At 29.9% G+C, this 57671-nt stretch carries 49 protein-coding genes; 19 read left to right on the plus strand and 30 right to left on the minus strand.

Translation table 11 applies throughout. The features are described 5' to 3' along the window. Positions 1 to 821, minus strand: an 821-nt coding sequence (locus Q0776_RS16995; protein ID WP_298370978.1) for a PKD domain-containing protein, incomplete at its 3' end; no start/stop codon positions are given. Positions 822 to 1073: 252 nt separating this feature from the next. On the opposite strand from Q0776_RS16995, the gene Q0776_RS17000 reads away from it, so the two are divergent. Further along, positions 1074 to 1550, plus strand: a complete 477-nt coding sequence (locus Q0776_RS17000) for a Dps family protein (protein ID WP_298370981.1) — start codon at positions 1074 to 1076, stop codon at positions 1548 to 1550. Between the two features lie 84 nt (positions 1551 to 1634). Here the strand turns inward: Q0776_RS17000 and Q0776_RS17005 are convergent, their stop codons facing one another. The 5 genes from Q0776_RS17005 to Q0776_RS17025 form a co-directional block, all read right to left on the minus strand. After that, positions 1635 to 1823, minus strand: a complete 189-nt coding sequence (locus Q0776_RS17005) for a hypothetical protein (protein WP_298370984.1) — start codon at positions 1821 to 1823, stop codon at positions 1635 to 1637. 1 nt (position 1824) lies between these two features. Beyond that, positions 1825 to 2271 carry a MoaF C-terminal domain-containing protein gene (locus Q0776_RS17010; protein WP_298370987.1) on the minus strand — a complete coding sequence of 149 codons (447 nt, stop codon included), beginning with the start codon at positions 2269 to 2271 and terminating at the stop codon, positions 1825 to 1827. Between the two features lie 23 nt (positions 2272 to 2294). Further along, complete coding sequence (locus Q0776_RS17015; protein WP_298370990.1) at positions 2295 to 3170, minus strand: nuclear transport factor 2 family protein; 876 nt, start codon at positions 3168 to 3170, stop codon at positions 2295 to 2297. A 91-nt stretch (positions 3171 to 3261) separates the two neighbouring features. Next, on the minus strand, positions 3262 to 4143 hold the full coding sequence (locus tag Q0776_RS17020) for a helix-turn-helix transcriptional regulator (RefSeq protein ID WP_298370993.1): 882 nt from the start codon (positions 4141 to 4143) through the stop codon (positions 3262 to 3264). Between the two features lie 99 nt (positions 4144 to 4242). Then, positions 4243 to 5724: a pyridoxal-dependent decarboxylase gene (locus Q0776_RS17025; protein ID WP_298370996.1), complete on the minus strand. Its 1482-nt coding sequence runs from the start codon at positions 5722 to 5724 to the stop codon at positions 4243 to 4245. A gap of 359 nt (positions 5725 to 6083) precedes the next feature. On the opposite strand from Q0776_RS17025, the gene Q0776_RS17030 reads away from it, so the two are divergent. Then, positions 6084 to 7568: a serine hydrolase domain-containing protein gene (locus Q0776_RS17030; protein ID WP_298370999.1), complete on the plus strand. Its 1485-nt coding sequence runs from the start codon at positions 6084 to 6086 to the stop codon at positions 7566 to 7568. A gap of 35 nt (positions 7569 to 7603) precedes the next feature. Here the strand turns inward: Q0776_RS17030 and Q0776_RS17035 are convergent, their stop codons facing one another. From Q0776_RS17035 to gyrB, 14 genes are all read right to left on the minus strand, one after another. Further along, positions 7604 to 8782: a serine hydrolase gene (locus Q0776_RS17035; RefSeq protein ID WP_298371002.1), complete on the minus strand. Its 1179-nt coding sequence runs from the start codon at positions 8780 to 8782 to the stop codon at positions 7604 to 7606. 239 nt (positions 8783 to 9021) lie between these two features. Then, positions 9022 to 9393, minus strand: coding sequence for a DUF2200 domain-containing protein (locus Q0776_RS17040; protein WP_298371005.1), 372 nt, complete (start codon positions 9391 to 9393; stop codon positions 9022 to 9024). Between the two features lie 58 nt (positions 9394 to 9451). Beyond that, positions 9452 to 10180 (minus strand): aspartyl/asparaginyl beta-hydroxylase domain-containing protein, encoded by a 729-nt coding sequence (locus Q0776_RS17045; RefSeq protein ID WP_298371008.1) that lies wholly within the window; start codon positions 10178 to 10180, stop codon positions 9452 to 9454. Positions 10181 to 10374: 194 nt separating this feature from the next. After that, positions 10375 to 10632 carry a hypothetical protein gene (locus Q0776_RS17050; RefSeq protein ID WP_298371012.1) on the minus strand — a complete coding sequence of 86 codons (258 nt, stop codon included), beginning with the start codon at positions 10630 to 10632 and terminating at the stop codon, positions 10375 to 10377. A gap of 239 nt (positions 10633 to 10871) precedes the next feature. Beyond that, the gene (locus Q0776_RS17055; RefSeq protein ID WP_298371015.1) at positions 10872 to 11420 is read right to left on the minus strand and encodes a hypothetical protein; all 549 of its coding nucleotides are present in this window, start codon (positions 11418 to 11420) and stop codon (positions 10872 to 10874) included. Between the two features lie 106 nt (positions 11421 to 11526). Beyond that, positions 11527 to 12651: a DUF6544 family protein gene (locus Q0776_RS17060; protein ID WP_298371017.1), complete on the minus strand. Its 1125-nt coding sequence runs from the start codon at positions 12649 to 12651 to the stop codon at positions 11527 to 11529. A 481-nt stretch (positions 12652 to 13132) separates the two neighbouring features. Beyond that, entirely contained in the window at positions 13133 to 14104 is a 972-nt protein-coding gene (locus Q0776_RS17065; protein WP_298371018.1) for a phosphotransferase, read from the minus strand. A gap of 106 nt (positions 14105 to 14210) precedes the next feature. Continuing rightward, entirely contained in the window at positions 14211 to 14792 is a 582-nt protein-coding gene (locus tag Q0776_RS17070; protein ID WP_366139414.1) for a hypothetical protein, read from the minus strand. A gap of 20 nt (positions 14793 to 14812) precedes the next feature. Continuing rightward, a complete protein-coding gene (locus Q0776_RS17075) occupies positions 14813 to 15343 on the minus strand; it encodes a hypothetical protein (RefSeq protein ID WP_298371020.1) in 531 nt (176 codons plus the stop codon). A 157-nt stretch (positions 15344 to 15500) separates the two neighbouring features. Then, positions 15501 to 16454 carry a hypothetical protein gene (locus Q0776_RS17080; protein WP_298371022.1) on the minus strand — a complete coding sequence of 318 codons (954 nt, stop codon included), beginning with the start codon at positions 16452 to 16454 and terminating at the stop codon, positions 15501 to 15503. A gap of 156 nt (positions 16455 to 16610) precedes the next feature. Continuing rightward, the gene (locus Q0776_RS17085) at positions 16611 to 17117 is read right to left on the minus strand and encodes a hypothetical protein (RefSeq protein ID WP_298371024.1); all 507 of its coding nucleotides are present in this window, start codon (positions 17115 to 17117) and stop codon (positions 16611 to 16613) included. Positions 17118 to 17291: 174 nt separating this feature from the next. Next, entirely contained in the window at positions 17292 to 18215 is a 924-nt protein-coding gene (locus Q0776_RS17090) for a malate dehydrogenase (RefSeq protein ID WP_298371025.1), read from the minus strand. Between the two features lie 160 nt (positions 18216 to 18375). Beyond that, positions 18376 to 19410: a DUF6588 family protein gene (locus tag Q0776_RS17095; protein WP_298371028.1), complete on the minus strand. Its 1035-nt coding sequence runs from the start codon at positions 19408 to 19410 to the stop codon at positions 18376 to 18378. A gap of 95 nt (positions 19411 to 19505) precedes the next feature. Continuing rightward, positions 19506 to 21449: a DNA topoisomerase (ATP-hydrolyzing) subunit B gene (gene gyrB, locus Q0776_RS17100; protein WP_298371030.1), complete on the minus strand. Its 1944-nt coding sequence runs from the start codon at positions 21447 to 21449 to the stop codon at positions 19506 to 19508. A 375-nt stretch (positions 21450 to 21824) separates the two neighbouring features. On the opposite strand from gyrB, the gene guaA reads away from it, so the two are divergent. Further along, the gene (gene guaA, locus Q0776_RS17105; RefSeq protein WP_298371032.1) at positions 21825 to 23357 is read left to right on the plus strand and encodes a glutamine-hydrolyzing GMP synthase; all 1533 of its coding nucleotides are present in this window, start codon (positions 21825 to 21827) and stop codon (positions 23355 to 23357) included. 24 nt (positions 23358 to 23381) lie between these two features. Continuing rightward, positions 23382 to 25097, plus strand: coding sequence for a LysM peptidoglycan-binding domain-containing protein (locus Q0776_RS17110; protein WP_298371034.1), 1716 nt, complete (start codon positions 23382 to 23384; stop codon positions 25095 to 25097). A 73-nt stretch (positions 25098 to 25170) separates the two neighbouring features. Here Q0776_RS17110 and Q0776_RS17115 read toward each other — a convergent pair whose 3' ends face one another. Then, a complete protein-coding gene (locus Q0776_RS17115) occupies positions 25171 to 25686 on the minus strand; it encodes a DUF2892 domain-containing protein (protein WP_298371036.1) in 516 nt (171 codons plus the stop codon). Positions 25687 to 25735: 49 nt separating this feature from the next. Continuing rightward, positions 25736 to 28855 (minus strand): cytochrome c biogenesis protein CcsA, encoded by a 3120-nt coding sequence (gene ccsA / locus Q0776_RS17120; RefSeq protein WP_298371039.1) that lies wholly within the window; start codon positions 28853 to 28855, stop codon positions 25736 to 25738. Positions 28856 to 29211: 356 nt separating this feature from the next. On the opposite strand from ccsA, the gene Q0776_RS17125 reads away from it, so the two are divergent. From Q0776_RS17125 to Q0776_RS17175, 11 genes are all read left to right on the plus strand, one after another. Then, positions 29212 to 30588, plus strand: a complete 1377-nt coding sequence (locus Q0776_RS17125; RefSeq protein WP_298371042.1) for a tryptophanase — start codon at positions 29212 to 29214, stop codon at positions 30586 to 30588. A 57-nt stretch (positions 30589 to 30645) separates the two neighbouring features. Next, complete coding sequence (locus Q0776_RS17130; RefSeq protein WP_298371045.1) at positions 30646 to 31110, plus strand: Rrf2 family transcriptional regulator; 465 nt, start codon at positions 30646 to 30648, stop codon at positions 31108 to 31110. 118 nt (positions 31111 to 31228) lie between these two features. Beyond that, positions 31229 to 31708: a cytochrome c gene (locus Q0776_RS17135; RefSeq protein WP_298371048.1), complete on the plus strand. Its 480-nt coding sequence runs from the start codon at positions 31229 to 31231 to the stop codon at positions 31706 to 31708. A 12-nt stretch (positions 31709 to 31720) separates the two neighbouring features. Continuing rightward, positions 31721 to 33058 carry a cbb3-type cytochrome c oxidase subunit I gene (locus Q0776_RS17140; RefSeq protein WP_298371050.1) on the plus strand — a complete coding sequence of 446 codons (1338 nt, stop codon included), beginning with the start codon at positions 31721 to 31723 and terminating at the stop codon, positions 33056 to 33058. Positions 33059 to 33152: 94 nt separating this feature from the next. Further along, positions 33153 to 33932, plus strand: coding sequence for a CbbQ/NirQ/NorQ/GpvN family protein (locus Q0776_RS17145; protein ID WP_298371052.1), 780 nt, complete (start codon positions 33153 to 33155; stop codon positions 33930 to 33932). Positions 33933 to 34182: 250 nt separating this feature from the next. Then, positions 34183 to 35952, plus strand: a complete 1770-nt coding sequence (locus Q0776_RS17150) for a VWA domain-containing protein (RefSeq protein ID WP_298371054.1) — start codon at positions 34183 to 34185, stop codon at positions 35950 to 35952. Positions 35953 to 36090: 138 nt separating this feature from the next. Next, a complete protein-coding gene (locus Q0776_RS17155; protein ID WP_298371055.1) occupies positions 36091 to 36801 on the plus strand; it encodes a DUF542 domain-containing protein in 711 nt (236 codons plus the stop codon). Next, the gene (locus Q0776_RS17160) at positions 36801 to 37778 is read left to right on the plus strand and encodes a PAS domain-containing protein (RefSeq protein WP_298371058.1); all 978 of its coding nucleotides are present in this window, start codon (positions 36801 to 36803) and stop codon (positions 37776 to 37778) included. Before Q0776_RS17155 ends, Q0776_RS17160 begins: the two co-directional genes overlap by 1 nt. A 3-nt stretch (positions 37779 to 37781) precedes the next feature. Further along, positions 37782 to 38363 carry a cytochrome c oxidase subunit 3 gene (locus tag Q0776_RS17165; protein ID WP_298371061.1) on the plus strand — a complete coding sequence of 194 codons (582 nt, stop codon included), beginning with the start codon at positions 37782 to 37784 and terminating at the stop codon, positions 38361 to 38363. A 1-nt stretch (position 38364) separates the two neighbouring features. Next, entirely contained in the window at positions 38365 to 38607 is a 243-nt protein-coding gene (locus Q0776_RS17170; protein ID WP_298371064.1) for a cytochrome C oxidase subunit IV family protein, read from the plus strand. Between the two features lie 116 nt (positions 38608 to 38723). After that, entirely contained in the window at positions 38724 to 39968 is a 1245-nt protein-coding gene (locus Q0776_RS17175) for an alginate export family protein (protein ID WP_298371067.1), read from the plus strand. 61 nt (positions 39969 to 40029) lie between these two features. On the opposite strand, the gene Q0776_RS17180 is transcribed toward Q0776_RS17175, so the two are convergent. The 6 genes from Q0776_RS17180 to Q0776_RS17205 all read right to left on the minus strand — a co-directional run bounded on the left by Q0776_RS17180 (position 40030) and on the right by Q0776_RS17205 (position 48998). After that, entirely contained in the window at positions 40030 to 42321 is a 2292-nt protein-coding gene (locus Q0776_RS17180; RefSeq protein ID WP_298371071.1) for a TonB-dependent receptor, read from the minus strand. Between the two features lie 15 nt (positions 42322 to 42336). After that, positions 42337 to 43470, minus strand: coding sequence for a PQQ-dependent sugar dehydrogenase (locus Q0776_RS17185; protein ID WP_298371074.1), 1134 nt, complete (start codon positions 43468 to 43470; stop codon positions 42337 to 42339). A 57-nt stretch (positions 43471 to 43527) separates the two neighbouring features. Continuing rightward, complete coding sequence (locus Q0776_RS17190) at positions 43528 to 43911, minus strand: DUF423 domain-containing protein (RefSeq protein ID WP_298371077.1); 384 nt, start codon at positions 43909 to 43911, stop codon at positions 43528 to 43530. Between the two features lie 89 nt (positions 43912 to 44000). Beyond that, positions 44001 to 47330, minus strand: coding sequence for a bifunctional amidotransferase subunit GatB/aspartate--tRNA ligase AspS (gatB/aspS, locus tag Q0776_RS17195; RefSeq protein WP_298371080.1), 3330 nt, complete (start codon positions 47328 to 47330; stop codon positions 44001 to 44003). After that, entirely contained in the window at positions 47330 to 48727 is a 1398-nt protein-coding gene (locus Q0776_RS17200) for an amidase (protein WP_298371083.1), read from the minus strand. The genes gatB/aspS and Q0776_RS17200 overlap by 1 nt, the downstream gene beginning before the upstream one ends. A 1-nt stretch (position 48728) precedes the next feature. Continuing rightward, a complete protein-coding gene (locus Q0776_RS17205; RefSeq protein ID WP_298371085.1) occupies positions 48729 to 48998 on the minus strand; it encodes a hypothetical protein in 270 nt (89 codons plus the stop codon). A 253-nt stretch (positions 48999 to 49251) separates the two neighbouring features. On the opposite strand from Q0776_RS17205, the gene recQ reads away from it, so the two are divergent. The 3 genes from recQ to Q0776_RS17220 all read left to right on the plus strand — a co-directional run bounded on the left by recQ (position 49252) and on the right by Q0776_RS17220 (position 52841). Continuing rightward, positions 49252 to 51375, plus strand: coding sequence for a DNA helicase RecQ (gene recQ, locus Q0776_RS17210; protein WP_298371088.1), 2124 nt, complete (start codon positions 49252 to 49254; stop codon positions 51373 to 51375). Positions 51376 to 51520: 145 nt separating this feature from the next. Further along, positions 51521 to 52141 carry a short-chain dehydrogenase gene (locus Q0776_RS17215; RefSeq protein WP_298371091.1) on the plus strand — a complete coding sequence of 207 codons (621 nt, stop codon included), beginning with the start codon at positions 51521 to 51523 and terminating at the stop codon, positions 52139 to 52141. A gap of 301 nt (positions 52142 to 52442) precedes the next feature. Further along, positions 52443 to 52841 (plus strand): hypothetical protein, encoded by a 399-nt coding sequence (locus tag Q0776_RS17220; protein ID WP_298371093.1) that lies wholly within the window; start codon positions 52443 to 52445, stop codon positions 52839 to 52841. A 41-nt stretch (positions 52842 to 52882) separates the two neighbouring features. Here Q0776_RS17220 and Q0776_RS17225 read toward each other — a convergent pair whose 3' ends face one another. Beyond that, positions 52883 to 56317 (minus strand): methylmalonyl-CoA mutase family protein, encoded by a 3435-nt coding sequence (locus Q0776_RS17225; protein ID WP_298371095.1) that lies wholly within the window; start codon positions 56315 to 56317, stop codon positions 52883 to 52885. Positions 56318 to 56458: 141 nt separating this feature from the next. On the opposite strand from Q0776_RS17225, the gene purU reads away from it, so the two are divergent. Continuing rightward, on the plus strand, positions 56459 to 57313 hold the full coding sequence (gene purU, locus Q0776_RS17230) for a formyltetrahydrofolate deformylase (protein ID WP_298371097.1): 855 nt from the start codon (positions 56459 to 56461) through the stop codon (positions 57311 to 57313). Here the strand turns inward: purU and Q0776_RS17235 are convergent. Next, positions 57306 to 57650: a hypothetical protein gene (locus Q0776_RS17235; protein WP_366139416.1), complete on the minus strand. Its 345-nt coding sequence runs from the start codon at positions 57648 to 57650 to the stop codon at positions 57306 to 57308. The two genes, purU and Q0776_RS17235, sit on opposite strands and share 8 nt — an antisense overlap. Positions 57651 to 57671 lie beyond the last annotated feature (21 nt).

A 57671-nucleotide genomic window follows, 5' to 3' on the forward strand; every position in this document is an offset into this window, starting at 1 on the left:
TCGTCGGTTCCTGCCGAATTGGTAACAACTAGTTTTACTTCAAAATCGCCTGCGGTATCAAAAGTAAATTTCGGATTTTCTTCGGTAGAACTAAAACTTGTCCCTGCTGCCGACCATTGGTACGAATCGGCGTGTGTACTTTCGTTTGTAAAAGTAATTTCTAATCCTGTTTCTGGATTTGTTGGTGAAAAACTAAATGCTGCAACTGGTGAAACTTGCGCGGCTGTTACCGTTATTGTTTTTGTTATTTCGTCGGTTCCTGCCGAATTGGTAACAACTAGTTTTACTTCAAAATCGCCTGCGGTATCAAAAGTAAATTTCGGATTTTCTTCGGTAGAACTAAAACTTGTCCCTGCTGCCGACCATTGGTACGAATCTGCGTGTGTACTTTCGTTTGTAAAAGTAACTTCTTGTGCTGTTTCTGGATTTGTTGGTGAAAAACTAAACGCTGCAGTTGGTGAAACTTGCGCGGCTGTTACGGTTATTGTTTTCGTTATTTCGTCGGTTCCTGCCGAATTGGTAACAACTAGTTTTACTTCAAAATCGCCTGCGGTATCAAAAGTAAATTTCGGATTTTCTTCGGTAGAACTAAAACTTGTACCTGTTGCAGACCATTGGTACGAATCGGCGTGTGTACTTTCGTTTGTAAAAGTAACTTCTTGTCGTGTTTCTGGATTTGTTGGTGATATGCTAAATCCTGCAACTGGCGCAGTAGGTTTTTCTTCTTCGTCGTCTTTTTTGGAACAACCTAAAACGAACATAAATAAGATAAAAGAAAAAAAGGTTCCTTTTAGTATGGTTAAAAAATGATTTGATTTCATAATAAAAATGTTTTTAGTTAGATAATTAGATAGCTTAAGTGATTTATGAGATAAAAGTAATTTGTAAGAATGGTTAAAACCATACGGCATTTGTCCTATTTTTTTAATTAACAGATTGCCATTGTAGTAACTATTGTTTTTAAATAGTAAGTAATTTTAGTATCATAAAAACGCATACTAGTGTCATAAAAGTTGCTATTCGGTAAGTAGGTAATAAGTAATTTTGCTTAACAAATTAAAAACAAAATAAATATGGAAACTTTAGAAATAAAGATAGGATTGAATGAAGATTATAAAATGGATGTTACAAATAAATTAAATGTGCTCTTAGCAGATTTTCAAATTCATTATATGAATTTAAGAGGATTGCATTGGAATGTAAAAGGAAGAAATTTTTTCTTATTACACGAAAAATTTGAAGAACTTTATAACAGTACTAATGATGTTGTTGATGAAATTGCAGAACGCATTTTAACTTTAGGATTACAACCATTGCATACGTTTGAAGATTATTTGGGAAACAAAACAATTGCAATTGTTAAAAACACATCTAATGGAGACGATGCAGTTAATTCTATATTAAATAATTTAAACCTATTATTAGTTCAAGAACGTGAAATTATGGAAATGGCATCTGATAATAACGACGAAGGTACTGCTTCTTTAATGAGTGATTTAATTTCTGAACAAGAAAAATTAACATGGATGTTAACTGCTTATTTAAGTTAAGCATAAAAGTAACTATAATAAAAAAGCAAAAACGGTTTAGTTTTAAACCGTTTTTGCTTTTTTTTATTAATGAAGTAGTCGCTTTTAATTACGCTCTTTAAGTTGCTTTTCTAATTGCGCTGCTTTTTCCTTGTATTTTTGCATTGCTTTTTTTAGCTGTCCTACTTTTTTTATCAATTCATCATCTTGAATGGCTTGATACGTTTTATTTCCATTTACCTCTTTTATTTTTGATTTACTGCTGCAAGTTGGGCAAATTGCTACTGAACTCATATTAATTCTTTTTTAAATGATCTATAACCCCAGTTGAAAATACGGTTCTCAGTTTTCTTTCAGGCTTGTTTTCATAACCAACAATAATAGAACTATGAATCATCATTTTTTCAAAATCAAAAACAATGGTTAAATAATCTTTAATCCCTGTTTCGTGCCAATTAACTATATAAAGGTTATCTCCAATTTTACGAGATCGGTAAGGAATGTCTGTATTTCCTTTTCCTTTTCTAGGTCCATTAATCCATTCATATGTTGCTTTACCATTGTAAAACTCCATATGTATTGCTTTACCATCTTGATATTGATAGTTTAATGAGTAACCATCTATAAAATGTTCAGGTTCTCCAAATTGAAATTTATTTTCTTCTGTTGTATTGCTTTGCGCAAAACTTTGTCCAATACTAAATATTACAAGACAAATAAATGTAATTAATTTTGTTTTCATTTTTTTGTATTTTAAAGTTATGTTTAGAAATTAAATTTTCCGTTAGTGTTTTTTCTTTCTGCCTCTGGTAAAATGGTTTCAATAGTATCCCAGTGTTCTGCAATCTTTCCGTTTTCTATTCTAAACAAATCATAAAATGATGTTGGTTTTCCTGCGAATGTTCCTTCACTTACCGATAAAACAATATTACCTTCTCCTAAAATAATATGGTTTTTTTCAAATACCATTGTAATTCCTTGTTTTGCCATTTCTTCTAAGGCTTTTCCTAAACCAGAAACACCATCTGCAATCATAGCGTTATGTTGAATATAGTTGTCGCCATCAAAATAATTGTGCATTTTGTCGAACTCGCCTTTTATTAAAACGGTATTTATAAAATCTTTTACTAGTGCTTTGTTTTGTTCTGTTTTATCAATGTCAGTAGTTTTTGTAACACCATCTGTTTGTGTTCTTCCACTTGGGTTTGTAGCTGCTAATTCAGAAAAATTATCCCAATGTTCTATAATTTGACCATTTTCAAATTTAAAGATATCAAAGCCAATTTTTGGACCAAAAAAGTCATATTCAGTATGCGTAACAGTGTAATTTCCATCTTGAAATGAACGAACTACATTCGCTTTAAAACCTCCTTCGGGTGCGTGGTGCAATACTTCACCAAAACCTTCCAATCCATCGGCTACTGCAAGATTATGTTGCTTGTAATTTGTAGGGTTAATATATGCAATTGTTGATTTATCGCCAGTTTCTAAACTAGTAATTAAGGCTACTGCTTTTTCTTTGTTTGTTAATGTTGTTTTTGTTTCCATTTTTCCTAATTTTTTAGTGTTAATATTTTTGTCTTGTGCGTTGCTTACTGTTATTAAAAGAGTAATTGCAACAGTTGTAATTATTTGTTTCATTTTTTTGTTTTTTAATTAGAGTACAAAGATGAAGCAATTGCAACTTGTTGGAAAGATGAAAAATGGTGTTAAAATGGTTAAAGTTGAACCATTAGTCTTTTGAGAATGAATTTATGAAAGATTTAGGGGTTAAACCTGTTTTTTTCTTAAAGTATTTGGTGAAGTTTGTTGGATCTTCAAATCCTAAACTATATGCCAATTCAGCGCTACTTATTGTTGAATTTATTAAATTTCTTTTTGCTTGAAGAATTACAAAATCATCAATCACGTTTTTGGCAGTTTTATTCATCAATTCCTTACAAATGGTATTTAGATGTTTATAGCTAATCGCCAATTCTTTGGCATAAAAATTTGCACTTCTACTTTTGGATAGGTTCTTCTCAATAAGTGAAATAAAATTTTGGTAAAGAACAATTTTAGAAGAATCGGAAATATAGAAGGTTATATTCTGCTTCAAGTTTTCGGCTTTTGATATTAAAATGGTTAGAAGAGAATTGATAATTATTTTGTGGTTAAACGATTGAGTATTTCCAAATTCTTTAAGTAATAAATTAAAAAAGGTTAAAAAATCGGAATTTTGAGGAATTTGAAGAATTGGTGAAAACAACTCGGGGTTAAAAAGTCTAAATACGAAGTCATCACTTAAATTAGAGAAGCTATTCACAAAATATTCTTCGGTAAATAAGATACAATAACCTTTTAGATCTTCTGAGAATTCGAATGCATTTATTTGATCTTTGGTTAAATAAACCAAACTATTTTGTTGAACAGGATACCATTTAAAATCTATAAAATGCCTTCCAGAACCTTCAGTAAAAAAAATAAGATTGTAAAATTTTAGCTGATGCGGTAACTCAGGATTGTGTTTGTGTTCATGTTTTCTTTTAGCGATTTGTTCAATAGGAACAATCTCAAAACCAATATTATTAGTTGCTGCAGAATTGAATAGTATATGAGGTATTTCTTTTGTCATATGGCTTGTCCAAAATTATAACTATAGGTTAAGTTTCGAATTTAACAAAAACAAACTGAATAGAAAATTTATGAATATTTTTGTAAAACGCAGTGTTCTCTATTCCTCTTTTGAAAGTTTTGAATGAACTTTTTTTCCTACGCTAGCAATTATTTCAATAATGTCTTCAATGTCTTTTTCTGAAGTTCTAAAATTCACAATGCAAGCTCTTAAACAATAAAAATCGTTTACAATGGCATTTGATAAAAAAACTTCACCACCAGTTTGTAATTCATTCAATATACTTTGGTTTAATGTATTAAGGTAGTTGTTATTTTTACCGTGCTCTTGTGGTACATATCTAAAAGTAGTAATGCTCAAATTTTGAGAAATAGCTTCTAATTCTGGGTGCTTTGCAGCTAAATCAAATAACATTTTAGAAAGTTCAATATCTTCAGTAATTAGTTTTTCATAGCCACTTCTACCAATTTGCTGTAATGTTAGCCATACTTTTAATGCTCTAAAACCACGTGAGTTTTGTAGTCCATATTCGTAAAAGTTTTGTGCTATATCGTCTTCATTTTTACTGAAATTATAATATTCAGGATGTGAACTGTACGTATCTATTAAATGTTGTGGATTTTTAACCAAGGTGCATCCAGCTTCAAGCGGACTGTATAACCATTTATGAGGATCTATAGCAATAGAATCGGCTTCTTTAATTCCTTCAAATAAATAATTAAATTTAGGGACAACCGCTGCGGGTACACCATAAGCACCGTCTATATGAAACCACAAGTCGTATTTTTTACAAATAATAGAAATTTCACTTAAATTATCAACAACTCCTGTACTTACGTCGCCTGCTGTGCCTACAACCATCAATGGAATGCAATTATTTTCTAAATCTTTTTTTATGGTGGTTTCTAATACTTTGGTATCCATTTTATTAGAAGAGTCAGTTTCTATCCAACGTACAGCATTTGTGCCTAGACCAAATAGAATAACTGCTTTATCAATCCAAGTATGCGTTGTTTTGGAGCAATAAACAGTTAATTTATTTGATGTATTTTGAACCCCATTTTCTTTAATACTTTTTGGGGATTTTGCTGTTCTTGCGGCTAAGAATGCCGTAAAATTCGCCATATTTCCACCACTTACCAATATACCTCCATAGTTAGATGAAACACCAATAAATTGGCACAACCATTTTACTGTTTGTTTTTCAATTTCTGTAGCTATAGGACTCAGAATATGTGCTCCAACATTAGGATTTACTGAAGCTGCCAATAAATCTGCCAAGGCACCAATTGGAGCAGCAGAAGAAGTAATATAACCTAAAAATTTTGGGTGACCGTTAAGTAAAGAATGATTGAGCAATAAATCTGTTGCTTTTGAAATTAACTCGGTAGCAGGTTTTCCGTTTTCAGGCAATGATAAATTTCCTAATAAATGTTGCAATTTACTTGGACTCTCATTTGGGGTTACTTGTTTTTGGTCTATGGAATGAATAAAATTTGAAATATCATCAATTAATTTATATCCAATTTTTCGAAATTCTTCCTTTTCTATTTCGATTGATGATTTTCTAATTTTTGTCATAATAATACTTTTTGGAATTTCTCTTTCTTAATTAAAGCTATAGGTTAAAAAATGAATTACAATGCCAATTTATTTCCCATATTCAAATTTTTAAAGTCTAAAGATAAGAATAACAATTTAGTCATTTTTTAAGATAAGTATGGTTTGTTGTTTTGGTCTTTTCTTTTATCAGCTTTACCTTTGTTGCAAGCAAAAGGTTTAGAAAAAATAGCTGAGGATTTGTCTTAATGTATTTTCTAATGGCTATTATTTATGTATTCGAATTTGCTATTATTACAACATAGTTGTAAATCAATTACCTTCATTTTTTGAGTTTTCTGTTAAAATAGTATCTTTAAATAATCTAAAACCTATAAAAAATGAAAAATTATATCAAATGCTCCTTGGTATGTTTATTTGTTACTTGCTTGTTTTCTTGTAAAAATACTAGTCATATAAATACGAATACTTTTGAGGAATTTGTTTATAATATGAATGAAAAAGGATTTACTACGGGGAACATTTTAGTGTATAAAAATGGCGAAATTATTTATCAAAACTCAGACGGTTTAAGAACTATTGATCCTAAAGAACCACTTACATTAAATTCTCAATTTAGATTGGCTTCAGTAAGTAAACAATTTACTGCAATGTCTATTATGAAATTAAAAGAGGCCGGTAAATTAGATTATAATCAAACTGTTAAATCTATTCTTCCGGAGTTTCCTTATGCTAATATTACGGTTCGTCACTTATTACATCATATTTCGGGATTGACTGATTATGAACGATTGATAGCGGAAAATTGGAAGCCAAAAGATTTAACTAAGACTTATATTTTAGGAAATGATGAAATTATTAAGGAGTTTTATAGAGTAAATCCCAAGCTTGATTTTCAACCTGGTGAACGCTGGGAATATAGTAATACCGGTTATTTGTTTTTAGCATCCATAGTAGAGAAGGTTTCGGGAAAACATTTTAGAGAATATTTAAAGGAAACTATATTTGAGCCTTTGGATATGAATAATACTGTATTATATAAATATCAGATAGATTCAGATCCTGCAATGCCAAATCGTGTATTTGGTTATGAAACAGCTTTAAATGAAGTAGATTTAGTACTAAATGATTATAATATTGTAAATGATGTTAGGGGAGATGGAGGCATTTACTCCACATTAAACGATTTATATAAATGGAATCAGGCACTTGTTAATAATACAATTATTCCAAAAAGTTTTTTAGATGAAGCTTGGACTCCGGGTGTTCTAAATAATGGAAAGTCTACAACATATGGATTTGGATGGTTTATTAATTCTAAACAGGGAGAACCAAAAGTTGTTAATCATTCCGGTGGTTGGGTTGGCTTTGGAACTTTTTTACATAACGAAGTTGATGCTAATAATGGCTTTATTTTATTAACTAACAATTCTGGAGAAAATTTTAGCGCTATTTTAAATAGTATCCAAAATATTTTGGATGGAAAACCGTATATAATTCCAAAGTATCAAATTGAAAAACAGATGGCTAAAGAAATAGCAGCTGGAAATAGTGAAAAAGGTATACATATTTACCATAAGTTTAAATCCGATACCCTTCACTATATTTCCTCTGAAAGAAGTATGAATGTTCTAGGTTATAGATTATTAGGTGCAGACAAAATAGATGCAGCTATAGAAGTTTTTAAATTAAATATAGAAGAATATCCAAAATCTGCTAATACTTATGACAGCTATGGAGACGCTTTATTATTAAAGGGTGATTCCATTAATGCACTTAAAAATTTTAAAAGATGCTTTGAAATTGATAGTACGTTAACTTATTCGAATGATAAAGCTTTAAAATTAGAAGCTGTTTTGTATTAAAATGAATAATAAATTAAACGGGGTTTTATACTCCGTTATTTATTCTTTAGAATTGGCATAATTCTGTCTTGCATAACTTTCCAAGTTTCCTTTTTTGGTTTTTCATTAATAGCCCAACCGTTAAATACGATTGATAAATTGTATTCTGGCGCAAATAGTAAACATTGTCCACCATAGCCAATACCGGCAAATATTTCGCTTTTTCCATTTGTGTGTTGGATAATCCACCATTGGTATCCGTAACCTACGTTACTTTTTTTGTTTGGATCAATTTCATCAACTATTGGGCTCGTAGATGAGGTAACCCAACTTTCAGATACAATTTGTTTGTTGTTCCATTTACCTTTATTCAAAAATAAAGTGCCAATTTTGGCTAAATCTACTGCCTTAAGATATAATCCACCTTCCGTATCTATTTCACCATTAGGAGTTTTTTTCCAATAATAATCAGTGATTCCAAGTGGCTCAAATAATTTTTCTTCGGCCCATTTGTCAATTCGTTTTCCTGTAATAACACGGGTAATTTTACCTAATAACACGCTAGCGCCACTATTATACTCGAAACTTGTACCTGGAATGGTATCTGTTGGTTTATTTAAAACATACTGTATCCATTCATCACTAGCTTCTAAAAGCACACAATCATTTTTTGGGTCGGTATAATCATCTTCGTTCCATTTTAAACCACTTCTCATTGTTAATAAATCCTCAATAGTTATAGTATTCTTTCTTATGTCTTGAAAGTTGATATTGTAGTCTTTGAAAAAGAGCATTGCCTTTGTTTTAATAGTATAATCATTATTTAAATCCAAAGCTATACCTAAGAGAATGGAAGTAACACTTTTGGTAATGGATTGTAAAGTATGTAATTCCGATTGCTGGTAAAATGGGTACCAACTTGGGTGATTGTAATTATATTGATGATTAGTAGTGTCATATTTTTTAGCAATGGTTTCATAATCTTGCTCATATTTATAATTAGCCAATATTTCGTCATTTTGTATCACCATAAAACGGTCTATTAATCCATAATCTCCATTATTTATTTCTAAATTAATTGAGTCGAGCACCGCAGAAAGATCATTGTTAGAAGCTGTCTTTTGTTGTTCTTTAATTGCCGTTTTATTCTTGTTTTTTGTATTGCATCCAATAACCGTAAGTATAATTAAAATTGAAAATGTTAGCGTTTTAAATTTATTTAAAGTTGTTTTCATAGTTTTTTAATTAGGAATAATGGTTTTGGAAATTATTTACGGTTTATTTCAGTTTCTAATGTAGTAAATAAAAATTGAACAGAAATTATAAGAAAAAGGCATAACGAGCAGTGTAGTATTTTTAGTAGAAAGACTGCCACCAATACTTAAATCTACAGATTACGGTTGAGTGGCATCTAATTATTGTCTTGTTATGATGATTTTTAGATATGTTACCGTTTGTTTATCAGTAGTTTAATTTATTTTATTTCTTCTCGTAAAATTTTATCTAATTTTCTACCTTTTGCCAATTCATCTACTATTTTATCTAAAAATCTTACTTGTTGTGTTAATGGATTATCTATTTCTTCGATACGATAACCACATATAACACCAGTAATTAAATGGGCATTTGGGTTTAAATTGGCTTTTTTAAAAAAGGTTTCGAATGTTGCTTTTTCATCAATAAATTGCTGAACTTTAGTCTCATTATAACCGATTAGCCATTCTATTACTTGGTGTAACTCTTTTTTTGTTCTTCCTTTTTTTTCTACTTTATGTACATAATGAGGATAAACCGAAGCAAAAGTCATTTTAGCTATACGTTCATTGTGTTTTGGTGTCACTTTCATTTTTACTAAATTTTTATGTTTAATATATCTTTTTCTTCAAAGTAGTTGAATGTTCCTTTTATTCTTTTGAGCTTTCGTTTAAGGCAGTTAATTTTTGTTGTAAATCATTTATTAATTGCTTGACGATTGGTTCATTACTATGTTTCAACTCTTCAATAGTTCGTTTAATTGTTTCTGGAGATTCATTTTCTTGAGGAAATGGTTGAAAACTTTCGCTAGACGCTAATGAGAAAAACAAACTATCAGACCATTCGTTTCTTTTACCATCAATTACCAAATGAACACGATCAGACTCGCCTAAATTTTTAACAGAATGCACGTAGTTTACATTTGTATACCAGCATTCACCTGGTAACATTGTTAACTCATTACCATCTAAAATAAATTGGACATGTGCATTAGTTACAATTGGAATGTGTAAACGAAAACTTCCATCTTCATAGCCTAATTCGTAATCTCTATGTGGTTTAATTCCGGCTCCAACTCCTAATCGCAAAATACGAGCTGAAAGTATGGGGCATTTAAAAGAGTTGATAACTTCTTTGAAATATTGACATTTTTTAAGTGCTGGTGTTTCCGATATTATTGATGTAGGTGATGACAGTGAGAATATATTAGATTGCTCTCCGTTTGGAGCGTATAATGAAATTACTTTCCAATCTCCATTATAATCGGCAGTGTTAAAATGTGGAATCCAATTTATATCAAGAATTAATGAGAGGTCATGAATCAATTTTTCTTCATTAAATTGAAAAGGAAGCTTTAAATAAGTTGTAATTTCTTGCATTTTTTGTCTTAAAATCTCTCCCCAAAAAAGTAACTTAGGTTAAAATTGATTTTTGTTGTTAGTTTATAGGGTGTGTTAAGGTACTAAATTTAACAAATAAATCCAGATCAAGAAATTCGGTGGCGCTTTTTAGAAGTAGATGCGCACAAGTAATATATTTTATTATTTGTTGTATAAATGTTATTTAGCCCGTTCTATTTTATTTTTTCAACAGATAGTTCTTTATCGTCTACAAAAACAATGCAATTAATTTTGAAAGATCCACCTAAATTTACTTTTATATTTTTTCTTTCGCCATTCTTATTAATTAAATGTCCGGTTAAATTTGAACCGGCAAATCCATATCTTTTATCTTGTAATTCACCATTTACAAATAACATTTCTCCGTTAAACCAAGTATTGTTAATTCTAATTTCAGAATTTTCAAATGTTCCAATCCATTCACTTTTCATAATATTGTTTTTTAGTTTCCTAATAAGTATGAATTTCTTATTTTTTGTTACATTTTTAATGAGGTTAATTTATAAATTATTCAATTAAATTGTAACCATTTTGTATGTTGAAATTTGTGGTTTTTATGTTTTTATAATGAATTTCAACGAGTTTAGAGCTTGGTTTCTTAAAAACCTAACAAATTGTTTGTGGAATGTATAGGTTTACCTAAATTGTATAAAAGATAACAAGTATTTAACTAATAGGTATTCTCAATTTTATTAGAATTATTTCCAATTCTATGATTGATTCTTTCTCCAGTAACAGGGTAGGAATGAATGGATTCTGTTTTGATTTCACCGTTAAGTTTGTATTGAAGAATAATAGGGGTTTCAGATTTTATTTCAACCCATTCGGTTTGTTTATCTCCAGTTTTAAGCTCATTTATTAATTTAGTTTCTCCTCCAATTATTTTTAAATCTGTTAAATTGGATCCAGTTTCATTAATTAATGAAATTCTCATGGTGTTTAATAAAAACATTACAATATAAAAATACAAAATGGCGATAGGAATGTTTAAAATTATAATTCCTGAAGTTAGCATATGTTTTTTTCTATGTTCTTTTTCCTTTATTAAATTAATTAAAACTTTTATTAAAACACTTAAATTTACAATACCAGCAATGGCTATAAAAAATATTCCAAATATTGTTATTGAAATAGAATTTGAGAAATAAAAAGCAACTAGCAATAGTGTTCCAATTATAAATGAAATCAATGCAGTAGAAAGTCCATATTTATTTGTCATTTTTTTGTAAGCTGGTTATGGTAGGTTAATTTTCAGAGAATGCAATTTTCCAATATTTAAAATTAATGTTTTTTTGTTTTATAAACTTGTTATTTTTTAAATGAAACTATTTATGATATACATTTTTGGCTATGGGCATTTCTGTTACGTTGTATTTAATGTCTGTTATTTTTAATTTTAACCAAGTCCATTTTTCATTTTTTAATCCCCAACTTGCTTCACATTCAACGGGTATTTTTATTCCATTCATTTCTTTGGTTTTGGTGGCAGTTACAATCCATTTTGTAGGTTCTGTATCCTTTGAATCTTGATAACGCATTGCTACGAATTTCTCAAAATATCCATCTTTATTAAAATGAAATTCTCCCGAACCTTTAGTTCCTTTAAATTCCATAGTTGCTCTTGCGCAATAGTTATTTATAGGCTCCCACTTAATGTATTGGCTTAAGGATGCCGATGGAAACCAAATAATTTCAGCCAAATATCGTTGTAAAGTTGCTTGATTTATCTTTTTGTCATTTTTTACATTTACAACTGGAATGAGAGAAAGAAGTTTAATAGTCATTTCACCCTTACCATTTTCAAATTTGTCTCTACCTACTGCGCTCAATATTGAATTCAGGTTGGTATTAATATTCCAATTGAAGGCTGGCGGTTGAATGGTAAAATATTGTTCAGCCTTACCATTATTCCAACTTGTTTGTTCTGGTTTCATTTTAAGCTGAAGTTCTTGAGTTAAATACGTGTTAGAAATAAACGGCTTACCTAATAATCCGCTGTTTGTTAGCCACTTTTGAACAATAGGAGGTAAGTGAAGTATTTTTTTTTCGGTAACTACTTCTTGGTTTTTGAATTGTGAATTTTCAAATAGAGCTATTCTTTCTTTATTGATTTTACTATTAAAATGAACAGTTGAATATCCAATAATTGTTGAAAATAGAATAATCACATTTGCTATTGTACCAAATTTTGTATCGGTCCAAAAGTTAAAAATTAATATTTGTGAAACAATCACAGCCAAAAAACCACTTAACAACCAATAATTGGATTGAACAAGCATTAATACCACTGTAGTGATAAAAAGTAGCAATGTTAATAACCAAAAAATACCGTTTACTCTTGAAATGTGTTGTGAGATCTCATTAAATTCAGATAAGCCAAAAGCTTTTAAAAACCCAAATAAATGGATAATTCCGTGTATTCCAATCAATATGATTAAAGCTATTCGCATTGTTTCTTCAGCTTGTTATTGACGATGGTTTAAATTATGAATAATTCTTTATTAAAACTTGTTTTTCAGATATTTAAATTTACGTTTTTTATATTTTAGAAACATTCTATTTTATTAAAGGCGAAAATTTTGGTTATACAGCTTAAGTTAGCAATTCATTAATTTTAATATCTGATCTATATCCTTGTTCTCCTTTTTGATTAGGATATATTTTTAGAATTGTCACATTAGCGACAAAATCAGACTGAATATATTTTTCAGAAATCGAAGGTTCATCACAATCACAAGCAAATATTCCTATTAAAAATAGAAAAATCACTATTTATAGAATCTTTTTCATAATTGCTTGCAACATATTTTTATAAGATTTGTACCACTGGAAAATAGGATATTTTTCGGGCGAAGCAAATCGTAAGTTGAATGTTGGTTGTTAATATTTAGTTTAATTTTAAGCATAAATTTTATGAGATGTTAACCACTGTTATTTTTTTAATTCATAATAATCAATCCAAGATTTAATTCTTCCAACAAACATTTTTAAATAATTTTCAGATAAAAATATGTTAGACCAATCAAATCTTTGCGCTTGAACTCCTAGATAAAATATAAAAATAGCAGCTCCTGCTTTTGGAATTAATTTGAGTTCTTTTTCAGATATTTCTTTGATTTTTTGATAACCATTAAGAAAACTTTGGACTTTAGATTCGTATTGATTTTTATCGGATTCTATAAAAAATAATTGTTTACAGAAATATCCAATGTCCAAAATAAGTGATCCATTTCCACAAAAATCAAAGTCAAAAATTGTAATTTCTTTTTCGCCCTCAATAGCCATATTATCATACCAAATGTCCATATGTACAATTCCGTTTTGAGTGTGTTCAAAATCTGAGTTTTGAAAAGTTTTTTCAAATTCTTTAATAAATTTCATTTCGTGTAATTTCTCAGAAAAGAATTGTTTTAAATATTCGTAGGGTAATTCTATAAGTGTTTTTTTGTTATAAGAAGTTCGATTTATAGTTTTATTTAAAGTAAGACTATGAATTTTCGCCATTAAAAAGCCAATTTCAAAACACATTTCTTCATTTAAAAATCTAGTTTTTTTACCTTTTGCAAATGAAAAAAGCACTATATATCTTAAACCTTCAGGAGCATTTATTTCTTGAATAAAATTTCCCTTTTTATCTTTAATAGGAAAAGAAACATTCAAGTTATTTTTACTTAGCAGCCTTAAAAGCTCAATTTCGTCTATGATTTCTGATTTTGACCTCCAATTATAACTATAAACTCTCAAAACATATTTTTCTTCATTGTATGAAAGAAAGTAAGTATGATTCATTCCTGTCCTAAATAATTTACATTCAAAATTATTATTCAGTTCATATTTTTCTTTTACAAATTCACCTAATTCATTTTCGGAAAGAGTAGAAGTTGTTACAGGAAAAGTTGTCATAAGGAGTGCGTGTTTTAATAGTGGCTAATGTGATTTTATATGATTTGTGCGATTGGAAAATCGAAGATTTTTCGGTTGTAGAAAATCGTTAGTTAAATGTTTGTAGTTATTTTTTTATTTCATTTTTTAAGTCCAACAATTTCAATTCATTGTGGTAGTTCACAATTCTTGATTGTGCATTTCCGTCAATTAATAAAATGATAATTAGCATTGAAATGGTTGTAACACTAATTGCTCTCCAAGTTGGTGTATTAATAAATAGAATTAATAATGCAGCTACGATAATTAATATTGGAACTAATTTAAATACAAATGTAAATTGCTTTAAAGTGGTTTCAGAGCGTTCAATTTGGGACTTATAAAAGGCAGTTTCATCGGTATTAAAATCCTTTTCAAATTGTTTAATTCTTTGAATATTGGTGTAGTTAGTGCCGCTGCCAATTATTAATAGTAATATACCTGCTACTAACGTTGGAATGATATAAGCCTTTGCTAAATCTGTTTTTCCTAATTGCCAAAATCCAACACTTGCCATTAAAAATCCAATCGCGAAGAAAATAAAGAAACGTGTTGAGAATACTTCGGCTTTTGCCCATTCGATTGCTAGTTTTAATACGTCCATAGTTTCATTTATTAATTGCACATAACGAGTTTTTATATTATTTGTTGCGTGTAGTATTTTTGTCAAAAGATCAAATAATTTGCTCCTTAATCCATAACTTGCTCTATTTTAATATCTTTTAAATAAAAAATACCTTTTCTAGAGAAGATTACAATCATAAATGAATCTTCGTCTTTTTGGGCCTGGAAACTTTCTTCAAATGTTATCCAATCTGAATGTGTTTTTTGAGTTTCAGATGTTGGAGGATTTTCATTTTTACCTGCTAACGTAAAACTTCGTTTTGATGTTTTAAGCCCTTTCCAAAATGAATACAATACAACCGGATTTGCATTGTTATTCTTTAAAGTAACGGATAGTTTATATTTCTGGTTTGTTTTAATTTTTGCTTTACCTCTTAAATAAAATTCATCTGCTACAATAATTTTAAGATAATTGTTATTCTCTTCATTTTTCGAGATTCTTTGAATTTCATAATCATTTTGAGTATCAATTTTCAACTCTATGTCAAGATCATTTTCAGTAATTACATCAGCAATTTCATCGGTTTTAACCATTTTTTCACAACTGAAAATTATTAAAACAGTAATTAGAAGGCCCAAATTTTTAATTAGTTTCATTTATTACTTTCCTTTTTTTCGTATTACACACAACGGTCTTGTTCAAGATTTAGTTGTGTGTTTTAGCTATAAATTTAGTAAATAATTACCAACCAAGAAAGTCCATGAGGGCTATCGTAAGTAGGGAAGAACCAAACAATAAATATACCAGTTGTTACTACATGTTGTATTCATAAATATCTAAATATCTCAATTTCTCATCAATAAATGTATTTATTGCAATCAATAATCCTTTCTCGTTGTAATGATATTCATATCTCCAAGTATCTGTACTTTTATTTATTGCTGTACGAATGCTAGAATCTTGATTATATATATAATATTCTTTTGTAATAGAAGCATTTCTTACATAGTTTTTATACTTTTTAAAATATTGTGTTCTTACAGATTTTATCTTTCTATTTTTTATATCAAACTCATTTATTACTCTATAAGCAAGTGTATCTTTTTCAAAGTTATCTTTATGAGTTTCTAAACTATCTTTATTGAAGTAAGTGATTGTTTTTTTCTCAATTTCATTAAGCTTATTAATTTCAAGTTCTATTTCTAAACTATCTTTTCTTTCAAAAATTTTTCTTTTTATCAAATTTCCTTCAACATCCTTAAAAAATGTAAAAACTCTATCGGAGAAGTATTTTTTATGCTCTATTCTACAATTACTTAAGCTATCGCAAGATTTTACTTCTTTCAATCTTCCTAGGTCATCATATTTATAGTAAAAGTTAATAGGATTAAAATCACTTCTAGTTAATATTCGCATTTGAGGTCTAGAATAAGTGTATTTATTATTATTTTTTGAGAAAGATTTTCTTTTAAGTATATTCTTTTTGTCGTAATAGTATTTTTTTATGAAATCCCCGTAATATGAAGTGAATTTTTTTTCAGAGATATTCCCTGTAGAATCAATTTTATAAATATAATCATGCAAGTGGTTTCCTGATGTTTCAGGGTTTTCATAATGCTTGACAATTACTGATTTTGCTTTTTTTTCTTTTAGAATTTTACTTTGAGGATTCTCAATTAAATCATTATATCTCCCATAATATATACTTTGGGAATTAGTCGAATAAGTTGAAATAAAAACTATTATTATTGTTATAATCTTTTTCACAATTTAAGTGTTAATATGTGGTAACGGGCTTTTATAAGATTTGTGCGTTTGGAAAATCGGAGATTTTTCGTACGTAGCAAATCGTTAGTTGAATGTTTGCAGTTTGTACTAGTTCAAATTTAAGCATAAATTATATGAGTTGTTGGCTACTGTATTTTAATCTTTTTTTACAAATCTCATATATTCAAATTTCCCATCATTAACTGGAATTAAATTAGATAAAATCAATCCTTTATCAGATTTCAACACTTTATATGCTATAAATGATTTATAATATGAGTTTTTTTCTCTTTTTTCAATTGTTAGATTTAGAGTGTTATCTGAATTCTGTTTGTTATAAATCAAATTCCACTCTCCATTCATTTCCAATACAAGAGAATCTGATTTTTCAAAATAATATTTTCCATTAACTAACTTAACTGGAGCATTCTTAATTGAAAATGTCAAGTCAGTTTTAATTGAAAGAATAAATTCATCAATTTTTTCAATCTTATCAAACTTATCAATCGAACTTGAGTGAATTATATAATCACCAATTACTTTTTCTTGCGTTATTTTATCAGGAATTTTGTTAAACTCTTTATCTTCAATTTTTTCATTGATTACACATGCGAAATTTATCGTAAAAATCAGACTGAATAGTAAATACTTTAAATTTTTCATAATCTATCTTTTTATATTGTTGCCAACTTTTCATATACAAACAAATATAACTGTTTTACCTTTAAAAATTTACGGATAAACGTATGTTTAACTTAGTTGTGTATTATTTTTATGGATAAAAAAAACTCCTCAAACAAAGTTTGAGGAGTTTTAAATAAATTGTGTTGTTTACAATTAGTCTAATAAAGCATTTGTAGCTTTTACACCAACTGCACTTTCTTGAATTTTAGCTTTTTCAGCATCAGTTAATTCAATTTCAACAATTTGTTCAATACCGTTTTTGCCAATAATACAAGGAACTCCAATTGAAATATCAGATAAACCATATTCACCATCTAACAAAGCAGAACATGGGAACATTTTTTTAGAATCTAAAGCAATAGCTTGTACCATTGCAGATACAGCTGCACCTGGAGCATACCAAGCACTAGTTCCTAATAATTTTGTTAATGTAGCTCCACCAACTTTAGTAGCTTCAACAACTTCTTGCATTCTTTCTTCTGATAAAAATTCAGAAACTTTTACACTGTTACGAGCAGCTTTACCAATTAATGGAACCATACCAGTATCACTGTGTCCACCAATTACCATTCCATCAACATCAGATGCAGGACATCCTAACGCTTCAGCTAAACGGAATTTAAAACGAGCGCTATCTAAAGCACCACCCATACCAATAATTCTGTTTTTAGGTAATCCAGTTGATTTATGAGCTAAATAAGCCATAGTATCCATTGGGTTACTTACTACAATAATAATTACGTTTGGAGAATATTTAATTAAGTTTTCTGAAACAGATTTTACAATACCTGCGTTAATTCCAATTAATTCTTCACGAGTCATTCCTGGTTTTCTAGGAATACCACTTGTAATTACAGCTACATCACTATCTGCAGTTGCAGCATAGTCATTTGTTACACCTGTAATTTGAGTGTCAAACCCATTTAAAGATGCACATTGCATTAAATCCATTGCTTTACCTTCAGCAAACCCTTCTTTAATGTCGATTAATGTTACTTCGTCTGCGAAATTTTTAATGGCTATGTACTCAGCACAACTTGCACCTACCGCACCAGCACCTACTACTGTTACTTTCATATTTTAAATCTTATTTTATTTGTTCAATTAAAGTACCAAAAATACTAATTTTTATGGTAACTAAAAATGACATATATCTTAATTTACGAAATCGTTTTTGCCATGAGAATTCACTCAAAACAGCTATTTTTCAACGAGTTATATGACATATGTCATTTTTTTATCGAATACTAATTGCTATACCAGCAGTAATAGTATTGTATTCTTGTAAAGTGTAATCTCCGTATATTTTTATAGGGCCTAAACTTAGTCTAGCACCTAAAGTTGTTCTCATACCATTTGCATCAAATTTTAATGATAATGGATCGGTTATTACTTCTGTTTTAGTGTCATTTGGAGCAGGATTTCCTGTATCGTATTCTAGTTCGTAAGTTCCTTTCATTTTTAATTCTGAAGAACCACCGTTATATCCAATTCCTCCATAAATATTTAATACCGGAAAATTTAAAGATGCAATTGCCTGAATTGTATAAGAATTCAATTTAAATGTAGCTTCTTGGTTTGAACCTGCAATTGAACTGTCGTTTTGAATATCATAATTTACATTCATATTGGTAAATGCTCCTAGAATAGAAACATGTAACGGCAGTTTTTCAATAGCGCCAAATATACTTGTAATATCTTTTTTTAATCCTAAGCCTAATAGCTTACCTTTTACATCATCCGAGCCTACTTCTGGCACAAAACGCACCATAACATCCATTTTATTCGACACTCCTAATGTTAATTGCACATTAGGTGATGGAATAGCGTTAATTGGTAGATCATCTTTTACACCACCCGGCATATTAAAATTGGCGGTTACTTCTTCGCCATCAATAACTGTACTTACTTTTACCGGTGCTGTTAACGAGTTTTCTCCAGCAACAGTAGCTCCTGTTAATGAGGTTGATGTAGTTGATGAAGACAATCCTAAATCGGCAAAATGAAATATTTCATCTTCTGTTGGTATAAGTGCAGCATTTAAGCCAATTGAAATATCAAAGCCTAATTTTTTATGTGTTTTTGCGGTATGATACCAACCATTATTCATTCCAAAAATGAGTCCTTTCATTGCTGGGTTAATATAGGCATTTGTTAGTTTAGATGCGTCTTCAACACCTGTTAATAGGATGGCTTCCATACCATCATCTTCTTGAGATTTTACAGATAAAGTAAATAGTAAAGCAAGAAAAAATAGTGATAAATTTTTCATAGTTAGGGGTTTTTAGTTAGTTTTCAAATATAACAAAAAAAAAATACCACTAAAATAAGTGGTATTTTTAAATTATTAATTAATTCTAAAGCTTGTTAAGCATCAATATTCGCATATTTTGCGTTCTTTTCAATAAAGTCTCTACGTGGTGGAACTTCGTCTCCCATTAACATAGAAAATACTCTATCGGCTTCAGTTTGATTGTCAATAACTACTTGGCGTAATGTTCTAAACTCAGGATTCATTGTTGTATCCCATAATTGTTCAGCATTCATTTCCCCAAGACCTTTGTAACGTTGAATACTAACGCTTCCACCCATATTTAAGGCAATCATATCACGTTGGTCATCATTCCATGCATATTCTCTTTTTTGTCCTTTTTTCACTAAGTATAATGGAGGAGTAGCAATAAATATGTGTCCGTTTTCAACCAATTCTTTCATATATCTAAAGAAGAATGTTAAAATTAAAGTGGCAATGTGGCTACCATCTACATCGGCATCACACATAATAACAATTTTATTATAACGTAACTTAGATAAATTTAATGCTCTTGGATCTTCTTCGGTTCCAATAGAAACACCTAAAGCAGTAAACATATTTTTAATTTCTTCGTTTTCAAAAACTTTGTGTTGCATTGCTTTTTCAACATTCAAAATTTTTCCACGTAATGGTAAAATAGCCTGAAAAGCTCTGTCTCGTCCTTGTTTGGCCGTACCACCTGCTGAATCTCCCTCAACTAAGAAAATTTCACATTTATCAGGATCGGTTTCAGAACAGTCACTTAATTTACCAGGTAAACCGCCAATACTCATTACCGTTTTACGTTGTACCATTTCACGTGCTTTACGTGCGGCGTGACGAGCTGTTGCAGCTAATATTACCTTTTGAACTATTGTTTTGGCGTCATTTGGATTTTCTTCTAGGTAATCCTGTAACATTTCAGAAACTGCTTGGCTTACCGCTGAGGTAACTTCACGGTTTCCTAATTTTGTTTTAGTTTGTCCTTCAAATTGTGGTTCTGCAACTTTTACAGATACAATTGCTGTTAATCCTTCACGAAAATCATCTCCAGCAATTTCAAACTTTAGATTTTTAAGCATTCCAGATTCATCTGCATACTTTTTTAGAGTAGCTGTTAAACCACGTCTAAATCCAGATAAATGCGTACCTCCTTCGTGTGTATTAATGTTATTTACATATGAATGTAAGTTTTCGTTATACGAAGTATTGTAAACCATTGCTACTTCAACAGGAACACCATTTTTTTCACCTTCTATTGAAATTACATTACCAATCAATTGCTCTCGAGTAGCATCTAAATACTTAATAAATTCAGGTAAACCTTCATCACTATAAAAAGTTTCAGTAGGGTTATTTCCTTCTTCGTCTGTAACTCTTTTATCTTGTAATGTTATAGTTAATCCTTTATTTAAAAATGATAACTCGCGCATTCTTGTTGCTAAAGTTTCATAATTATATTCCGTAGATTGTGCAAAGATGGTTTTGTCTGGTGTAAAAGTAACCATGGTACCTTTTTCGGTAGTATCACCAATTGGTTTTGCAGGGTACATTGCTTTTCCTCGCTCGTATTCTTGTTCCCAAATTTTACCATCTCCGGAATAAACAGTTGCTCTTAAATGATCGGAAAGTGCATTCACTACCGAAACACCAACTCCGTGTAAACCACCAGATACTTTATAGGAATCTTTATCAAATTTACCTCCAGCACCAATTTTGGTCATTACCACCTCTAACGCCGAAACTCCTTCTTTTTTATGCATTCCTACCGGAATACCACGACCATTATCTTTTACCGAAATGGAATTGTTTTCATTTATAATAACATTAATAGTATCACAATGACCTGCCATTGCTTCATCAATAGAGTTATCTACAACCTCATATACTAAATGGTGTAATCCTCTAATTCCAACATCACCAATATACATAGATGGACGCATACGTACGTGCTCCATTCCTTCTAGAGCCTGAATACTATCAGCCGAATAATTGTGTTTTTTTGCTTCTTCGCTCATACTTAATAAATAGGTATTATATTAATTTTGTAACACACAAATATAAGTAATTGAGACAGTATATTTTTTATATAAGAATTGGGCAAAGTATGAAGTTATTAACAATTGCTAATAAATTTAAAGTCGCTTAAATCGTTTAAAATCGCTTTTATTAAGGTTTTTTAAGATTTTAGGTTTAAATGGCGAGTGTAATTTTTTAAAATGGCCTTAAAACGCATTATTTTAATTAATTTCAAAGTGTTTTTTTATCCTTTTTTATGTAAATAATGAAGTGAAAAGCCTAATTAAGAATTAAATTAGATGTAATTGTAGAATATTGTTGAGAAAAAAATAAATAAAATATTCATACTGTTTAGAATAATATTATTTTTGTGGATGCAACATCAGGTACTTATATTAGATTTCGGTTCGCAATACACGCAGTTGATTGCTCGAAGAGTTAGGGAGTTAAACATTTTTTGTGAAATTTTCCCGTATAATAGCAAAAGTTTTAAAGTGGAAGATTACAAGGCTGTAATTCTTTCTGGAAGTCCATTTTCAGTGAGAGCAGAAGATGCTCCACATCCAAATTTATCCGAAATTAAAGGAAAACTTCCTTTATTAGGAGTTTGTTATGGGGCACAATATATGGCTCATAATTTTGGTGGAGAAGTTGGAGCCTCAAATACACGTGAATATGGAAGAGCAAATCTTTCCTTTATTAAAGAAAACGAACCATTTTTTGAAGGTGTTTCTGAAGGAAGTCAGGTTTGGATGAGTCACAGTGATACCATTTTAGATTTACCAGACAGTTTTGAATTAATTGCCAGCACACACGATGTGGCTAAAGCGGCATTTAAAATAAAGGATGAGCAAACTTATGGTATTCAATTTCACCCAGAAGTATATCATTCAAAAGACGGATTAACAATATTAAAAAACTTTTTAGTAAATATTGCAGGTTTAGAGCAAACTTGGACACCCGAGTGTTTTGTTGAAACAACAGTTGCCGAATTAAAAGAAAAATTAGGGAACGACAAAGTTGTTTTAGGTTTATCTGGTGGAGTTGATTCAACAGTTGCTGCAACATTAATTTCAAAAGCAATTGGGAAAAACTTATATTGTATTTTTGTAAATAATGGATTGCTACGTAAAAATGAGTTCGAAAATGTATTGGATCAATACAAACACATGGGCTTAAACGTGAAAGGAGTTGATGCTTCGGCACGTTTTTTGAAAGAACTGGAAGGAGAATCGGATCCTGAAGGAAAACGTAAAATAATTGGACGTGTGTTTATTGAAGTTTTTGATGATGAAGCACACGAAATACAAGATGTAAAATGGTTAGCACAAGGAACTATTTACCCAGATGTTATTGAATCGGTTTCGGCAACTGGAGGACCTTCAGCAACTATTAAATCGCATCATAATGTTGGTGGATTACCAGATTTTATGAAGCTAAAAATAGTAGAACCTTTAAATACCTTATTTAAAGATGAAGTTCGTAGAGTTGGAGCTTCTATGGGAATTGATGCTGAGTTATTAGGTCGTCATCCGTTTCCTGGTCCAGGTTTTGGAATTCGTATTTTAGGAGATATAACAGCAGAAAAGGTGAGAATGTTACAAGAAGTTGATCATATTTTTATACAAGGATTAAAAGATGAAGGATTGTATAATAAAGTGTGGCAAGCAGGAGCAATGTTATTACCTGTAAATTCTGTAGGTGTTATGGGAGATGAACGAACTTATGAAAAAGCGGTAGTTTTAAGAGCTGTAGAATCTACTGATGGTATGACCGCAGATTGGGTTAATTTACCGTATGAATTTTTACAAAAAACCTCAAATAAAATAATAAATGGTGTAAAAGGCGTTAATAGAGTAGTATATGACATTAGTTCCAAACCACCAGCAACTATTGAGTGGGAATAAAAACCACTTAAATTAATGATATCTATGAAAAGCATAAAGTTTCTGTTTACATTATTGTTGTTTTGTACTATTAGTTTAGTAGCGCAACAAAAAAAGTACGTTTCCTACACAGTTCAAAAAGGGGAAACAATGAAGAGTATTGCAAAGGTTTATAAAATTTCAACAAGAGATTTATTGCGGTTAAATCCCGATATTGGAAGAAAACCTAAAGCAAACACCGTAATTATTGTTCCTAATTTAAATTATGGTAAACATGTAGTTGAAGTTGTTGAAGATGAAGGTGAATATCATACAATACTACCTAAAGAAACTTTATATGGTATTTCTAAAAAGTATAATACCACAATAGAGCAGCTAAAAAAACTAAATCCTCATATAGCAGAAGGTTTAAAAATTGGAATGAAAATAAAAATTCCTTTGAATGTTAATAAAGAGGAAGAAGTTTCTGAAGCAACTTATATATTACATACTGTTGTTAAAGATGAAACTGTATATAATTTAACAAGACGGTATGAAATTTCGGAGGAAGAATTATTACAACTAAATCCAATTTTAAATGATGGACTAAAATTAGGAATGGTTTTAAAAATTAGAATAAAAGAAAATACTGTTATTGATGAGGAAGATGAAGTTTTAGAAGGAGTAAGTTTATTTGTTGAATCTTTAAATGTAGAAAAGAATATTAATGTAGCTATTATGCTACCATATCAAATCAATAAATACACCGATTCTACAAGGGCAAGAAGTTTTTCAAAAAGTAATTCTTTATTAACAATAGCAACTGATTTTCATATGGGAGCTGCAATAGCAATTGATTCTTTAAAAAGAAAAGGATTATCCATAAATGTAAATTATTTTGATACTGAAAATTCGAATTACAAATTAAAAACAATTGTTGATAGAAATGATTTTAGCAATACAGATATAGTAATTGGCCCATTATTTTATGAAAAAGCACATTGGCTTTCTAAGCAAATAGATGTACCTGTTTTTGCTCCAATGTATTCTAAAAAACAGGACGGACTTTCAAATAATAATTTAATAAAATCGGATTCTGATGATTTGGAGGAAAGATTATTGGACTATATGAAAGCAAGTTATAAAGGGCAAAATATTATTGTTGTAAATGATGGATTGGAAGCTTCCAAAAGTAAATTGTGGAAAGCAGTAAATGCTTTAAAAGCATTTGATTCTATCCAAAACGTTGAGGTTATAAAATCGAATAAAGGCTATATAGATAATACTAAATTTAAAGAAAAGCTTAGTTTAGATACTAACAATTGGGTATTATTAATTAGTGATGAAATTGTTACTACAGCTGCAACTATAAACAATCTTAAAGGGTTTGCAGAAGAGTATAATATTACCTTATTATCAATAGATAAAGGAAAGAATTTTGATAATGTAGATAATAGTTTTTTAGGTCAGCTAAACTTTGTATTTGCCTCTAAAGACTTTGTTAATATGCAAAATCCAATGGTAAAACAATTTTTTAACAAATTTAAAAATACGTATAATTCGTTTCCTTCAAAATATGCCATAAGAGGGTTTGATGTAACTTATGATGCCCTAATTAGGCTTGCAAGTAAAGATTCTTTAGAAGATGGATTAAAGGCTGGAACATCATCAAGAATTTCAGCTATGTTTGATTATAATAAAAAACTATTTGGTAGTTTTGAAAACAAAGGTATTTTTATAATTCAATACAATCCGGAGCTTAATCCAATAATTATTGAATAAAAACAAATTGGTATAAAATAAAAAAAGAGCACAATACATTGTGCTCTTTTTTTATATGATTTTTTGAAATAAATTATATTTTTTTCAATTGATCTTTCATCATTTTAATTTGATCGGTTAAAACACCTTGAGAATCTAATTTTTTAGCTTCATTAATTAACATAGTAGCTTCTCTTTTTCTTCTTTTAGACATTGCAATACCACCCAATTGTAATTTTGCCATAGCTTCATCGTGTTTCATATTTAAACCCAAACTTAATGCTTTTTTAAAGAATTTTTCGGCCTGAGTTAGGTTTGTTTGAGAAACCATAATACCTTGTAAAAAGTTATAATATCCTTCTTGCTTTTTAATTAAAGCACTACTAGGGTTTTTAATATAAGATAACCATTTACTGGCTCCTGCAAAATTTTGTTTTCTTAATTGTAAAAAAGCTAACAAAATAAATTCGTTTTTAAAATAAAACAACACAAAAATACCAGCTAATAATACTATAGAAATTCCATTCATAATATTACCATCAGCAAATTGAAATATTGCCCAAACTAAAATACCTGCAGCTATAACTAATTTTATATACTTATTAAACATTGAAAATTATTTTTTAAGGTGCAAAGTTACATTTTTGCTCCGATTTTAGTTATTTTTTATAATGTTTTTTATACTGAATAAATGCGAAAATTGAAATAACAGTAACAACTGAAACGGCATAATATACAAACGTAGGTGTAATTGCTTTATCACCACTAGCATAAGAATGTAATCCAGATAAGTAAAAGTTAACTCCAAAATAAGTCATTAATATAGAGGCAAAAGCCGCCACAGAACACACATTAAAAATAAATCGACCCCTTAAACCAGGCACTAATCTTAAGTGTAAAACAAATGCATAAATCATAATACTAATTAAAGCCCAAGTTTCTTTAGGGTCCCAACCCCAATAACGACCCCAACTTTCATTGGCCCATTGTCCGCCTAAAAAGTTACCAATTACAAGCATTATTAACCCAACAGTAAGTGACATTTCATTAATAATGGTAATTTCTTTAATAATTGCACCAACTTTTAATTTGTTTTTAGAATTGGTTAAAATCATAAGGATTAATGCAATTAAACCAAGTATCATACCTAAAGCAAAAGGACCATAACTAGCAACAATAATTGCCACATGAATCATTAACCAATACGAATTTAATACAGGCTGAAGGTTAGCAATTTCTGGATCCATCCAATTCCAATGTGCTACCATTAATATAAATGCAGTTAAAAATGCTGTTGCAGCAATAGTCATAGAAGATCTTCTACCGAAAATTAAACCAAATAACATTGTTGCCCATCCTACATAAATCATAGATTCGTAAGCATTACTCCAAGGAGCGTGTCCACTTACAATCCAACGTGCAATTAACCCGCCAGTATGCATTAAAAATAGTCCAATAATAATAGCAATACTTCCTTTAATTAAAAAGTTGATGATTTTGTTATTGTTAAAAATTTGAAATATTACAAAAAGAAACATTAATGTTCCAATATACATATAGTAACTAAACAGTTTTTTAAAAACATCGTACTTATTATATGCAATTTCTAAATCTATTTTTTTATCAGAAGGATAAACGGCACTTCCGTATTTCTTTTGAAAATCGGATAATCCTTTTAATAATTGATTTGCGGTTGTATAATCATTAGTTTTTGTAGTTTCAGATAGGGTTTGAACATAGATTGGTAAAAGCTGTCGCACAAATAATGAATCTTGTCCAGTAAAATGTGCGTTGTTTAAATTATTATGCGATACCCAAGTATTATTTGCATCATTAGGGATAGGAAATATTCTTAAAATATCACCGGTAATTGCAGAATAAAATAAATTAACTCTCCGGTCTACATTAACAACATCTTTTTCAAACTTACTTTTAATGTTACTTTTTTGGGCTTTTTGCTGGTCTTCAGCAATTTTATACATCCCTTTGCTGTCAAAAAAGTTTGCAAGTGTTGCATATTTTTGATCGTGTGGAATACCAATAATATCTCTTAATTTCGTATTTCCTTTTTCAACATAAATAATAGGAATTTGAAACCATAAGCGTGGATTTTGTTGAATTGATAAAAATACCTGAGAAGCATTCATTTCCTTATATGTGTCCTGTTTGCTAACTTTTCTTAACAATTGAGAGGCATATGTATGAATAGGTTTCATTCTACCTCCAGCATCCTGAATTATAATTTTACTGAAAGCTTCTGCGTGGTTTTTGTCAATTTTATTGGCAATTAATGCAGAATCAATTTGTTTTTCGGATAAATCGTGTTTGTGTTGTTGAGAAAAACTTGCTCCCGAAACAAATAGTAAAACGAGTAATGAAAGTGAAGCTTTGTTTTTCCTCATTTTTTGAAGACTTTTTCTTAAAGCATCAAATCTGGTATGTTTCATAAATAAAATTAAAATCAACCCGGCGTACAACAAAAAGTATCCAATATAAGTGATTGTAGAACCCCAAAAATCGTGATTAACAGATAAATGAGTTTCTTCATATTCTGGAGTTATATTATAACTACTTTGAAAAAATTTATAACCTTTATAATTTAGAATATTATTCATGAAAATTCTAAAATCAAAGGTTTCACTAGGATCTATTACGGTTACTTCACTGGCGTAAGACATTGCACTTTCAGAACCGGGATATTTGTCTAACTGAAAATCGTTTAGTTTTATGCTAAAAGGTAATTGTTTTTGAAGGGCACCATAACTCATTCTAAAATTTAAATTTCCAATCGAAAACTGGGTTGGGGGTTGAATTGCTAATTTTCCTCCATTTAATTTAATGTGTTTGGTTTCTCCATTGCTGGTAACATCAAATTCTAATTGAGCTAACGAATTTTGATCCTTGTCACCAGGTACAGTTTTATAGGCTCCTTTAATTGGGTTTTTAGGGATTACAAATTGCAATCCGGCTAAATTGTGAACAGCTAGAATAGAAAAATCTTGAAGAGAATCTTTTTTAATGTTTCCCTCAAAACTATCGGCCATTCTAAAAAATTGACCATCAACAGCAGAAGTAATTTTTAATTTATTGTCTATAAAATTAAAGTCTATCGTGTTTTTGTTTGGAGCATCAAACCCAATCAAAACACCGTGAACTAACTCCGAAGTTCCTTTTTTGATGTAATGATTGTGACGACCGCCACCTCCTGATTCGACAAAAAGAATATAATCATCACCAGTTTCACTTTCTTCAAACACATTCGAAGCATTAGGAATATAGTCGGTAAGTTTAACAGAAACATCTGTTCCTTTAAAATCTGTTTTATAATGATAGGAATTACTTCCTAGTGAGGATAATAAAATTGGATGATGAACCGGAGTTTTTTGTTCCTTTCCATCGTTTATTACAATACTTATATAATTTTTTTCAGAAAGAAATTTATTGGTAACATTACCTTCTTTAATTGGCATAATTCCTTCAAAACTAACATATCGTGTAATTCCTGCACCAATAATTATCAATAAAAAGGATAAGTGAAATGCTAATACTACCAGTTTTTCCTTTCTTAACAATTTATATTTAAAGATATTTCCAAAGAAATTAATTGCAAAGAAAACCATAATTGCTTCAAACCACCAAGCATTATAAACTAAGGCTTTGGCTGTTTCGGTTCCATAGTCGTTTTCAATAAATGTTGCCACCCCCATTGCCATTGCGAAAACGAGGAACAAAACGGCCATTAAACGGGTTGAATATATAAGTGATAAGAATTTATTCATAGGGATGCTTTTATTAGAATTCTATATGTTTGGCAAAAATAATGATAATTGTCATATAAATGGTATGTTATTAAGTTTTAAAAAGTTAAAATTCTTAAAAAGATACAAGGTCAAAGTTAACCGTAACTTTTGTTACAATAACTGACGTTTATCAGTTAATTAATTATTCAATTTATTGTAACTAAAATTGTCCATTTTAATAAATGTTTATAAATTTGCTATACTTTTTTAAACAATGAGAACATTTACTAGTAATAATTTATATTTAAATATTAAGCGTCCTGAGTGCTTTATTAAATAGTGCCTTCTAATTACCAGTCTCAAACTTTTAAACTTTTAAACTAAAAATATTACTTATGGAATTGCCATATGCAGAACCTTATAAAATAAAAATGGTTGAATCAATAAAGCGTTCAACAAAAGAGCAACGATTAAAATGGATTAAAAAAGCTAAATACAACTTATTTAATTTAGATTCGGAACATGTATTTATTGATTTGTTAACCGATTCTGGTACCGGGGCAATGAGTGATAAGCAATGGGCAGAAATGATGATTGGTGATGAAAGTTATGCAGGATCGTCTTCATATAAAAAATTAAAAAAAGTAGTAAAAAATATAACTGGATTTAAATACTTTTTACCAACGCATCAAGGAAGAGCTGCCGAAAATGTGTTGTTTTCAGCAATGATAAAAGAAGGAGATATTGTTCCTGGTAATTCGCATTTCGATACTACCAAAGGTCATATTGAATTTAGGAAAGCAACAGCTGTAGATTGCACCATAGATGAAGCTTTTGATACATCAATACTGCACCCGTTTAAAGGTAATATAGATTTAAAGAAATTAGAAGATGTATTTCAAAAATATCCAAAAGAGCAAATTCCTTTTGTTATTCTTACAATAACTTGTAATAGTGCTGGTGGGCAACCAGTTTCTGTTAAAAATGTAAAAGAGGTTTCAAATTTGTGCAAACAATATGGTGTTCCTTTGTATTTTGATGCTGCTAGATTTGCTGAGAATGCCTATTTCATTAAAAAAAGAGAAAAAGGCTATGAAAATAAAACCATAAAAGAAATTGTAAAAGAAGTTTTTTCTTATGGAGATGGAATGACTATTAGTGCTAAAAAAGATGGACTTGTAAATATGGGAGGGTTTATAGCCTTAAATAATAAGGGAATATTTAAAAAAGCAACCGTGTTTAATATTATGTTTGAAGGTTTTATAACCTATGGAGGAATGAATGGAAGAGACATGGGAGCATTGGCAGTTGGTTTAAACGAATCTACAGAATTTAATTATTTAGAAAGTAGAGTAGAACAAATAGCTTATTTGGGTAAAAAGCTTGTGGAATATGGAGTTCCAGTTCAACAACCTTTTGGAGGTCATGCTATATTTTTAGATGCCAATAAATTTGTGCCAACAATTCCTAGAGAGGAATATAGAGCTCAGGCTTTAGCAATAGAATTGTATATTGTAGGTGGAATTAGGGGCGTAGAAATAGGAACAGTTTTGGCGGATAGAGATCCAATTACAAGAGAAAACAGATATCCAGAATTAGAATTGGTACGTTTGGCAGTTCCTAGAAGAACTTATACTAATAATCACATGGATTTTATTGCCGTTGCTTTAAAAAATATTTATGATACAAGAAATGAAGCAAAATCAGGATATAAAATTATTGATGAAGCGCCAATTATGAGACATTTTACTGTTCAATTTGAAAAAATATAATACATGTTTGTCTTTTTTTGTTAATTTTACCGTATTGAAATTGAAAAGTTAAGGATTATGATGTTATCTCGTGCCAGTAAGTATGCAATTTTGTCAACTTTATTTTTGGCAGAACATGTTAAAGACAAGAAAAAAATAAGCGTTAAAGTAATTGCAGAAAGTATAGATGTTCCAAGTCCTTTTTTGGCTAAATTGTTTCAACAATTGGTTAAAGGGAAAATAATTTCATCTACAAAAGGACCAAATGGAGGGTTTTATTTAACAAAGAGTAACCAAAAGAAATCGGTTTTAGATATAATTGAGAATATAGATGGTTTAAATAGATTAAACGAATGTTTTTTAGGGTTATCAGAATGTGATGGAAGTAACCCTTGTCCCGTTCATTTTATAGTTGAACCGTTTAAAAACAGTATTTTAGGGAAGTTTAGAGATAAAAATATTATGGAATTTTCCGAAGAAATTGTATCTCATGGTAGAAAACTTTCGTTAAAAGATCTTTCCCCTGAATTCGATAAAAAGTAAAATAACTGACAATTGTCACTGATAAATAAAAATTATAATCTATTTTTGCTTTTATAAAAGATAAAAAGGTCTTAATATATTTAAAACTGAAAAATTAATTAATTAAACAACTAAACACATGTTATCTAAAAAACAGGCAAGAGCTTTCTTTTTGGGGGGAACATTAGTAACGTTTCTAATTTTTATAGGACTTACAGTATTTTCTTTATCAAAAGAAGTTGACCAAACAAATCACGGCAATATTACAGCAGAAGTTGTAAGAGGAAAAGAAATTTGGGAATCAAACAATTGTATGGGATGTCATACAATACTTGGTGAAGGCGCATATTATGCACCAGAATTAACTAAAGTTGTAGACCGTTTAAACCAAAAATATGATGGCAACGGGGAGCAAGTAATTAAGAGCATTTTAATGTCTCAAGGACCTTGGCAACCAAATGGTAGAAAAATGGTAGCTTATGGTATGACCGAGCAAGAAGCTTCAGATGTTGTAGCTTTTTTTAAATGGATAGGTGAAATTGACTTAAACGGGTTTGGAGAAGTAGTAGGAGTCGATAGAAAAATATCACCGTTAGCAAAAGAAAAAATTAACAACTAAGAAATTATAAAGATGAAATATAAATCACAAAAAGTAGCGTATTGGTTTTTTGCCCTTTCAATGTTGCTATTAGTTTTACAAATTACCTATGGTTTTATCATGGGATTCGCACGAATAGGGTTCGATAATTTACATGATTTTATTCCTTTTAATACCGCAAGAGCAGTTCATACTAATTTATTAGTAGTTTGGTTGTTATCAGGGTTTATGGGAGCCGCTTATTATATTATTCCAGAAGAAGCTCAAAAAGAACTTGTAAGTGTTAAACTAGCTTACGTTCAGTTAATTAGTTTGGCAATTGTTGGTGTAATAGCAGTTGTTGGTTATCATTTTAATTATTGGGAAGGAAGAAAATTTTTAGAAATTCCTAGACCTTTAGATTATTTAGTAGTAGTAAACGTTTTACTATTTTTAGGATTAATTCTAACAACATTATTTACTTCAAAAAGAAAAACAACTACAGCTTTAGTATTGTCAATGGGTCTTTTATTTGCAGCTTTATTGTATTTACCGGGTATGTTACCATTCGATAGTCAAGTTACAGATTCTTTTTTCCGTTGGTGGGTTGTTCACTTATGGGTAGAAGGTGTTTGGGAATTAATTATGGGAGGTATTTTATCCTTCTTATTAATTAAATTAACTGGTGTAGATAGAGAAGTTATTGAAAAATGGCTGTACGTAATTGTTGGATTAACATTCTTATCAGGTGTTTTAGGAACAGGTCACCATTACTATTATATTGGTGTAAATAAAATTTGGTTAGTAGTTGGTGGTATATTTTCAGCATTAGAACCTTTAGCGTTTTTAGCAATGGCATTATTTGCTGTAAATATGTACAGAAAAGGAGAGAAGAAACATCCAAATAAATTAGCATTATATTGGACATTAGGTTCAGCAATTGTTTCGTTTGTTGGTGCAGGTTTGTTAGGTTTTGCACACACATTACCTCAAACAAATTTATACACTCACGGAACTTTAGTAACTGCAATGCACGGACATTTAGCCTTCTGGGGAGCGTATGCAATGATTGTTTTAGCAATAATTAGTTATAGTTTGCCAAATATGACAGGTAGAAAATTATACGAATCTGCGAGTGGTAGAGCGGCCTTTTGGTTATCTAATATTGGTATGATTGGTATGACCGTTGCTTTTGGTGTTGCAGGTGTTGCTCAGGTTTATTTAGAACGTAAGTTTGGAATGGAATTTATGGCTGTTCAAAAAGAAATAAGCATACATTTTGTAGTGTTGATACTTTGCGCAACTATGTTTACAACAGGAATTGTATTATATATTATAGATTTTTACAAGCACGGTAAACCAACCGATGAAGCTTTGGAATTAAATAATTAAAATATTGATTTTAGATTTGGCCAGAGCTATGGTAAACTATAATTATTCCATACTTAATAGTTTATTTTAGTTCTGGTTTTTTAAATTTTTTAATATGAAAAATCAATTACCATATTACCACCAAGTAGGAAAAGAAGTTGAAGTGTTTGAACACGCTTATAAAAACAAAATTCCATTTTTATTAAAAGGTCCTACAGGAACGGGTAAATCTAGATTTATTGAGTATATGGCTCATAAATTAGATAAAAAATTAATTACAATTTCTTGTCATGAAGAAACTTCTTCAACAGATTTAGTAGGAAGATATATTATAAAAGGAGCAGAAACTATTTGGTCTGATGGTCCTTTGACAACTGCTTTAAAACAAGGAGCAATTATTTATTTAGATGAAATTGCTGAAGCAAGACCAGATGTAATTGTAGCCATTCATTCTTTAACAGATCACAGACGTGAAATGTTTATTGATAAGTTAGGTGAAACTGTAAAAGCGCACGAAGATTTTATGTTGGTTGCATCCTTTAATCCTGGTTATCAAAAAGGATTTAAAGAATTAAAACCATCTACTCGTCAGCGATTTATAGCAACATCATTTGCTTATCCTGAAGCTAAAATTGAAGCTGAAATATTAGTAAATGAAACTAAGGTAGATAAGGAAATTGCTAAAAAACTAGTAAATATTGCTACTAAGATTAGAAATTTAACAGAGCTTGGTTTGGCAGAAACTGTTTCTACGCGTTTGTTGGTTGATGCTGCAAAACTAATTTATAGCGGATTACCAAAACGTTTATCTGTTGAAGTTGCGATTGTAGAACCTTTAACCGATGATTTAGATGTGGTTGAAGCTTTAAAAGATTTATGTAATCTAATGATTTAAAGGGAGTCGGAAGTGAGAAGTTAGAAGTCAGAAGTTGGAAGTTGGGAGATTGAAATTGAAAGTGGACGAGAGGAGTTGAAAACAAGCTGAAAATAAAAAGTTGTCATAATGAGCCTGTCTAAGTCAAAAATGGTTAATAAGTCATGTCATACTGTGTCTGTCGAAGTATGTTTCAGAATCTCATCAACATAAAAATACACACAATAACAAATAGCAATTAACCAAAAACTAAACTCAATAACTAAAAGTAATGTTTGAACCGGATGAATATCTTTTTACAAAACTTGCCTATTACTTTAAACGAAAAAGTAAAAAAAGGCAGGCAGATATTTTACATGCTGTAAATTTAAACGATTTAAAACCTCGTTTAACTATTTTGGCACGTGCTATTACTGGTGAATCTATTGATATTTATGAAGCTGAACGAGAAGGAGGTTATAAAAATAATAACTTTTTTCTACCAAGTCGGTTTGTTGAATTTACTTCTGTTGATGAAAATATTTCATTTTATTTATTCAGAATTTTATACTTATCAGTTCAAAAGAATTTAGAGTTAAATTGGAATGATAATCAAGAACACGAGTTATTAGAGAGTCAGCAGAAAGCTGAAGAAAACGCTAATAAAGTTTTGACTTCATTGTTTGAACAATTTCCGATAACGGAAAAATATTATAACAAATTTGTTCAATTTTATTCTGAAAAACAAAAAAGTTACACTGCTAAAGACTTTTCATTTATCTACGGAAAATGGATGCGAAATAATCCTGAAGAAGCTTCAGAAGAAAAATTACAGAATTTTACAGAAAAGGTTAAAAAAGCAGATGAAGAGAAGCCAAAAACTATTTTAAAATCTAATGCTGTTGAAGAAATTATTTCTGTTCAGGTAGATATTAAACAACAAGAAGATGCTGTTTTGCAACATCAGTTTGAAAAAGTGGAAACGGCTGAAGAATTTGGAGGAAATTTTAGAGATTTTGATGGTGAAGATGAATTAGATGATCATTCCAATGCGTTAGAAGATATTAATATGAAATATACAGTGCGCGTTGATGATACGGTACATTCTGTATATCAAGCCGATTTTATTGAAAACACAACGGTTTCAGAAAGTTCAGAAATTGATTCAAAAGGTTACCATATTAAATACGATGAATGGGATTATACAAAACGAAGTTATAAACCTGATTTTTGTAAAGTATACCCAAAATCATTATTAAAAACAGACGTTCCGTATTACAAAAAAACATTAAACGATAACCGTTCAACATTAAATGGTTTGCGTAAAATGTTAACTACGGTAAATAATAAATACCAACAACAGCGCAGGCAAACGCAAGGTGAGGAGTTTGATATTGATGCCATAACAGATTTATTTGTTGATGTACACTCTGGACATACACCTTCAGAAAAAATATACATTTCTAAACGAAAAAAAGAGAAGGATTTATCTATTTTATTGTTGCTAGATATTAGTTTATCAAGCGATGGGTACGCCGCAGGAAATAAAGTAATTGATGTTGAAAAACAGGTTTCAATTCTGTTTGGAGAAATTTTAGAAGAGTTTAATATCGATTTTTCAATAGACTGTTTTTACTCAAAAACGCGCAATCATTCGTCATATATTACGATAAAAGATTTTGATGAAGATTGGAACAAAGCAAAGTTTAAAGTTGGTGCAGTTGAGCCAAGTGGTTATACACGTATTGGTGCTGCTTTGCGTCATTCAGGTGCAATGTTAGATAAGCGAGATACTAAAAATAAGTGGGTTATTTTAATTTCTGATGGTAAACCAAATGATTACGATAAGTATGAAGGTAAATATGGTGTTAATGATGTAAAACAAGCACTTCGGGAATTAAATGAACGTAATATTAATTCATATGCTTTAGCCATTGAAGCACAAGCAAAATATTATCTGCCTCAAATGTTTGGACAAAATCATTATCAAATTTTAACAACACCTTCAGAATTATTAAAATATTTAGTTCAATTATACGAGAAAATTAAACATCAATCTTAGCTTAATTGTTGAAAATAAGCAGATTTTAATTAAGAAATATTCCATCTAAAACGTTGTAGTATAGTTTGTTGTATTTTTTTTATAAAAAAGGATAAAATTGTCTTTTATTTAATATCTTTGTAATCTAAAATTATAACAATGCAAATAACAAAAGAAAATACGGTAGCAGAGGTTGTTTCAAAAAATCTTGGGTCTGATTACGTTTTTAGTAAGTACAAAATTGATTTTTGTTGTGGAGGTGGAGATACGTTAGAAAAAGCGTGTAAGGAAAGTGGAGTCGATTTTGATATTTTAAAACAAGAAATTGAAACAATAAATAATAAAATCTCTGGAGAAACAAACATTGAAGAATTAGATATTCCTACGTTAATTAGTGAGGTAAAAGGTGGTTTCCATACAACAATTAGCGATGGTTTGTATGAGATTTTGCCATATGCTGCTAAAGTAGCGCAAGTTCATGGTAGCGAACATAAAGAAGTTATTGAAATAAATGAATTGATTATTGCTGTTGAGATGGTAATAACCGAAACATTTAAAAATTCAATAATGAGTTTGTATCCAAGTATTAATGAAATTGTTGATGCAAATGAAAAATCTGAAGAAGTTACGTTAGAAAGTTTACAAGCCTTACAAAAAGCTATTAAACGAAATGAAATTGCACAAGGTTTAATGGGAGATTCTTTTAAAGAAATTTCCAAATTATCATCTAACTACACAACTCCAGAGAGTGCTTGTAATTCATATAAATTCTTATATAAAAACTTACAACAATTAGAACACCAAGTACATAAATACATGCATTTCGAAAAAAATGTATTAATACCAAAAGCTTTAAATCTTATTGAATAATGGATTCATTTTTACCTACCATAGAAAAATTACCTGAAGGACATCCTGTAAAAGTTTATTATCAGGAAGGTGCCTTAATACAAGATATTTTATTAGAATTATATGATGCTGATCCAGTAAAGGATTTTCAGAAGTATTTTAACATATTTAATCAATTAACAACTATTGAAAAACGTTTTGCTCGTAAAGAAAATCAGTTATTTCCATATTTAGAAAAACATGGTTGGGAAGGTCCAAGCCAAGGAATGTGGTCTTTTCATGATAATTTACGAGATCAAATTCGTTTGTTAAATGGTTATAATAAAGAGAAAAATACAGCCAAAATTATTGATAATATTCCTTATTTAATTGAAGGTGTAAAACGGTTAATGACTATTGAAGATACGCGTTTATTTCCAAATTCAATGGATTTGTTGAGCGAAGATGACTGGAAAGAATTTTATCAAGGTGATGAAGAAATTGGTTGGATGTTGTTAGAAAAACCAACTCCTTATCCAGCACTTGAAAAGGAAGAATATGTACATCCAAGTAAAGATTTTAAAAAGCGTGATTTATCGTTTTCTTTAGATAATACATTTCATTATGATGAGGGATATATGACACCTGAACAAGTAAATTTATTACTTCGTTTTTTACCAGTAGATATTACGTATGTTGATGAAAATGATAAAGTAATTTTTTACAATAGAGGAGACGATCGAGTTTTTCCTAGAAGTAAAGGAATTATTGGACGTGAGGTACGTTTTTGTCATCCGCCAAAAAGTGTAGATATGGTGTTGCGTATTGTTGAAGAATTTAAAGCAGGAACAAAAGATGTTGCTGAGTTTTGGTTCAATTTTAAAGGACGAATTATTCATATTAGATATTTCGCTATTAGAAACGATAATAAAGAATACAAAGGAGTTATTGAAATGTCGCAAGATATTACAGATATTCAAAAATTAGAAGGTCAAAAACGTTTGTTAGACTGGGATTAATTTATGGAAACACAATCATTAAATCATAAAAACTTATACTATCCACCTGGTGGAATCCTAATGTGGATAGTTATATTTTTAGAATTATTTACCTTTGGAATTGCCTTAGTTGCTATGATACTTTATAGTAAGGATGAGCCTGAGGTATTTCATACTTCAAGACTATTATTAAACTCAACTTTTGGTGCTATAAATACGCTATTTTTAATTACTAGCGGTTTTCTTATGGCAAAATCAGTAGCATTTTTTAAAGAAAAAAACACGGCTAAAACTTCATTATATTTAAAATTAACAATGTTAGGTGGTGTTTTATTTCTACTACTTAAAAGTGTTGAATACTATGGTAAAATAGATGCAGGTTTAACAATGGGCTACAATACCTTTTTCTCATTTTATTGGATGCTTACATTGTTTCATGTAATTCATGTAGTAGTTGGTTTAGTTATTTTAATCTCAATTTACTTTGGAATAAAAAAAGAAAATAATTCAACAAAATTAGAAGATGTAGAAGCAAGTGCTGCTTTTTGGCATATGTGCGATTTAATTTGGTTGTTGTTATTTCCGGTAATTTATTTAATATTTTAGTATGAAGAATGCTGTATTTTTAAAAGTGTTAATTGTTTTAATAGTATTAACTATTGTTTCTGCTATTTTCTCAAATAGTAATTTAGAGTTTACTTCAACAATCATATTAATACTTTCTATTTTTAAATTTGTTGGGGTTTCGTTTTATTTTATGGAATTAAGAAAAGCGCATGTATTTTGGAAAGCATCGGTACTAATATTTCTTTTTTTATTTTCAGTTGTAAGTTTAAATATTTTATGGTAATTACAAAAAAGTTGATAAAAATCAGTGATTAAAAGTTTGAATTGATTTATTTTCGCATTTTAAAAGACAAAAAGGTCTTTAAATATAATATCAAAACTAAACAAAAACTAATAACAATGAGAAAAATTTTAATTTTAGTATTTCTAGTATTAATTTCAATTACCAGTAAAGCGCAGTTTTCTTTAGAAGGAGAGTTAAGACCTAGAACTGAATATAGAAATGGATTTGGAAACTTAATAGCCGACGCAGCTGAACCTGGCTTTGGTATATCTACAAGAGCTCGTTTAAAATTTGGCTACAAAGCAGAAGGATACAATTTATATATTAGCTTACAAGATGTAATGGTTTGGGGTGAAAACAGACAAATTTTACCTGATGACGAAAACAATTCTTTTGCTGTTTTTCAAGCTTGGGCTGAAATTAATTTAGGTGAAGGATTAACTACAAAACTTGGTCGTCAGGCAATTATTTATGACGATCATAGAATATTTGGAAGTCTAGATTGGGCACAACAAGGTAGAAACCACGATGCTGCACTTTTAAGATATAATAAAGATAAATTTATGTTTGATCTAGGTTTAGCTTTTAATCAAGATTATGATAATCCAACAGGATTCATTTCTTCAGGAAATTATTACGGCACAACTGGATTTTTCTCCTACAAAACTATGCAATACGCATATTTAAAAAATTCTTGGGATTCATTTTCAGGAAGCCTATTAATTTTAAATAACGGATTTCAAGAAACTGAAGATATTAGTAATTTGCAAACAATAGGAACTCATTTAGATTATAAAAAGGGAACTTTTGGAGCAGCTGCAAATTTATTTTTACAAACAGGAAAAAGACAAGGCGAAGTTGATGTTAAAGGTGCGTATTTAGCGAGTGTAGATTTTTCTTTAAAGGCCACAGATAAAGTAACTTTTGGATTAGGAACTGAAATTATTAGTGGAAATGACGGAGATGCTGGAGAGACAGGAGCTTTTTTCCCACTTTACGGAACAAACCATAAGTTTAATGGTTTTATGGACTATTTTTACGTTGGAAATCACGCAAACTCAATTGGATTATTTGATATCCATGCAAGTGCCACTTTTAATTTAGGTAACGAGTCTAGTTTACTTGTAAAAGCTCTAAATTTTTCGGGAGAACAAGAATTGCCTAGCGGTGAAAAAAGTTTAGGTACTGAAGTAGATTTAGTTTTTTCTAAAAAATTCAAAGGATATTCTTTAGTAGCAGGGTATTCTCAAATGTTTGCAAGCGACGGAATGTATGAACTTAAAGGTTTAGATGAATCTTTAGCAGCGGGAAGCCAAAATTGGGCTTGGGTTATGTTGGTTATTAAACCTAAGTTTTTATAAAAATTTGTAATTTGATGTAATGTAAACCCAGCACTTTTTAAGAAAGTTGTTGGGTTTATTTTTATATAAAAGTATATTTTAAATTGATATTTCCTATAAAATTTGTGGGCTCTCCAGGATAATAATATCGTGGTTTTGAATTACCAAAACTTGTGGCATTTATCAATAACATAGAAGCATATTTTTCGTTAAAAACATTATTAAATTTAATAAATATGTTTGACGATAACCGTTTGCTAATATTAATGTTGTAGCCAATTAATGCATTTACTAATTGATATTTTTTGGAATAAAGTATGTTATCATCACGCAATGGCATTTTCCCAAAATAATTGAAATCTAAATTTGTGTACAAACCAAAGATTGTTTCTAAATTAATTGATGTATTGTAAGTAAATTTAGGAATTCCCGGTAAATAATTTCCAGAATAGTCATTTTCAAAATCAATAAAATCGTTAAATTTAAAGTTGTTAATGCTTACATTATGTTGGTTATAAATTTTTAAAGTATTGTTTTTAAAAATGTTATAATTTAGGGAAAACTCAAAACCTTTATAACTAGTTTTACCGGCGTTTACACCAACATATTGATCATCTCCAATACGTTTTGCAACTAATAAGTTTTTAACATTCATATAAAATATAGAAACAGAATAATTAAGTGTGCTGTTAATTAATTTTCCACGACTGCCAATTTCAAAATTCCAACCTTCCTCGGGTTTAATAGTTGAGTTTATTTCATTGTTTGGTAATAGTATTTCTTCTAAAGTAGGAGCTGAAAATCCGTGATTAATAGATCCATACAACATAGAATTTTCATTTATTTGTTGGGTGATACCAAAGGATGGCGAGAGTTTAGTTTTAAAATTATACGATCCCGATGAATTTTCAAAACCAGAATTAAATTTGTCGAAAAGTTTGTAATAAGTGTTGTTTAAGTTTACTCCAATATTTAATTGAGTACTATTTGATAAATTATATTTAGAATCAAAAAATAAATTAAAATAAGTTCTGTTTTCTTTCCATTTACTTAAACGTTCACCTTCAATAGATCCTGAATTTTCCGATGCGTTTTTATATAAATTTTCAAAAGTTCCATAAGATTTGGAGTCTTTAAAAAATTCACCTCCAATTACCCAATTAAAACTAGAATTAAAAATTTTACTTAAAGAATTTAAGCGAGTTCTAATTCCAAAACCAGCAGTTTGTTCTTTTAAAATATTAAAAGGTCTGGCTTCATAAGTGTCAAAATTTGAATAAAAAATATTTGTAGATTGGTTAGTAGAATCATTAAAAGTATGTTTCCACGAAGCACCAATCATTCCTTTTTTTGAAGCTTCATAACCTTTAGCGTTATTCCAAGTAAAAGCAGCAGAAGTGGGATTATTTAAATAATTTTCTTCATCAATTGAACTAGGGATGAATCCTTTTAAATCAATATAATTTCCAAAAAAAGAAAAACTGTTTTTACTATTAAAAAAATGTTTAGATGCAATAGTTATAGATTCTTTATCTGTAATATTATTGTCTCTATATCCATCACTATGAAAATTCGAATAAATAAGGTTTGCGGAGTTTGTATTATTTCCAAGTTCGGTTTGGAGTACATATTTGTTTAAACCAAAAGATCCGATTGTTAAAGCAGTATTTAGGGTTTGTTCGCTAAAAAAACCTTTCTCCGGAACAAACTGAATTGCACCACCCAAACCTGAGCCAAATAGTGTAGCAGAAGATCCTTTTAAAATTTGAACACTTCCTAATGCTGTTAATTCGATATCCTCTATAGATGATTCTCCCGATCCATTTGTTAATGGAATGTCGTCGTAATAAACTTTAATTTTACTTGTTCCATATAAATTTCTAGAGCCAATTCCTCTTATAGTAATTCTGTTTGTTGTATACGTTCCAGAATGCATATATATACCAGGAATTTTATTAATTACCTGCGCAACATTTGTTGAGTTTACCGCAATTTCTTTTTTTTGAATAAGAGCAATAGAAGCTGGAATTTCATTTAATTTATGTTTAAAATTAAGTGCTTTAATTTCAATTTCTGAAAGTGTTTCAAATGTTGGTTTAAGACTTACAACAAAATAATTTGTGCTAATTAGAGAAATTTCTTGAGTAATATATCCAATTTTATTAATAGAATATATTCCAGTTTTTGGCAACTTTATTTCACCATTTTTGGTTGATATATATTTAGTGCTATATTCTTTTGAAGTAAATACAACATCACTTAACTCTAAACTATTTGCGGCATCAACAACTTTACCCACAAGTTGTTGAGCATTTATTTTAACCGTTAATAAAAAGAGAATTAATAGAAAATAAAATCTAGATTTTTGGAGCATTAATCAGTATAACTTTTAATTAATGGGTGTTAATCTGTAAATTCCTTTAAATTCAACAGAAACATAAATATATCCATCGGGTGCCTGAACAACAGTTCTAATTCGTCCAATATCTTCCATTAATTTTTCTTCTTCAACTACTTTATTATCAGAAATAACACATCTATCTAAATATTGAAATTTTAACGAACCTACCAAAATATTCCCTTTCCAATTTGGGTATTTGTTGCTTGTTACATATGCCATTCCACTAGGTGCAATTGAAGGAACCCAATAATGAATTGGGTTTTCCATTCCAGGTAATGTTTTGTTTTCAGTAAAAGTTGTACCGTTATAGTTGATTCCATAAGAAGCTTTTGGCCAACCATAATTTTTCCCAGGTTTAACAATATTAATTTCATCACCACCTTGTGGACCGTGCTCGTGCAACCAAATTTCACCAGTTTCAGGATGTAAAATCATTCCTTGCGGATTTCTATGACCGTATGAATAGGTAGCTTTTTTTGCATTTGGCGTATTGTAAAATGGGTTAGACGTTGGAATACTCCCATCTTTATGTATTCGGTAAATTTTTCCTCCATCTTTTTGAAGACTTTGTGGATTTTCATCTCTTTTTCCTCTATCACCAACAGAGAAATATAAAAATCCTTCTTTGTCAAAAACAATTCTAGAACCAAAATGTTGACCTTTTTTGGTGTTTGGTGTTGCTTTATACAAAACTTCTAAATTGGTTAAAGAATTACCTGTTAGTTTAGCTCTAGCAATAGTTGTATTTGCACCTTTATTATCTTTTTCAATATTTGAAGCGTAAGAAAAATAAATCCACCCCGTATTTTTATAATCGGGGTCTAGTTGAATATCCATAAAACCACCTTGCCCTTGAACAATAATTTCAGGAACATTTGAAATAAGAGTTTTAACTCCATTTTTAAAATGAATTAAATCTCCTTTTTTTTCTGAAATTAGCATCGATCCATCAGGTAAAAACGCCATTCCCCAAGCCTGATCTAATTTGTCAACAACAAGTTCAGCTTTAAATTGAAATGGCTTGTCTCCAGTATTTGAAGTAACATTTACTAATTTTGGTGCTTCTTGATTACAATTTAGGAATAAAAAAAATGCTAAACAAAGTGTTTGAAAATAGTTCATTTTAAAGAGTTTAAATACGAGTATGAATCAAATATAATTAAAATTTGATTCAGTTTGCTAAAATCCGGTTTTTATAGAAACTATTAATAAACCCCAACCAATAATTAAAAATAAACCGCCAAGAGGTGTTATTGGACCTAAAAATTTCAATTTTCTGTTTTTTGCAGAAGAAATAACCAACCCATATATACTAAAAGAAAATAATAAGATTCCAATTATAAAACTGTAAACCATATATGTTTCTGAAGTAGTTTCAAAATTAAAATTGAATCCAATTATTAAAAGTACAATAGCGTGGTACATTTGATATTTTACACCAGTTTCAAAACTTTTTAGTTGCTCTTCTGATAGTATTTTTTTTAAAGCGTGAGCTCCAAAAGCTCCAAAAATTACCGATAATCCTCCTAAAATACTTGCCGTAATTAATGTAAATTGTTCCATAAGTTGTTTTATTAAACTATAATATTACTAAAAATAAAAGTCCTATTTAGTATATAAATAGGACTTTTTATTTGAAATGAAAAAGTTAATTATCTAATAACTTTCACATTTTGTTCTTCAATCTTTTTATCTGATAATAGGGAAGGGGCTCCAAAAAGTAAATCTTCACTTGTTCCTGTTTTAGGAAATGCCATTACATCTCTAATAGAGTTCTTTTTCTCTAGTATCATCATTAACCGATCAACTCCCCAAGCAATTCCACCGTGTGGAGGCGCACCATATTGGAAAGCTTTGTACATAGTTCCAACACTTTTTATCATTTCTTCTTTATTGTAACCCATATTTCTATAAGTTGCTTCTAAAATTTCGGACTTATGTGCACGAACTGATCCTCCACCAATTTCAAATCCATTTAAAATTAAGTCGTATTGTTGAGCTATAATTGTTCCAATTTCATCTTCATTTCCGTTCATATGCTTTTCTAAATCGTAAATTGCTGGCATAGAAAACGGATTGTGTGTAAATGTCCATCTTCCTTCATCTGTTTTTTCAAACATTGGAAAATCTACAACCCAAGCAGGTCTTAATTCTTTAGGATTTATTAAGCGTAATAGTTTACCCATTTCTTGACGCACTGCATCTAAAGCTTTATTAGCTGTTGCATAATCGGCAGCAGAAAAGAATACAATATCACCAACTTGAGCATTGGTTGCAGCAATAATTTTTGCAGCAATTTCTTCGCCTAAAAACTTAATAATAGGCGATTGTAAATCGTTTTCATTTACAATAATATAAGCCAATCCACCAAGTCCATTAAATTGTGCAATAGCAGTTAAATTCTCGATCTGACCTTTAGTCATTCGCTTTCCACCTTGTTCTTTTGCAGAAACTCTAATACATTTAACAATTCCGCCATCTTCAATTGGTTTACTAAAAACTTGGAATGTTGTATCTTTTACAATATCAGTAATATCTTGCATTTGTAAACCGTAGCGTAAATCTGGTCTGTCACAACCATATTTATCCATTGCGTCTTTATAGGTAATTACCTCAAATGGACGTAAAATCCATTTTTTACCATATATTTTTTTAACTATTTCATTAAACATTTTAGTGTTTAAATCTATAATTTGCTGCATACTTGCATAGGCCATTTCAATATCTAATTGTGTAAATTCGGGCTGACGATCACCACGAGAATCTTCATCTCTAAAACAACGTGCAACTTGGAAATATTTTTCATAGCCACTAACCATTAACATTTGTTTAAATTGTTGAGGTGCTTGTGGTAAAGTGTAAAAACTTCCAGCTTGTTTACGAGTTGGAACTATAAATTCACGTGCCCCTTCATCTGTTCCGGCACTTAAAATAGGTGTTTCAATTTCTAAAAACTCTTCTTCATCTAAAATATCACGTAACAATTTTATAACCTTATGTCGGTTTACAATTGCTCTTTTTACATCATCGTTTCTATGATCTAAAAACTTGTATTGAAAACGAACATTTTCGTTTGTTTTTGTTGCCCTCTTAATTTCAAAAGGTAATGTTTTAGAAAGGTTTAAAATATCTAATTCAGAAGTTTCTAATTCAATTTTCCCTGTACGTAAACTCGGGTTAAAATCATCTTCATTTCTAACAACCACAATTCCTGTTACACTTATTACAGATTCTGGTTTAAGTTTTACTAATTCGTCTAAATTTGGAAATGATTCTCTGCTTAAACGAACTTGGAAAACCTCTTGACTTGAATCACGTAAATCAATAAAAATAAGTTCTCCGTGGTCACGCACACTAGCAACCCAACCAGCCAAAGTTACTTTTTCTGAAACCGTTGCATTTGATAAATCAGTGATTTTATGAGTTCTATAATTATCTTTAATAACAATAGGAATTTCTGGTAGCGCATCTTCCAATTCAACCTTTTCGGCCGAAACTTTTGCTTTTGGAAGTTCACCAAAAGTTTTTTTCTTTTCAGAAATTGCAGCAGCACCCAAAGTATCAATAATATTCTGACGAATAACTTTTCCTGAAGCACCTTTACCAATAATAGCTATTACTTTACCAACTAAAATACCTGCTTTTCCTTGGTTTCCAGCTTTAATTTCATCTGCTACAACTTTATTTTCTGAAATTACTTTAGAAATTACTTCATTAATCTTCTCTTCTGAAATAGTGTTTTCTTCAAAGTATTTATTGTAGTCAAACGTTCGGTCAACTAAATAAGCTGTTATTGCATTTTGAACAAGAACCGCAGTAATTTTCTCTGCTTTAAATAATTGGAAAATTTCTATTAAATGGTTTATGTTATTAATTTTGGCATAATCTTCAGCTTTGATATTATTTGCTAAAGTTTTAGCAACAAACGAAGGATCTTTTAACTCATTATTAATTGCAACAAAAGTTTGCGAACGCAATGAATCGGCTGTGAAAAACTTAGCATCTTGTGGTAGTACTCCACCACCAATTAAAATTGATTCCACAGCATAAGGAAGTACACTAGTATCAACTTTAATTTCTTCAATTTCTTTTTTTATGCTAACAAACGGTAAATCTGGTTCAGAAATAAAGCGGTAATCTGCTTCAAATTCTTTTTTACGCATTGTTTTAGTTTGCTTTAAATCTGCATCCCATAAAACGGTTGTTTGATCGGGTCTAAATTCTTTATGTTCAATGTAATAATTAAATTGTTTTTCAACTTCTTCTTTTAATGCATCAACCATAAACTTAAACGAGTTTAAGTTTTTAATTTCTGTTCGTGGATTTAAATCGTAGCTACGTTTTTTACGAATAGAAACAGAAACGTCCGATTTAAATTCTCCTTTTTCTAAGTTAGCCTCAGAAATTCCTAAGTTTTGTACAATTCGTTGAATGTACTGTGCATAGGTAGAAGCATCTTCAATATTGCGAATACAAGGATCTGTCACAATTTCAATAAGAGGAACACCAGCTTTATTAAAATCTACTAACGAAATATTTTTTTCGTGCACTAGTTTTGCAGCATCTTCCTCAATATGAACTTGTGTTAAATTTACAGTAAATTGTGAACCATCATTTCTAAAACACGAAACTTCACCATCTGGAATTACCGGATTGTGATACTGTGTAATTTGAATGTTTTTCGGGTTGTCTGGGTATTCGTAATGTTTTCTATCCCAAGATATTACTTCGTTTTTAAAGGTGGATTTTACAGCTTTTCCAAAATAAATAGCTTTAGAAATTGCTTCTTTATTTATAGATGGTAAAACTCCCATTTGCCCAGTACATACTGAACATATATTTTCGTTTGGTGTTTCAATTTCTTGATTTGGACAAGAACAAAACAACTTCGTTTTGGTATTTAATCGAACGTGTGTTTCAAGTCCGATTACCAATTCTAAATCGTGCGCTTTTATAGCGGCGGTTAATTGTTCCAATTCCATTATATTGTTTCTTTTAAGAAGTTAGCAAACTTCAATATTGTTTGTTCTTGATTTTTTGCAGCTGTAATTTGTAAACCAGTTTCCGTTCCTTGCGGTACAGTAAGTGTAGGTAATTGACCTAAACTAAAACCAACTGTATAAGCATCTGATAAATACATTGCTAAAGGATCTTTTAAACTATCACCAATTTTTGGAGGTGAATTTGGTGTAACGGGAGAAATGATTAAATCAACTTCTTCAAAATCCTTTTCAAAATTTTGTGAAATTTGATCTCTTAAAGCCAAACCTTTTAAATAAATTTCATCTGAAAATCCCTGAGATAAAACTTGATTTCCCCCAACTATTCGTCGTTTAGATTCTTCTGAAAAATTTTCGGAGCGAGTTATTGAATAAGTGTCTTTCAAATTTTCACCTTCAATTCTGTTTCCGTAATTGGTTCCATCTAATCGTGATAAGTTAGAAGCAGTTTCGGCCATTGCCAAAGTATAATACGTTGAAACTAAAGTATCAGATTTAAAGAAATCTAATTCTCTTACTTCTATTCCCGTTGCTTTTATTTTTTCAATAGCAGCTAAAAAGTCAGCTTTTATTTTTGGATCAATTGCGTCGTTATCAATAAAGTTTTTAAAGTAACCAACAGTTTTTACATTGTTAGTTTTAATAGCTTCTTCATTAATTTGAGAAGATGTGTGTGTGGTTTGATCTTTGCCATCTTTTCCACTCATTACATTAAGTACAATACGAATATCTTCAATAGTTTTTGCTAAAGGTCCCACACAGTCTGTAGAGGACGCATAAGCCATAATTCCATATCTAGAAATACGACCATAAGTTGGTTTTAAGCCATAAATTTTATTGTAACCAGCCGGCTGGCGAATAGAACCTCCAGTATCTCCACCAATTGAAAAAACAGTGTAATCTTTTGCTACATTTACTGCCGATCCACCACTTGATCCTCCAGCAACCAATTCCGGATTAATAGCATTTTTTACGGCGCCAAAAATAGTATTTTCACTTGAAGAACCGTGACCAAAACTATCACAGTTTTCTTTTACTAATGGAATTGCTCCTGCATCTAATAGTTTTTGAATGGCAGTTGCCGTGTAAGCCGATTTGTAATTTTTTAACAAGTCAGAACTAGCTGTAGTGTAAGTTCCTTGAACCATATATACATCTTTAATTCCAAAAGGAATTCCTTCCAACAAACCAATTTCTTCACCGTTTGCAATTTTAGCATCAACCTTTGTAGCTAAAGCCAAAGCAGTATCTTCTAATAATGAATTAACCGAGTTGTAGGTGTTCTTTTTTAGTAAATCTAATCTCTCTTGAACTAAGGTTGTACAAGATATTTCCTTGTTCACCAATTGCTGGTGAAGCTGTTTTATTTGCGAATCCATATTAGTCTTCTATCACTTTTGAAACTACTAAATACCCGTTTTTTTCTTTTGGAAAGTTTTCTTTAATAATTTGTTTTTCCAAAATTGGGCTCTCTATAACAACATCTTCTCTTAAATCATTTACTGAAACACAATTATAATTGACATTATTAGAAGAGTTATTATTATTTGGTTGTGCATTTTTAATTACCTCAAATAATTTGTTCACGGTCTCTGAGGGCTGTGCTCCTTTAATACTCGACAATATGTCGACTGTCATTATTTTACTCATGTTTTTTATTTTAGTTTTTTGTTCAAACTTTTAAGTTGGCAAAATTACGAAAGTTTTGTGAGGGGAACATCATTTTTTTGAAAGAACACAAGGGTAAAATAGCAGAAATCCATACTATTAGGTTAATATTTTAAGATATCTTAAATGTATATCCATATCATTAACGTATGTATAAATTAAGAAGCAATAATTGCTTTGAAATTCAATTTTTTCTAATTTGTTAATTAACGTACTTTTGTCGAAAATTAGTTAAATGCTATCAAAAGACCTACAAGAGAAATTACAACCTACATTAAAAACCTATTTTGGTTACGATACTTTTAGAGATGAGCAACAAAAAATTGTAGAATCGGTACTTCAAAAAAGGGATAATTTAGTTATTATGCCAACTGGTGGAGGTAAGTCCATTTGTTTTCAATTACCAGCATTGTTATTTGAAGGCTTAACACTTGTAATATCGCCATTAATAGCCCTAATGAAAGACCAAGTTGATGGTTTAAATGCGAATGGAATTTCAGCAGATTTTTACAATAGCAGTCAAGAAAGTTTTGAGCAAGAGGAAGTGTTTGAAAAAATATTTAGTAAAGAATTGAAGTTGTTATATGTTGCACCAGAGAGTTTGTCATTTCTTCAAAATATTTTAACAGAAGAGCATATTAGTTGTGTGGCTATAGATGAAGCGCACTGTATTTCTTCTTGGGGACACGATTTTCGTCCATCCTATCAGCAACTTGGTTTTTTAAAACAAACACTTCCAAATACGCCAATTATTGCATTAACTGCAACTGCAGATAAAGCTACAAGAGCAGATATTGTTGAGCAATTAAATATTCCTAAAGCAACACAGTTTATTTCTTCTTTTGATAGAAAAAATATAGAATTAGAAGTTCGTATTGCAAATGATCGAATTTCTCAAATAATTAAATTTATTAGAAAGCAACCAAATGAGTCGGGTATTATTTATTGCTTAAGTAGAAAAGGAACGGAACAAACTGCGGCAAAATTAAAACAAAATGGAATTAATGCGGCGCCTTACCACGCAGGATTAAATTTTGCAGAACGTTCTAAAACACAAGAAGATTTTATTTATGATAAAACAAAAGTAGTTTGCGCTACTATTGCTTTTGGAATGGGGATTGACAAATCCAATGTACGATGGGTTATTCATTTTAATATGCCTAAAAACATTGAAGGTTATTACCAGGAAATTGGGCGTTGTGGAAGAGATGGATTAAAAGCAAATGCCTTATTATTTCATAGTTATTCCGATGTAATTCAGTTGAAAAAATTTATGAGTGGAGCTTCAAATGAAGAGGTTCAGGCTGCAAAATTGGAAAGAATGAAGCAGTTTTCTGAAGCAACTACTTGTAGAAGAAAAATTTTATTGAGTTATTTTGGTGAATTATTAGCTAAAAATTGTGGTAATTGTGATGTATGTAAAAACCCTCCACAATTTTTTAATGGTACTATTATAGCTCAAAAAGCACTTTCGGTAATTACACGGTTAAAGGAAAGCGAAGCTATTGGTATGGTAATTGATGTATTAAGAGGTGCACATAATGCATCAGTTTTAGAAAAAGGATACGACAAGTTGAAATCCCACGGAGTTGGAAGTGATATTTCTTGGAGAGATTGGCAGCAATATTTAATTCAACTAACAAATCAAGGTTATTGTGAAATTGCGTTTCATAAAAATAACGCACTGCAATTAACTAGTTTTTCTAAAAAAGTATTATTTGAAAATGAGCAAGTTAATTTAACAAAACCAGTTGAGTATAAAGAACCAAGTGTTTCTGAAAAATCAATAAAAGTTGCAAAAACACCAAAAGCTAAGAAAGATTCATTATTTGAACGATTGAGGAAATTACGACAAGAAATTGCTTTAGCAGAGAATATTCCGGCATATTTGGTTTTTAGTGATGCTTCGCTTAAGGAAATGGAAAGAGCAAGGCCAATGAGTGAATCGGATTTTTTAGAAATAAGTGGAGTAGGGCGCCGAAAATTAGAGGTTTATGGAGAAGATTTTATAGCGGAAATTATAGCTTTTTCAAACGAGAAAAGAAAAACAAAAAAAAAGAAAGATACACACAAAATTACATACGATTTATATAAAGAAGGTTTAACAATTGATGAAATTGCTGATAAGCGTAGTTTAAAATCGACAACTATCTTTTCACATTTGGCTTTGCTGTATACCGAGGGAAAGGATATTGAAATTTATGATTTTGTAACAAAGGAAGAAGTTGAGAAAATAAGACAAACAAAAGATGAGCTAGAAAGTCCTCAAGCTTTAAAGCCATATTACGAGCATTTGAACGCAGAAATTGAATATTTTAAAATTAGACTTGCATTAACTATTATTGATAGGGAAACGTAATTCAATTTAAATTGTTAAAAATTGCTTTCAGATTTGATAATTAACATTTTATTTTCACTTTTTTAAGTAAAACTAACTATTTTTGTACGCTTAAAAAAATGAGAAGAAATTTTATTAAGCTATTGAAACAGAGAGGAGATTATTAATGAAAAATAAAACTAAAACACAAAAAAAATCAAAAATTGAGTTGCTTCATCAGTATTATTCCTATACTGGTTTTTACGCGTTTATTGGTAAAAGTTTAAAAAAGGCATTATGGCCTGTGGTAATTGTTATAATTGCGCTATTATTATTTAATAATTATGTTTATAATGTTAATGAAGGACTAAAACATTTTACCGATACATTTACTGATATTCAAGTGTTTACAGTTTTCTTTTTGTCTGAATCTTTTTTAGGGTTAATTCCTCCTGAAATTTTTATTGCTTGGTCTAAAAAAACATCTGAACCTATTTTTAATTTGGTGCTTTTAGCCTTTATTTCTTATGTTGGTGGTGTCATTTCTTTCTTTATAGGAAAAGCAATTTTAACAATAGAAAAAGTTAAAAATTACTTTGAAACTAAAATGTCAAAACATTTAAAAAACACCAAAAAATGGGGTGGTTTTTTAATTGTTGTAGGGGCCTTATTACCTGTTCCTTTTTCCATAACTTGTTTAGCGGCAGGTATGATTAAGTACCCAATTAAAGGAGTGTTGCTTTTTGGTTTATTGCGTTTTGCTAGATTTGCTATCTATGCCGCTGCCATTTTTCAGGTAGTTAGTTAAAAATTTAAGAATTAGAAGTTAAGCGGTAGCTTTTTACAATAGGATTGTTTTTTTATTTTTATAATACGCTCATCAATAGTGAATTAAGTGGTTTTTACGTGTTTTGCAATTTGGGTGTTGGATTGTAGGGTGTTTTTTTAACGCGTATTCAAAATTTTCCAATCAATATTGTCTATTTTCATATTTAAAAGCATATACGTGTATAATTATTAAAATTTAAAGTTTATTAAGTTTGTAAGTTTAAAATTTAAATCTAATTTTAACAAGGTCGAAGTAAATTTGTTTTAACTATTGTAAAGAAATGTTGAATAATTCAAATAACAGTTTAAGTGGTTCAAAAATTTATCAAAAGTCAATTGATATTTTTCGTCTTACACGAAATGTAGCGGCTTATGTAACTAATGATAAAGATTTGTATTCTATGTATACATCAAGTAAAGAGTGTGATAAGTATGCAAATAACTTGGTAATGGATTCATTGGGGTTAGTACCTAAAATTGCAGAAACTGAAATTCAAATGAACCCAATAGTTAAGCTAAAGTATGCAAAGTCACTTCAATTTTTAATTGATAGGTTGTATTTTAATTGTATTAAGCTGGAACGTACAAAAATTCAGGGTAAAGATTTTGTGAAAATGTTAAGAAAAGAGTTAATACAATTACGCAGAATACATAAAAGCTATGTGAATTCTATTTTATAAAACTCTAAGTAAAATTAGTTTATTTATCTTTTATACTATTGTTACATATTCCTTCTATATTCACCACCAACCTCAAACAACGCATCCGTAATTTGACCAATTGAACATACTTTACAAACCTCCATTAATTGTTCGAATATATTTTCATTTTTAATAGCTTTTTGCTTAAGTAGTTTTAATTGCTCTTTTGTTTTTACAGTGTTTTTAGAGTGAATATTTTTAACTGCATTAATTTGTAGTTGTTTTTCTTCTTCCGTTGCTCTAATAACTTCTTGCGGTAAAATAGTTGGAGAACCTTTACTGCTTAAAAATGTATTAACACCAATAATTGGAAATTTTCCATTATGTTTTAAGGTTTCGTAATACAGGCTTTCTTCTTGAATTTTACTACGTTGATACATAGTTTCCATTGCGCCTAAAACTCCACCGCGTTCTGTTATTCTGTCAAATTCAATATAAATAGCTTCTTCAACTAAATCGGTAAGTTCTTCAATAATAAACGCACCTTGAATTGGATTTTCATTTTTAGTTAGTCCTAATTCTTTATTTATAATTAGTTGAATAGCCATTGCACGTCTCACACTTTCTTCGGTTGGAGTTGTAATTGCTTCATCGTACGCATTTGTGTGCAAACTATTGCAATTATCGTAAATTGCATACAACGCTTGAAGTGTTGTCCTAATATCATTAAAGTCAATTTCCTGTGCATGTAAACTGCGTCCAGAAGTTTGAATATGATATTTTAACATTTGAGCACGTTCATTTGCTCCATATTTTTCCTTCATTGCTTTTGCCCAAATTTTTCTTGCAACTCTTCCAATAACAGCATATTCTGGATCAATTCCGTTTGAGAAAAAGAACGATAAGTTTGGGCCGAATTTATTAATGTCCATTCCTCTTGAAATATAATACTCTACATAAGTAAATCCATTAGCTAAAGTAAAAGCTAATTGTGAAATTGGATTAGCACCAGCTTCTGCAATATGATATCCAGAAATGGAAACCGAATAAAAATTTCTAATATTATTTTGAATGAAATATTCCTGAACATCACCCATTAAGCGAAGTGCGAATTCAGTAGAAAAAATACAAGTATTTTGAGCCTGATCTTCTTTTAAAATATCTGCTTGTACAGTTCCTCTAACTTTAGAAATAGTTTCAGCTTTAATTTTTTGATAGATTTCTGAAGGTAAAACTTCATCTCCAGTAACTCCTAATAAAAACAAGCCTAAACCATTATTTCCTTCAGGTAATTCACCATGATATTTTGGGCGCTCAACATCTTTTGCTTTATAAATTGATGTGATTTTTTCTTCAATTTTATTATTTAACCCATTTTCTGAAATGTGTTTTTCACATTCTTGGTCAATAGCAGCATTCATAAAATATCCTAATAACATTGGAGCTGGACCATTAATAGTCATTGAAACGGATGTTGTAGGGTTGGTTAATTCAAAACCAGAATACAATTTTTTAGCATCGTCTAAACAACAAATAGAAACTCCTGCATTACCAATTTTACCATAAATATCTGGACGTATATTTGGATCTTGACCGTATAAAGTAACCGAATCAAAAGCAGTAGATAAACGTTTGGCGGGCATACCTAAACTGACATAATGGAATCTTCGGTTTGTACGTTCTGGTCCTCCTTCGCCGGCAAACATACGTGTTGGATCTTCACCTTGGCGTTTAAAAGGGTAAATACCTGATGTAAATGGAAATTCTCCAGGGACATTTTCTTGTAAAATCCATTTTAAAACATCTCCCCAGCCTTCGTATTTTGGTAAAGAAACTTTTGGTATTTGTGTATGAGATAGCGATTTGCTATGAGTTTTTATATTAATCTCTTTATCACGTACTTTAAACGTATAGATTTCATTTTTATAGCGTTGTTTTTTCTCTTCCCAGTTTAAAATTAACTGCCAGTTGTAAGGATTTAAATCCATTTTTAGTTTAGCAAACTCTTTAAACAATAATGAAACTAATTGTTTTGAATCATTTTCAGAAATTTTATTTAAAATAGAATCTTCATCTAAACCATTTTCAATTAATTCAACCTTATTTTTAACTACAGTTTCTATAGTTTTAAAGATTCCGTATAACTTTTGAGCTATTTCTTTTTGCTTTTCTGCAATTTGATTATAAAGTCTATTGTTTTCTGTTATTTCAGATAAATAGCGTGTGCGATTTGGAGGAATTACAAACTGTTTTTTAGGTGTTTCATCTAGATAGTTAAACGAAGAATTAAATTGTATTCCTGTTTTATTCGAAATATTTTCAATTATAACTTTGTACAATTCATTTGTTCCGGGATCATTAAATTGCGAGGCAATGGTTCCGTAAACAGGCATATCTTCAATAGATGAATCCCATAAATTATGATTACGTTGGTATTGCTTTTTTACATCACGCAACGCATCTAATGCTCCTCGTTTATCAAATTTATTCAATGCAATAACATCGGCAAAATCTAGCATGTCAATTTTTTCCAATTGGGTAGCTGCACCATATTCAGGAGTCATTACATACATTGAAACATCAGAATGATCTAGAATTTCGGTATCACTTTGCCCAATTCCAGAAGTTTCCAAAATAATTAAATCAAATTCAGCAACTTTTAAAATATCAAGAGCATTACTAACATGTTTTGAGAGTGCTAAATTAGATTGACGTGTTGCTAAAGAACGCATATAAACTCTATTATTTTTTATAGAATTCATTCTAATTCTATCACCTAATAATGCGCCGCCAGTTTTTCTTTTTGAAGGATCTACAGAAATAATCCCAAGAGTTTTGTTGGGGAAATCAAGTAAAAAACGCCTTACAATTTCATCAATTGTAGAAGATTTTCCCGAACCTCCAGTTCCTGTAATACCTAAAACAGGAATTGTTGATGTTGAAGCTAGTTTGGTAACTTTTGAAATAAAATCGGCATGTTTTACTGAATAGTTTTCAGCACCGGAAATGGCTTGGGCAATTAGTGTGGCGTTTTTGTTTTTTAAGTTGGTAGCATCGAAATTTATATGTTCACCAGTTGGGAAATCGCAGCCTTTAACCATGTCATTAATCATTCCTTGAAGGCCTAGTTTTCTTCCATCGTCTGGCGAATATATTCGTGTAATTCCATAGGTCATTAATTCCTCAGTCTCTTCAGGAAGAATTACACCACCTCCGCCACCAAATATTTTAATTTGTGAAGCGCCTTTTTCCTTCAATAAATCGTACATATATTTAAAATACTCCATATGGCCGCCTTGATAGGAAGTTATAGCAATTGCATTAGCGTCTTCTTCAATTGCACAGTTTACTACTTCTTCAACGCTTCTATCATGACCCAAATGAATTACTTCAACTCCGGTTGCCTGAATTATTCGTCGCATAATGTTTATGGCAGCATCGTGGCCGTCAAATAAAGCTGCAGCAGTAACAATTCTTATTTTATTTTTGGCTTTGTATGGTGTTATTTTATTCATTCTATAATATTAGTCAGTTTTTGAGTTGTAAATTATAAATATATTAAAAATACATGATATTTATTAGTAATTAGATAACAATTGTAAAAGTGTTAAATCTCATTCAAAATTTAGTATTTTTGAAACTTAATTCAATCGAAAATGAAACGAATAACAATTCTGATTAATTGTAAAGATAGTAAAGGAATTATTGCCTCTGTTACAAATTTTATTCATCAACAAAGTGGTAATATTGTATATATAGATCAACATGTGGACAGGGTAGATAATATGTTTTTTATGCGCCTAGAATGTGAATTTTCAAAAGGCGTTTTTTCATTGCCAGTTTTTAAAAATGTTTTTAATGAAGTTATTGGAAAGAAATTTGATATGACTTGGAGGTTACATGATTCAGATTCAAAACCAAAAATGGCAATTTTTGTTTCAAAATATGAGCATTGTTTATACGATATTTTAAGTAGGTATATTTCAAATGAGTTAGAGGTTGAAATTCCTTTAATTATAAGTAATCATCCAGATTTAGAGCATATTGCAAAGTCGTTTAACATACCTTATTTTTGTGTAAAAGTGACTAAAGAAACAAAACAGCAGGCTGAAGAAGAGCAGTTAAGGTTGTTAAAAGAGTATAAAGTTGATTTTATTGTTTTGGCACGTTATATGCAAATTATATCTTCAAAGTTAATTGCTGAATATACAGATCATATAATCAATATCCACCATTCGTTTTTACCAGCATTCCCTGGAGCTAAACCTTATCATTCAGCGTATAAACGAGGAGTTAAAATTATTGGAGCAACCAGTCATTATGTTACAGAAGATTTAGATGAAGGACCAATTATAGAGCAAGATATTACCCGAGTTTCGCATACTCACACCATTAAAGATTTTATTTTAAAAGGTAGAGATTTAGAGAAAATTGTATTGTCTAGGGCTTTAAAATTACATACAAAAAGAAAGGTTATGGTTTACAATAATAAAACGGTTGTTTTTACTTAAAATAATTTAAAAAGCTAAATTTTTTTCTATATAGTAGGTAGTTTAAATTACTTTCGTTTTTGTAGGCTTCTTTTTCAAAACTTATGTTTTTGTAAGCTTTGTTATGGTTTTTATATCTAAAAACACCAATAGCATATTCTGTAAAATAGAGAATAAAAAAGAAAATCCAAAATAGCTCTTTTTGTTGTTGTAAATGAATGTTTTCATGATTTAACAAATAGGCATCTTCTATTTGGGCTTTATTTTTAATGAAAATAAAAGGGTAAATTGTCAATCCAACATAGTTTTTAGGAACCAAATATTTAGAAATTATAACCATGGTATTCTTATATTTCAATAATTGAGCCAATTAATTTTG

Source organism: uncultured Lutibacter sp. (assembly GCF_947495725.1).
Lineage (GTDB): Bacteria > Bacteroidota > Bacteroidia > Flavobacteriales > Flavobacteriaceae > Lutibacter.

What these genes read in the sequence shown, in the direction of transcription:
- Q0776_RS17000 (WP_298370981.1), top strand. Translation starts at nt 1,074, where the DNA reads ATGGAAACTTTAGAAATAAAGATAGGATTGAATGAAGATTATAAAATG.
- Q0776_RS17005 (WP_298370984.1), bottom strand. Translation starts at nt 1,823, where the DNA reads ATGAGTTCAGTAGCAATTTGCCCAACTTGCAGCAGTAAATCAAAAATA.
- Q0776_RS17010 (WP_298370987.1), bottom strand. Translation starts at nt 2,271, where the DNA reads ATGAAAACAAAATTAATTACATTTATTTGTCTTGTAATATTTAGTATT.
- Q0776_RS17015 (WP_298370990.1), bottom strand. Translation starts at nt 3,170, where the DNA reads ATGAAACAAATAATTACAACTGTTGCAATTACTCTTTTAATAACAGTA.
- Q0776_RS17020 (WP_298370993.1), bottom strand. Translation starts at nt 4,143, where the DNA reads ATGACAAAAGAAATACCTCATATACTATTCAATTCTGCAGCAACTAAT.
- Q0776_RS17025 (WP_298370996.1), bottom strand. Translation starts at nt 5,724, where the DNA reads ATGACAAAAATTAGAAAATCATCAATCGAAATAGAAAAGGAAGAATTT.
- Q0776_RS17030 (WP_298370999.1), top strand. Translation starts at nt 6,084, where the DNA reads ATGAAAAATTATATCAAATGCTCCTTGGTATGTTTATTTGTTACTTGC.
- Q0776_RS17035 (WP_298371002.1), bottom strand. Translation starts at nt 8,782, where the DNA reads ATGAAAACAACTTTAAATAAATTTAAAACGCTAACATTTTCAATTTTA.
- Q0776_RS17040 (WP_298371005.1), bottom strand. Translation starts at nt 9,393, where the DNA reads ATGAAAGTGACACCAAAACACAATGAACGTATAGCTAAAATGACTTTT.
- Q0776_RS17045 (WP_298371008.1), bottom strand. Translation starts at nt 10,180, where the DNA reads ATGCAAGAAATTACAACTTATTTAAAGCTTCCTTTTCAATTTAATGAA.
- Q0776_RS17050 (WP_298371012.1), bottom strand. Translation starts at nt 10,632, where the DNA reads ATGAAAAGTGAATGGATTGGAACATTTGAAAATTCTGAAATTAGAATT.
- Q0776_RS17055 (WP_298371015.1), bottom strand. Translation starts at nt 11,420, where the DNA reads ATGACAAATAAATATGGACTTTCTACTGCATTGATTTCATTTATAATT.
- Q0776_RS17060 (WP_298371017.1), bottom strand. Translation starts at nt 12,651, where the DNA reads ATGCGAATAGCTTTAATCATATTGATTGGAATACACGGAATTATCCAT.
- Q0776_RS17065 (WP_298371018.1), bottom strand. Translation starts at nt 14,104, where the DNA reads ATGACAACTTTTCCTGTAACAACTTCTACTCTTTCCGAAAATGAATTA.
- Q0776_RS17075 (WP_298371020.1), bottom strand. Translation starts at nt 15,343, where the DNA reads ATGAAACTAATTAAAAATTTGGGCCTTCTAATTACTGTTTTAATAATT.
- Q0776_RS17085 (WP_298371024.1), bottom strand. Translation starts at nt 17,117, where the DNA reads ATGAAAAATTTAAAGTATTTACTATTCAGTCTGATTTTTACGATAAAT.
- Q0776_RS17090 (WP_298371025.1), bottom strand. Translation starts at nt 18,215, where the DNA reads ATGAAAGTAACAGTAGTAGGTGCTGGTGCGGTAGGTGCAAGTTGTGCT.
- Q0776_RS17095 (WP_298371028.1), bottom strand. Translation starts at nt 19,410, where the DNA reads ATGAAAAATTTATCACTATTTTTTCTTGCTTTACTATTTACTTTATCT.
- gyrB (WP_298371030.1), bottom strand. Translation starts at nt 21,449, where the DNA reads ATGAGCGAAGAAGCAAAAAAACACAATTATTCGGCTGATAGTATTCAG.
- guaA (WP_298371032.1), top strand. Translation starts at nt 21,825, where the DNA reads ATGCAACATCAGGTACTTATATTAGATTTCGGTTCGCAATACACGCAG.
- Q0776_RS17110 (WP_298371034.1), top strand. Translation starts at nt 23,382, where the DNA reads ATGAAAAGCATAAAGTTTCTGTTTACATTATTGTTGTTTTGTACTATT.
- Q0776_RS17115 (WP_298371036.1), bottom strand. Translation starts at nt 25,686, where the DNA reads ATGTTTAATAAGTATATAAAATTAGTTATAGCTGCAGGTATTTTAGTT.
- ccsA (WP_298371039.1), bottom strand. Translation starts at nt 28,855, where the DNA reads ATGAATAAATTCTTATCACTTATATATTCAACCCGTTTAATGGCCGTT.
- Q0776_RS17125 (WP_298371042.1), top strand. Translation starts at nt 29,212, where the DNA reads ATGGAATTGCCATATGCAGAACCTTATAAAATAAAAATGGTTGAATCA.
- Q0776_RS17130 (WP_298371045.1), top strand. Translation starts at nt 30,646, where the DNA reads ATGATGTTATCTCGTGCCAGTAAGTATGCAATTTTGTCAACTTTATTT.
- Q0776_RS17135 (WP_298371048.1), top strand. Translation starts at nt 31,229, where the DNA reads ATGTTATCTAAAAAACAGGCAAGAGCTTTCTTTTTGGGGGGAACATTA.
- Q0776_RS17140 (WP_298371050.1), top strand. Translation starts at nt 31,721, where the DNA reads ATGAAATATAAATCACAAAAAGTAGCGTATTGGTTTTTTGCCCTTTCA.
- Q0776_RS17145 (WP_298371052.1), top strand. Translation starts at nt 33,153, where the DNA reads ATGAAAAATCAATTACCATATTACCACCAAGTAGGAAAAGAAGTTGAA.
- Q0776_RS17150 (WP_298371054.1), top strand. Translation starts at nt 34,183, where the DNA reads ATGTTTGAACCGGATGAATATCTTTTTACAAAACTTGCCTATTACTTT.
- Q0776_RS17155 (WP_298371055.1), top strand. Translation starts at nt 36,091, where the DNA reads ATGCAAATAACAAAAGAAAATACGGTAGCAGAGGTTGTTTCAAAAAAT.
- Q0776_RS17160 (WP_298371058.1), top strand. Translation starts at nt 36,801, where the DNA reads ATGGATTCATTTTTACCTACCATAGAAAAATTACCTGAAGGACATCCT.
- Q0776_RS17165 (WP_298371061.1), top strand. Translation starts at nt 37,782, where the DNA reads ATGGAAACACAATCATTAAATCATAAAAACTTATACTATCCACCTGGT.
- Q0776_RS17170 (WP_298371064.1), top strand. Translation starts at nt 38,365, where the DNA reads ATGAAGAATGCTGTATTTTTAAAAGTGTTAATTGTTTTAATAGTATTA.
- Q0776_RS17175 (WP_298371067.1), top strand. Translation starts at nt 38,724, where the DNA reads ATGAGAAAAATTTTAATTTTAGTATTTCTAGTATTAATTTCAATTACC.
- Q0776_RS17180 (WP_298371071.1), bottom strand. Translation starts at nt 42,321, where the DNA reads ATGCTCCAAAAATCTAGATTTTATTTTCTATTAATTCTCTTTTTATTA.
- Q0776_RS17185 (WP_298371074.1), bottom strand. Translation starts at nt 43,470, where the DNA reads ATGAACTATTTTCAAACACTTTGTTTAGCATTTTTTTTATTCCTAAAT.
- Q0776_RS17190 (WP_298371077.1), bottom strand. Translation starts at nt 43,911, where the DNA reads ATGGAACAATTTACATTAATTACGGCAAGTATTTTAGGAGGATTATCG.
- gatB/aspS (WP_298371080.1), bottom strand. Translation starts at nt 47,330, where the DNA reads ATGGAATTGGAACAATTAACCGCCGCTATAAAAGCGCACGATTTAGAA.
- Q0776_RS17200 (WP_298371083.1), bottom strand. Translation starts at nt 48,727, where the DNA reads ATGGATTCGCAAATAAAACAGCTTCACCAGCAATTGGTGAACAAGGAA.
- Q0776_RS17205 (WP_298371085.1), bottom strand. Translation starts at nt 48,998, where the DNA reads ATGAGTAAAATAATGACAGTCGACATATTGTCGAGTATTAAAGGAGCA.
- recQ (WP_298371088.1), top strand. Translation starts at nt 49,252, where the DNA reads ATGCTATCAAAAGACCTACAAGAGAAATTACAACCTACATTAAAAACC.
- Q0776_RS17215 (WP_298371091.1), top strand. Translation starts at nt 51,521, where the DNA reads ATGAAAAATAAAACTAAAACACAAAAAAAATCAAAAATTGAGTTGCTT.
- Q0776_RS17220 (WP_298371093.1), top strand. Translation starts at nt 52,443, where the DNA reads ATGTTGAATAATTCAAATAACAGTTTAAGTGGTTCAAAAATTTATCAA.
- Q0776_RS17225 (WP_298371095.1), bottom strand. Translation starts at nt 56,317, where the DNA reads ATGAATAAAATAACACCATACAAAGCCAAAAATAAAATAAGAATTGTT.
- purU (WP_298371097.1), top strand. Translation starts at nt 56,459, where the DNA reads ATGAAACGAATAACAATTCTGATTAATTGTAAAGATAGTAAAGGAATT.